Here is a 41,408-nt window from a genome sequence, read left to right on the forward strand (position 1 = left end):
GGAAAAGAGGCGGTGGTAGCTGGAAGAGCTCTACCGAGGCAATTACCTTATCCAAGCCGCTGCCTTGCTCTTCACACATTCCCATACGGCGCATCAGTGACGCCAGTGCTTCGTTTCGGGAACGGGGTGGTAGGTCTATCATTCGGTCAGCAGGAACCAGTGGTTTACCTGGATTTGTGATCTCCATGCGGTCCTGAAACACTTCAACCTGTGGGCCGGCCCCGGTGATGGTCATGTCCTGATGAATCAGTGCGTTGGCAATCACTTCACGAACGGCAATGGTCGGAAATAAGGGTTCTTCGGAGCGCAAAGCGACGTCAATATGTTCATTTTTCGGCAGGATGCCATTAATAAACTCAATAAGCCCTTCAAAACCTACCGCATAGCCTTTTTTACCTTCAATCCGATGGCTTACTTGAGCCGCTCGGCTTTTACCGGCATAAGCAATAAATCTGACAGCTTTTCGTGATAAAGAGCTATCGAACTGACTGAGATCAAAGGCAAAAAGGATGGCCCCAAGATTGGTGATATTCCAGTGCTCGCCAACGTCTTTCTGTATTAAACGTTCAGCTGCCAGCTTTTCAAAAATTCCTGTGCGATTATCCGGGAGAGGCTGCTTGGTGAGTTTGAAATAACTGCTGTAATCAAGCAGGTCCAGCACTTCATCCCCGCTGGCGTACTGCCTGGCAACGGCATGTTCCCAGGTGTAGGGGCGTAGTCTTTCGATCAGTTGCTGATAGCGCTCTGGATAATCTGTCAGTTTGGGCGTCGCACTACCAATGCGAATGTAGGGAATGTTCTTGAAAGTAACGGGTGCAGACGTTGCAGCCGGAATTTCCAGAATCACCACCTTGCCATCCGGGTGTTCGACACGTCGAAACTGAAAAGCAATGCTGGGCTGCAGTTGGCGAGCTAACCAGAAAGCCAGCTCTTGCCCATGTGCTTTATGTGTATCCGGATTGAAGCTTGAGCCGATGACATTGTGCGAGGCGTCATCAATGCCCCACAGCATATAGGCGATATCTTTCCCGACCAGGCGGGCGGCATTGGCCAAGGCTGAGCAGCGAACGCCGATCATCTCAGGTTCAAAGTTATCTTTCTTGAATTCCAGCCAGTCGATTTCAGCACCTTGAGCCAGCAGTTCGTTGATCAGGTCTATATCGCGCTGGGCATTCACGCCACAATCTCCCCCAATGCGATGTCGCAGTCTGCCGCTTTCCAAAGGACATCATCAATGTTTCTGAAGGTTTGCTCGAACATGGGGTTTCCGATGTATTAAAGTGTCTTTCGAGGCATTTGCTAGGTACCGCAGTGGGCTGCGTCTCGCTTTTGGTCGTGGCATTCTACCGATACTGACAGGCTAATTCTTGGGCTCTGTAGTGACGATTCATTTGTTCTTAGGGACGATCATGCCACAACTTCAAAATATCCAGTACCCACATTCTGATCGGGTCATCCCCGAGCGAGGCCAACATGGCTGAGCTGCACTCAATCGATGATGCTCTGGCCGCGCTGCTGGCGGATATCACGCCTATGACGGCGGAGCGAGTGGCGCTTCCCGACGCGGCCGGGCGGGTGCTGGCTGAAGACGTTACCGCTCAGCTTGATGTGCCGCCGTATACCAACAGCGCTATGGATGGCTACGCGTTGCGGGCGGTGGATGCCGGGCAGCGGCTGCCGGTCAGTCAGCGGATTGCGGCGGGCACGCCTGCCATGCCGCTGGCGCCAGGCAGCTGCGCGCGCATTTTCACCGGCGGTGAAATTCCCCCGGGGGCCGACTGCGTGGTCATGCAGGAGCGCGTCGAGGTGGATGGCGATGCTGCCATCATTCCAGCGGATATTCCCGTCGGCGATAATGTGCGTCTAAAGGGTCGCGATGTGCGCCAGGGGGATGTACTGCTGAGCGCCGGTGAGCGTCTGGAAGCCGCCGCCCTCGGTCACCTGGCCGGGCAGGGGGTCACGGAGGTGGCCGTCCGCCGTCGGCCGCGGGTAGCGCTGCTGTCTACCGGGGATGAAGTGATTGACCCCGGGACGCCGCTCAAGCCGGGGCAGCTGTATAACTCCAACCGCCCCATGCTCACGCGCTTGCTTGCCACCTTTGGCGCTGAGGTGGTGAGCCAGATCAGCGTGCCCGACGATGCTGAACGCACCCGGGAACTGCTCGCCCGGGCGGCGGAAGATGCCGACGTGGTCGTCAGCACCGGCGGGGTGAGTGTCGGCGAAGAGGATCACGTGAAAGCCTCGCTCGAGGCACTGGGTGAGCTCACGATGTGGAAGCTCGCCATTCGGCCGGGCAAACCACTGGCGCTGGGCCATCTACCGCGGCGCCAAGGCGGGCAGGCGCACTTTGTCGGGTTACCCGGTAATCCCGTTTCCGGATTTGTCGGCGCCTGGCTGTTTTTACGCCCCTTGATGGGCGCGCTATTAAACTGCCCCGGCCTGGCCGCGCTGCCCTGCGTTACCGCACGGACTGAGTTTTCGACGTCCACCGGCCCGCGGCAGCACTACATGCGCGTGACCCTGACCTTTGACGCCGAGGGTGCCTACGCCAGGGCGTTTGATGATCAGAACTCGTCGGTTCTGTCCTCGTGTATTCAGGCCAATGCGCTGGCGGTGATCCCGCCTCACCGCGATATCGCCCGGGGGGATTCCATCAGCTGTTTATGGCTGATGGGCTGAAGATGAGCAACCCTTAGACAATGGCGTGGGGCACAAAGCAGGAAGAATCCTTGGTGATGTGCCCGACGTCCTCGCGGATGCCCATGCCGCAGGCGCGGTCGCCGACGACCCAACTGCCGATTAGCGCGTGATGATCACCAAAGCGCGGCATAGGGTGATAAGCCTGCCGAATCCAGGGGCTGTCGGTATAGGGGCCATCGACCGCTTCGCGCTGGCCCGTTGGGGTAATCAGTTCGACGTTGCTGCCTTCCCGCGAGAAAAACGGCTTGCGCACCCAGCCGGCGGGTAGCGGCGGGCTATCGGCTTTCTCGAAAAATGCCGGTAACAGGTTGGGGTGCCCTTCGAAGTGTTCCCAGAGCAGCGGCAAGATGCCTTTGTTGGATAATACCGCCTTCCAGGGAGGTTCAAACCAGTGAGTGTTTAGCTGGGGAATCCATTCACCAAAGGCGTCGTCGGCCATTTCTTCCCAGGGATACAGCTTGAACAGCGCATGGATGGGCTGGTCGTCGAGGTCGACAAAATAATCAACGGCGGGATGTCGGCCAATATCCTCGGTGTGGATAAAAGGGGCGTTGAGGCCTGCCTGCACCGCGATATCCTGCAGGTAGTGCACCGTGGCGCGCTCTTCGGCGTTATCCTTGACGCACGAGAAATACAGCGTGCGGTCCTCGAGACGATCGCCCAGGTGTGCCATGGCATTGATCAGCCGCTCCTGTATCGAGTTGTACTGGTCGGCGTGACGCGGCAGGATGCCCTGCGCCATGGCTTGCTCAAGCCACACCCACTGGAAGAAGCCCGCTTCGTAAAGCGAGGTCGGGGTGTCGTAGTTGAGCTCCAGCAGCTTGGCAGGGCCATCGCCCGAGTAGGCAAAATCCATACGCCCGTAGAGGTGCGGCTGACCGGCTTTCCACGAGTTATGGATGCTGTCCCACATGTGCTCTGGCAGCGCTAAACGCTGCATCAAGGCATTGGAATGGCAGACCTTATCGACCAGCTCCATGCACATCTCATGGATCGCCTCGGTGGGCGCCTCTATGTCGCGCTCTACCTGCTCCATGGTGAACTGGTAGTAGGCGTTTTCCTTCCAGTAAGGCTCGCCCTCGATGGTATGAAAATGAAAGCCCAGCTCGTGGGCCAGGGCTTTCCAGTTTTGCCGCTCGGGAATGTCGATTCGAAGCATGCTGACCTTTGCTGGCGGTTAGGAGCCCCAGCCACCCCGTGCGGATGAGCGCGAGCCAAAGCCACTACGCTGAGAAGAGGCGCGCACTGAGTTGCGCATGGACTCGTTGCGCTGCGAGACGCGCTGCGTTGCCTGGCTTGATGCGGTGTTCCAGTTGCCCTGGTTCTGGCGATTGCGGTACACCGGCTCTTGATAAACCCGCTCGAACGAGCGCCCGCGGCTGGTGTTGGACATCATGCTGCCGACCATATAGCCCATCATGGCAGGCATAAACCAGTTGCCGCCGCCGCTACCGGTCGCCGCCTGTGACTGCTCTTCGGTAGGCGCGGTACACGCGCCTTCGCCGTGTTCGGCCTCACAGTCTTCCAGAGTGTTAAAGCGCGGCACGTCCTCCAGCGAGGCGTCGTAGGCAGCCTCGCAGGCATTACGCGTATAAACATCCGCGGCGACGCAGTCCTCAACGCTTTGGAAACTGCGGGGTTCATCAAACTCGATCTCGGTAATGTGTTCTTCCTCGGGGGGTTGCCCGCAGGCGGTCAGGCCAAAGGCGCTGGCACCCATCATCGCGAGTGACAGGCGTGCGCTGCGTTTGCGTCTCGGCAAATGCGGTGTTTGATCGTATCTGGACATGTCAGCGGCTTCCCTTTACCACGTCATCGAGGCGGCGTTGAGCAAGCCAACGGCCACGGCGATGCTTGCCATTAAAATGCCGTAAGCCTGGTGGCCTTCGGTAATATGTTGCGACAGGCTTTCGCCCTGCTTGCGTAAAAACAGCTTCACGCCGAAGAACGTCGCCAACTGGACGATAAACGCGACCACGCCCCATAAAATGAAGTCGACAAAACTGATGGAGTTGGCCATGGCGCTATACAGCGGGATGGTAAAGCCCAGGATAGAGCCGCCGTAGGCGGTCGCGGCAGCCGCGTTGCCCTCGCGAATCAGCTGCCATTCGTGGTGCGGCGTGATGCGGCTATAGCAGTACATGAACGCGACCAACAAAATGATCGCCGCGACCAGGTAGGCAATAAAATATGGTAAACCCTGCAGGTAATGCAGCATGGACGTTGTTTCCTTGATGAAGGTTGAGAAAGTTGACGAGCGAAGCGGGTGTTCAGAATAAGGACTGATCGTCACGCGGCCGAATCACCTTACTTTAACACTGTGAACGTTCAGCGGCGTAGCCAATCGTGACAACGGCTAGTCCCTCGCTAGAGCGGATTCAAATGTCTGATATTTAAAATTTTTTGTTAGAAAAACACCTCGTTACGCATTTTATTGCGACTAAAGGCGAATAGAAGAATCGAGTCACCGTTCTACAATCTCTCGCCACTCGGTAAATTTACCTAAATCCACTGCGCTGATGTTTTGTGTTCCACGCGAGCATGCGCGACCGCCCCGAAGGATGTTCTTATGCATGCCCTCACCCTGGCGTCATTTCTATTCTTCACTTGCCTAGTGGCCTTCATCACCTGGCGCATTACGCGACGGGATGATCACAGCAGCACCAGCGGTTATTTCCTGGCAGGGCGAACGCTGACGTTCCCTCTCATTGCCGGGTCGCTGTTGATGACCAACCTGTCCACCGAGCAGATGGTGGGCCTGAACGGTTCAGCCTTCAGTGATGGCCTGAGCGTGATGGCCTGGGAAGTGGTGGCCGTCATTGCCCTGGTGGCGCTGGCGCTGTTCTTCCTGCCGCGTTTCCTGAAAAGTGGTATTGCGACCCTGCCGCAACTGCTGTTGATCCGCTTCGATAAAGGCACGCAACTGATCGCCAACGTGATCTTCCTGATTGCCTACGCGGTGATTTTGCTGCCGATCATTCTCTACTCCGGTGCGGTAGGGCTGCAGGGTATGCTCGACCTGCCCGCGCTGACCGGTATCGAATCACCGACCACGCTACTCTGGCTGACGGTATGGGTCGTGGGGATTGTGGGCGCCATCTATGCGCTGTTCGGCGGGTTACGCACGGTCGCGGTGTCCGACACCCTTAACGGCGTCGGTCTGCTGATTGGTGGCTTTGTGATCGTCTACTTCGGCCTGCAAGCCGTCAGCGGTGGTGACGGCATCATGGAAGGCTGGAATACACTGAAGACCAGCAATCCCGACAAGCTCAACTCGATCGGCGGTAGTGATCAACAGGTGCCGTTCTTTACGCTGTTCACCGGTGTCTTCCTGATCAACCTGTTCTACTGGACGACCAACCAGCAGATCATCCAGCGGACCTTTGCCGCTAAAAACCTCGCGGAAGGCCAGAAGGGCGTACTGCTGACCGGCTTCTTCAAGCTGCTGGGCCCGCTTTATCTGGTGCTGCCAGGGATCATCGCCTATCACCTGTACGCCGATGATGGCATTCGCGCCGATGAAGCTTACGGCCACCTAGTGTTTAATGTGCTGCCGCCGTACCTCACCGGTTTCTTTGCCGCGGTCATGGTCGGGGCGATTCTGTCGTCGTTCAACTCCGCGCTGAACAGCACGACGACCATCTTCAGCTTGGGTATCTACAAGCAAGTACTCAAAAAAGACGCCACTGAAGAGCAGGTGGTGAAGTCGGGCAAGGTGTTTGGCTGGATCATGGCCATTACGACCATGACCATTGCGCCGTTGCTTGCCGGTCAGGAGAGCCTGTTCGGCTATCTGCAGAAGATGAACGCGATTTACTTCATCCCGATTCTGGCGGTGGTGCTGGTGGGGCTGTTGACCAAGCGCGTGCCGCCGATGGCGGCCAAAATCGGCCTGGTGGGTGGCTGTTTGCTGATTGCCGCGGGCTATTTTGTGCCGCCCTTCGACAAGTTACCGGCCGTCATGCACGAGTTCCATTTTGTCGCGGCGGTATTCGTGCTGTTGGTGGCGATGATGCTGTTGATTGGCAAGCTGCGTCCCCGCGAGACCGACTGGGTTCAGGAACATTCTGGCGATGTTGACCTTACGCCGTGGAAGGGTGCGGTGCCTACCGGTATCGTGCTGGTGATACTGGTGGTCATCATGTACGCGGCGTTCGCCGGATAATTCATGTGACGGGCAGCTAACCTGCGACCGCTTAACGCCCCATGACCATTGATCTGGCATGGGGCGTTTGCGTTGCAATTTACGCGGACTGATAGGTGTCGTGGAAGCGTTTGCGTAGCTCGTTTTTTTGCACCTTACCCATGGTGTTGCGCGGCAGGGTATCGATGAAGAACACGCGCTTGGGCTGCTTGTACTTGGCAAGCTTGCCCTGCAGGTGGTCGAGGATCATGGTTTCGTCGAGGTTGGCTCCCGGCTGGGTGACCACGGCGGCGGTGACGCCCTCGCCAAAGTCCGGGTGGGGCAGGCCGATAACAGCAGACTCGGACACTCCCTCCAGTTCGTCGATGACCTGTTCTATTTCCTTGGGATAGACGTTGTAGCCCCCCGAAATCACCAGGTCCTTATCCCGACCAACGATATGCACATAGCCCTGCTCGTCCACCTGGGCAAGATCGCCGGTGATGAAAAAGCCGTCTTCAAGCAACTCCTCGCGGGTTTTTTCTGGCATTCGCCAGTAGCCGATAAACACATTGGGCCCACGAATCTGCAGCATGCCGATCTCGCCGGGGGCGACCTCATCGCCGGTTTCCCTGTCGGTGATACGCATTTCCACGCCGGGCAGCGGCATGCCCACGGTGCCCGCACGACGCGCCCCGTGGTAGGGGTTGGAGATGTTCATGTTGGTTTCGGTCATGCCGTAGCGCTCAAGAATGGCATGCCCGGTCTTGGCCTCGAAGGCCTCGTGGGTCTCGGCGGTCAGCGGGGCAGAGCCCGACACAAACAGCCGCATGTTGGCGGTAACCTCAGGCGTCAGGCGCGGGTCCTGAACCAAGCGTGTGTAGAAGGTGGGCACGCCCATCATCACGCTGCCGTGGGGCAGTTCCTCGAAAATCACGTCGGCGTCGAATTTGGGCAGGAACAACATGCTGGCACCGGCCATCAGGGTGACGTTGCACGCGACAAAAAGCCCGTGGGTATGAAAAATCGGCAGCGCGTGGATCAGGCGATCCTCGGCGCTGAAGTGCCAGGCCTCGACCAGGGTTGCGGCGTTGGAGGCCAGGTTCTGGTGGGTCAGCATGGCGCCCTTGGAGCGCCCGGTAGTGCCCGAGGTGTATAGAATCGCCGCCAGGTCGCGGTCACCAAGCTCGGCGATGTCTTCATGGGGATTGGCATCCGCGGCCTCGTCCATCAGGCTGCCGTCGGCTGCGCTGCCCAGAGTGACAACCGCCGGGCAGCCGGTATCGCTGGCAATGCGGCGGGCCTCGTCGACATCGGCAGGTCGGCAGACAAACAGCGCGGGCTCGGCATCGCTCAAAAAATAGCGGATTTCATCGCCAGTGTAACCGGTGTTCAGGGGCAAATAGACCCCGCCCATGCGCAGGCAGGCAAGGTAAAGCAGAATGGCTTCCGGGCTTTTATCCACCTGGACCGCCACGCGGTCGCCCTGACGAACGCCGAGAGCGGTTAAGGCGCCGGCCAGGCGGGCGCTCTGGGTCAGTGCATCCGCGTAGGAGTAGCGGCGACCTTCACGGGTGGTAATAAAGTCGGCGTCCCCGCGCTTGTGCATTCGTGTGGCAAAGGTGGCAAACATATTGTGGTTCATTTGGCAGGTTCTCCCTTGGCCAGCTTGCGCGACCGTTTGGCGAGGTCGCGCACGTCGCTCGAGCAGGCAATGGTGCCCTTGGCGGTATAATTTTCGTGGTTACGCTCAATGTCATCCAGCACGTAAAGGTAGTTGACCATCAGCCCAGCGGCTTGCTTGATACCCTTGTCAGACGTGTCGCCGAGCCAGTTGATACGCTGAAGCTTGGCGCCATTGCCCAGGTGGAAGCGGGCAACGGGGTTAAGCGGTAAACCGTGGCGGTTTTTTTCGTCGATCAGGTAGTGGGCAGCGAGCGGTTGCAGCGTTGCCTTGAGTCGCTCCTGACGCTGTTTATCCTGGTGCCATCCCGGCGTGTCCAGTTCTGCCAGGGTGTCGCGGACGCTGGTCGGCCAATGGTCGTTCTGGCGCTGTTCGTTGAGCCATTGGGCAAAGCCAGGCACCGGTGAAAGCGTCACGAAGTACTTCAACTGGGGAAGCTCCTGGGAAAGCTCCTGTACCACCTGCTTGATCAGAAAGTTGCCAAACGAAATACCGCGCAGGCCGGTTTGGCAGTTGCTGATACCGAAGAAGGCAGCGCTGTCGGCGTCTTCGGGGTCTTCAATGCCACCTTCTGAACCCGACAGGATCGGTTGGATGCGGCTGGGCAGGCCTTTATGCAGCGCCACTTCCACAAAGATCAGCGGTTCATCGCCGATGGCGGGGTGGAAGAACGCAAAGCAGCGGCGATCGCGGGCGTCCAGACGGCGGCGCAGGTCGTCCCAATCCTGAATTTCATGCACCGCTTCGTAGCGGATGATTTTCTCGAGAATCGACGCGGGTGTATTCCAGTCGATGCGCTTGAGCATCAAGAATCCGCGGTTGAACCAGGAGCCGAACAGGTGGGCAAAGTCGTCATCGATAGGCGCAAGCTCGGGCTGATCGCGCAGGAGGGCGAGCAGGTCCTTGCGCATGTTGACCAGCTCATAGGTGCCGTCGCTGGCAAAGTTCAGACGCCGGAACAGTTCCTGGCGAAGCGGCTCGCAAGCCTCAAAAAGCTGTTGCAGGGTGCGGTTATCCCGCGCGTCGCGATAGGCGGCGTAAGCGCTGTCAATGTGCTCGGGCTCGGCAGCGAAGTCTTCGGCGAGGCGTTTGAAAAAACGTAGTTTCTCATCCTGCGAGAGGCGTCGATAAACCGCCAGGGCACGGCTGGCCAGGGCAATGCTCGAGGCCTCGCCGTCGCTTTCCAGTAGCGCCTGGCAGGCCTTGACCAGGTGCGTATGGTCCACCGCTGAGGCGACAGATTGACGCCGCCGCAGCAGCGCATCGCGCTGGGTAATGTTGTTGAACAGTTCCTGAAGAAACATCATGTTCATGGTCTTACTCCTTTTAGCCCATGATCAGGTTGGGCAGCCACAGGGCCAGGCCCGGGAACAGGCACAGCAACAGAATGGCCAGCACCATGCACAGCGCATAGGGCAGGCTACCCAGCAAGATGTCGCGCAGCGAAATATCCGGCGCAATGCCCTTGATAATGAACAGGTTGAGACCGACCGGCGGGGTGATAAGACCGATTTCCAGGTTGATGGTGAGAACCACCGCGAACCAGTAAGGATCAAAGTTTGCCGCCAGGATGATCGGCAGCAAAATCGGCGCGGTCATGACAATCACAGCCACCGGCGGCAGGAAGAAACCCGCGACCAGCAGAAAGACGTTGATGACCCCCATCAGCACCCAGCGGTTGACGTCCATATCGGCAATAGCGGCCGCCACGGTCTGGGTAATGAACATCGACGACAGTGCATAGGCGAACACCTCGGCGCAGGCGATGACCAGCATGATCATCACGCTTTCGCGCAGCGAGTCGCGCATGATCAGCTTGATCGGCCCGATCTGCCACATGCGGTAGATCAGGATGGCCAGCATCAGGCATAAAAACGCCCCCACGCCTGCCGCTTCTGATGGTGTGGCGACGCCACCGTACAGCGCGAACAGGATGCCCGCCACCACCCCGAGGAAGGGCAGGACGCGCACTACGGCTTTCAGGTTACTGTCGACATTCTGCTGAACGGTGGTTTTGAGCTTCTCAGCAGATGCTGCCAGAGGATTGGCGTAACCGCCCGCCAGCTTGCAGGCGATGATCGTCCAAACCATGAACAGCCCGGCGAGCATGAAGCCGGGTATCACACCGGCAATGAACAGCCGACCGATGGAGGTTTCGGTGGAAATGCCGTAAATGATCATTGTCACGGAAGGCGGAATCAAGATGCCCAGTGTGCCACCTGCGGCAATACAGCCGGCCGCAACGCCGTCGGGGTAGCCCCGCGTGCGCATTTCCGGAATGCCCATTTTGCCGATGGCCGCACAGGTCGCGGGGGAGGAACCCGAAAGTGCGGCGAAAATTGAGCAGGCGCCGATGTTGGATACCGCAAGGCCCGCCGGTAACCTGCCCATCCATAAGTCCAGCGAGCGGTAAAGGTCACGCCCGGTAGGCGAGGACGCAACGGCCGCCCCCATCAGAATGAACATGGGAATGGCCACAAAGCCGAATTCGGCAATCCGGTCAAAAAACGTTTCACCAAAGTAGGTGAGTTCTGCTAGCCCGCGGTCGTAAAGTAGCGCGAGCAGCGAGACACCCCCCAGCGCGAAAGCAATAGGCGTGCCGATGGCCATCATGAAGATCAGGCCCACGGCGACGATAATGCCCAGTGTAATCGGATCCATGGTCAGCCCTCCCCACGCAGCATATCGGCGACGTACTGGAAAGCCAGCAAGGTTGTGCCAACCGCCATCGGCAGGAGCGCGGGCCACAGCGGTGGGTTCCAGACTGAGCCGGTGGTCCACTCACCATGGAGGGCCTCAAATACGTAGACCCAACTGGCATAGGCGAGCGCGGCGCAGAAGGCAAAGCCAAACAGCGAAGCGAGGGTCAGCATCACTTTGCGGCCGATTCCCCCAATGGCATCAGGCAAAATAGTGATGGCCACATGGCCGCCGGTCATCAGCACGTAGGGGCTGCCCATCAGCATGGCGCCGGTGACGGAGAAAATCGTGAACTCGGTTTGCCAACTGGTGCTCCAGCCGAGCACATAGCGAGTAAATACCATCTGACAGATGACCAGCACCCCGCCAATGAACATGGCGCAGGCGATATAGGCCGAAACGCGCGATAGTCGATCCATTGCCCGAATATAGCCACCCATCAGGCCGCTGCGTGTTGCCGAGGTGTGTGTTGTTATCGACATAAGTCCCTCATCAGCTAGGTTCATCAAGCGGGTAAGCAGCGAAGCGTGTCGGCTGCCCGGAGGATGGCCGGCACGCTTGATCGTGGCAGTGACTTACTCCACGGCGAGTGCCGCATCGATGATGGCTTGGCCGTTAGGGACATTCTCGGCAAAGTTCTTGTAGGAGGTTTCGCGGGCGATCTCGAGCCAGGCGTTGTAGTCGTCTTCGGTCATTTTGACGACCTCGACGTCGTTTTCTTCATAGACATCGACCATCTGCTGGTCAATGGCGGCCGCTTCTTCCGCAAAGAACGCCTCGGCTTTTTCGCCCGCCGCCATGAGGGCTGTCTGCTGCTCTTCATTGAGCCCCTGCCAGACCTGTTCTGAAATTAGGATCGGCTCATACATGAACCACAAGGCGTAGTCGCCGGGTTGGGTCAGGCAGTCAACCTGTTCGTAAAGGCGGTAGGACACGAACGACATCGACGACGTATTGGCAGCGTCGAGGACGCCGGTTTGCATGGCGGTGTAGATTTCCGATGACGGCATGGACGCGATAGACGCCCCGGCGGCTTCAAGCATTTCTTCGAACGCCGGGCCTGCGGCACGGAAGACCTGACCATCGACGGTGTCTGGCGAGGTAATGCACTGCTCGCTGGATGCAAAACCGCCTGACAGCCAGGCATCGGCCAGCACGCGCGCGCCGCCTTCCTGAATGACATCCTTGATCATGTCCATGTATTCAGAGTCGTTAAGACGCTGGGCGTGCTCGTGGTTGCGCACGAGGCCGGGCATCAAGGTGGCGGAAAACTCCGGGTGACGGCCGCTGGCATAGTCCAGCGGCAGGGCGGTGATATCCAGCCGCCCCCGTGCCAGCGCGCCCCATTGTTCCCGCGCCTTGAACAGCGATTGACCCGGATAGACTTCTATTTCAAGGCCCACGTCGGCGTTGGCCACTTCTTCGGCCATCATCTGGACCATTTCGTCGCGTACATCGCCCTGGCCGCCAGGAAACTGGTGGGAAGCGCGCAGTACGGTATTTGCTGAGGCGTGCGAAGCGGCGATTGCCAGTCCTAAAGCGGCGGCAGTGACTAGGTGGTTACGTTGCATGTGGCGTCTCCAACGGTTGTTGTTGTGATCTTGGATTGGCTTTATGTATTCATCAGTCGAGCTGATATATACATCAATAGGCGTTGTGTATGCTAATGTCAACTTTATGACATATTCTTTCTGTATGATTTAGCGCTGCCAAAAAGGGGGTGACGCATGCCAGGTTCGAAACGCTCCAACGCTCAGCGGCTCAAGGATTCATTGGAAGACGACATCATTAACGGACGCCGTTCGCCGGGCGAGCGGCTCGACCCCGAAACGCTAGGCCAGCAGTTCAGCGTGTCGCGTACGCCGGTGCGCGAGGCGATTCAGCAGCTGGTGGCCAGTGGTCTGGTGACGGTTTCTCCCAAAAAGGGCACCTTCGTTGCCAGGGTAGGCATCGACCAACTGATCGAGATGTTTGAGGTCATGGCCGAGCTCGAGGGCATGTGCGGTCGGCTGGCCGCACGGCGCATTACAGAGCAGGAATTGTCTGCCCTGCGCGAGGCGCATCAACGCTGCGAAGCGGCGGCCCTGGCGGGGGACACCGATGAGTATTACTACGAGAACGAAGGCTTCCACGACTGTATCTACACGGCGAGCCACAACACCTTTCTGGCCAGCGAGGCGCGCCAGCTCAAGCAGCGCCTGAAGCCCTACCGGCGGCTTCAGCTACAGGTTCGCCAGCGCATGCACAATTCGCTAAGCGAGCACCAGACGATCTTTGACGCCATTGAACGCGGCGATGCGCAGGGCGCTCAGCAAGCGCTCAGCGACCACGTGCTCATCCAGGGCGAGCGTTTCAGCGACTTTGTGTCCAGCGTAAGAAGGATGGAAGCGCCTACCTCGCAAACGGGCTGAAGTATCAATGTCTTTATCGGTGGGGTAATGGTCCTTGCCGACATGAGGCGCAGCGCCGACACTCTCTCTATCGCTTGAATATCGCGGAGAGAGACTGTGACGCGCCATGTTGCCCTACTTGCCTACCCCGACTGCCAACTGCTGGATGTCAGCGGCCCCTGGCAGGTGTTTGCCAGCGCCAATGCGTTGAGCCCCCACCCGCTGTATCAGTTAACGCTTGTCGCCGATGCTATCGGCCCGATCGCCACCAACGGCGGCTTGGCGGTGCACGCCACGTATACCTACCGTCAGCTCAAGCATTTGCTGCCTCTGGATACGCTTCTGGTCGCGGGCGGCAGTGGCGTGATGCAGCAGCGTGACATCGCCGCTGTGAAAGAAGTGCTGTGTGGGGTTGCGCCTGAGGTCAGGCGGCTTGGGTCTATCTGCTCCGGGGCGTTCTTGTTAGCCGCCGCTGGGCTGCTGGATGGCTGCCGTGTGACGACCCACTGGCGCCACGCCCAGCAGCTGGCTGATGAATACCCCGCGCTGAGCGTCGAACCGGATGCGTTGTATATCGAAAGCCGTGGCCGCTACACCAGTGCTGGCATCACCGCAGGTATTGATTTGGCACTTTCGTTAGTGGAAGCGGATCACGGGGCGGCATTGGCAGGCCGCGTGGCCCGCGAGCTGGTGGTATTTCTGCACCGCCCCGGCGGGCAATCGCAGTTCAGCGAAGCGCTGCGCCACCAGCAGGGGGCCGGCCCGCTGCGGCGCCTGATCGATCAGTTGCATGCGGATCCCGCTGCCGACTACTCCCTTGAGCGTATGGCCGACGTGATGGCGGTGACGCCCCGTCATCTCACTCGGCTGTTTAAGCGGCACTTGCAGGTCACGCCAGTGGCGTACCTGACGCAATTACGCCTGGAGCAAGCGCGCCTGGCGCTGCTCGACGAGCGCGGGCCGTTATCCCTTGAGCGTCTGGCGCAGCGCTGGCGGCTGGGCGGTGCCGAGCAGCTGCGCCGCCAGTTCCAGCGCTACTACGGCGTTTCACCCTCGGTCTATCGCCAACGCTTTGCGTCTTCCCATGCGGATTCCACCCTGGAGCATCACTCATGCCTTTAACCGTCACTCTCTTATCGCTCTGCCAGGCGTTGCTGGTCACCGGTAATGTCCTGCTGATTGCCGTTTCGCCGCTGATCGGGGCGTCTCTGGCGCCCAGCGCGTCATTGTCCACTGCCCCGGTCGCCACCCAGTGGCTGGGATTGATGTGCGCGACGATTCCCGCCTCGCTGATCATGGCCAGGCTGGGCCGCAAGCGTGGGTTCATTCTGGGCAACATAGTGGGATTGGTGGGCGCGCTGGTGGCCGTTCAAGCGTTGATGAGCGAACACTTTGGGCTGTTCTTGCTGGCGACCTGGTTGATCGGCATCGGCATTGGCTTTGGTCAGCTGTATCGCTTTGCCGCCGTGGAGGCGGCGCCCGCGCACCTGCGTGATCGGGCGATTGGCTTGGTGATGGGCGGCGGTGTACTAGCCGCGTTTGCCGGGCCGTGGCTGGCAAGAGTCAGCCGGGAACTGGGTGAGGTGCCGTTTCTGGGCAGCTTTGCCGGTCTGGCCGCTATCTACGCCCTGGCGTTGGTGGTGCTGATCCTGACGCAATTACCGCCCGCTTCGCGCACCCACGGTGAAGGCACCGCCTTGCCGATGGGCAGGATACTCCGCCAGCCCGGATTTATTGTGGCGGTGAGCGCGGCGATAGTCGGTTACGGCGTGATGAATCTGGCCATGACCGCAACGCCGCTCGCCATGGCGGGAGCGGGGCACGACTTCAACCACGTCTCGATGACCATTCAGTGGCACGTGGTGGCCATGTTCTTGCCTTCGTTCTTTACGGGCCACTTGGCCACTCGCTTCGGTGCCAAACGGATCATCGTGGTAGGCTGCCTGCTATTGTTGGCAAGCGCACTGGTCGCCCAGTTGGGTATCGGTCTTGCCGGTTTCAACGTGGCGCTGATGCTGCTGGGACTGGGGTGGAACTTTACGTTCCTGCCCGCCACCGGGCTGCTCACCGAAAGCTACCGGCCGGTGGATAAAGCCCGTACCCAGGCCGCCAACGAGTTTCTGGTGTTTGGCACCGCCGCTACCACGGCACTGATGGCGGGGCCCTTGGTCAGCAACCTGGGCTGGGCAATGCTCAACCTGCTGTTGATGCCTGTCGCGCTGGTGCCCGTGATGGTGCTGGTGTGGCAGTACCGAGCCCGGTTGGCAAATGCTACGCGGTGATCCTCAAGGCGTTTGGCGAGCTGCTGGGAATTGGCGCTTGGGCTGCTTGGGGCGCCATGCAGCTGTTCGTCACCTAAATCACTGAAAATCCCGATATTGATACTCATTGGTCGGGCTCCAGGCACCAACCCTGCTGAAGGCTGACGCCGACCTGACTGCCTAGCGTAGGCGCGACATAATGGTAGGTCAGCAACGTCTCACCGTTGGGCAGGCGTAAATTCAGTTCGTAGCGTTCGCCGCGGAAAATGACGTTTTCTACCTTGGCTGTGAGCTGGTGATGGCCAGACGGTTGCATCGACGTCTGAATATGCTCAGGGCGCACCAGCACGCTTTGAGTGCGCTCAGCCTCAACAGCATTGAGCCCGCACATAAGGCGGGTGCCATCCAGTTGCTCGCCTGGACGACCGGCAGCGACTTTCAATTGACTGCCCTGACCGATGAAACCCGCTACCCAGGTGGTGCGTGGCTGCCGGTACAATGCTTCCGGGGTGCCCCACTGCAGCAGTTTTCCCGCTTTCATGACGGCGATTTTGTCTGCTAGCGCCATGGCCTCGGATTGGTCGTGGGTGACGTAGACCAGTGTGGCGCCAGTGCGCTGGTGAAAATCGCGGAAGCTGTTCTCCATGGTGGCGCGCAGGTGGCGGTCAAGATTGGCCAGCGGCTCATCCAGTAGCACCACCGAGGGATCGCTGACCAGGCAACGAGCAAGAGCGACACGCTGCCGCTGGCCGCCGCTGAGGACTTGCGGAGTGCGCTCAGCGTAGGCGCCGAGCTCCACCAGGGCCAGGGCTTTTTGCACCGCTTGATGATACGCAGGCCCGCGCAGACCGCGTAGTTTAAGCGGGTAGCCGACGTTGTCCGCGACATTCATATGCGGCCACAGGGCGTAGGACTGAAAGACCATGGCCATATTGCGTTGCTCAGGGGGTACATGGGTATCGGCGCTGGCCAGGGTGCGGTTGGCTAACTGAATTGTACCCTCGTCGATGGTTTCAAAACCCGCCAGCATGCGCAGCATGGTGGTTTTTCCACAGCCGCTGGGGCCGAGCAGGGCAACAAACTCGCCTGGGTTAATCTCCAGCGAAAGCCGATCCACGGCGGTGTGTTCGCCAAAACGTTTGGTCACCTGATCAATGTCTAGCCCTGCCATGGGATGACTCCTTTAGGTAGTCGCGGTGCCAGCAAACTGAGCGTCAGCATCAGCGAGGCCACCATGATGACCACCAGCACTGACACCGCGGAGGCCAGCACGCTTTCTCCGCCTTCGTCGAGGTTGAAAATCAGCACGCCTAGGGTTTCATTGCCGGCGCTCCATAGCAGCGCGGACACGGTCAGTTCGTTGACTGCCAGCAGAAACACCAGCAGGCCGCCTGCAAACAGCGCGGGTGCGACCAGGGGTAAAATAATGCTGCCCAGGCGCCGCCAAGGGCCTGCCCCCGCGAGCTGTGCCGCCTCTTCAAGCGAAGGGTCCAACTGCGCCAGGCTGGCCGCAACAGGCTTGACACAGACCACCAGAAAGCGCGCCAGGTAAGCGATAAAAATCAGCCCCAGAGTGCCGTAGAGCGCCACATTGATAATTGGCAGTGGGCGAACAAATAGCAGGATGCAGGCAATGGCCAAGACCACGCCAGGCAGCGCATAGGGAATCTCGATGGCACTGAGTACGGCGCCTTGCCAGCGTTCCGGCAGGCGCTGCAGCCGGTAAGCCAAGGGCAGACTGAGCAGCATGAGCACCACCGCCGCGCTACCCGCCAGCCACAGGCTGTTAGTCACCGCCCGCCATGTGGCGCCTTGGCGACCTACCACTTCAGCGTAAGCGCTCAAGGTGATGGTCTCTGCGTTCAACGGCACGCCCATGGCAGGCACCAGCGAACTGATGATCAGGGCAAGCAGCGGCGCGACCAGAATAATCAGTAAGATCCCGACGAGCGTGGCGGTCACCAGCGAGCGCCAACTTCCCAGGGTGAAATCATGGGAGCGCCCACTATGGCCGCCCAGCCCGAAGCGGCTGCGATTCATCAATTGCTGCTGCAACGCCACCCCAGCCAATGCCAGTAAACCAATCAGCAAGGAGAGCGCAGCCATCTCTGCCAACACCCCGGTGCCAAAGTTGGCCATACGCTGGTAGATCAGTGTGGGCAGCACGTAATAGCCTGCGGGAATACCCAGCATGGCGGGGATGCCGAAGTTGCCGAGACTTGAGATAAACGCCATCGCGCCCCCGGCGATCAAGCCACCACGGGTCACGGGTAGAATAATGTGGCCCCATACTTGGGTTTGTTTGGCGCCGCTAATGCGAGCGGCTTCAATAAGCTCCCGGGGCAGCGAAAGCAGGCTGGTGCGCAAGGCCAGAAATACCAGCGGAGCGCTCTGGATGCCCAGCAGTAAAGCGATTCCTTCAGCGGAGTAGAGCGGCTGCGGGCTGCCCAGTGGTGGCGCCAAGCCAATGCTTTTCAGTAGCGGGCTGGCCGGTCCAAAGAGCTGCAGCCAGCTCAAGGCGGTAACCTGGGGCGGAATCATCATTGGCAGCATAAAGCAGAACACCAGCCACGATTTTCCACGCACATCGGTTAGCGTGATAGTAAAAGCAAACAAGCTGCCCAGCACCAGGGCAACGAGCATGCCGAGCCCCGAGGTAGCCAGGCTATGCCACAAAGCCCGCCAGGTGCTGGCGCTATTGAGCACCTGCCACAGGGGTGAATGGCGCCCCTGGGCAAGGTCGCTCAGCGCTTCAATCAACAGGCGAATGCTCGGTGCCATGCTAAGCAACACAATAGCGATCAACAGGCAGGTAAGCACCCAGCGGTGCTGGCTGTTATCGGTCAAGCAGGGCATCATCGTCAGCTGCCAAATAGCTCGCTAAAGCGCGCTTTAAGCTCTGCAGCCTGTTCCAGAGCGCGGGCTGTATCCAAGGGCATCAAATTAATGCTTTCGCGTTCGGGGAAGCCGTCGGGTGGGGCAACGTCGTTGTGGGCAGGCAGGTAGCCCTGTCGGCTGACCAACTCCTGGCCCTGCCGGGAGAGCACAAAATCAACAAACGTTTGCGCAGCATCGACATTCTCTGTCCCTTCCATAATGGCGACCGGCTCGGTCACTGCGCTCACGCCCTCTTCAGGGAACACGAACTCGACCGGCGAGCCTTTGGCGGCTTCACGAATTGGCAGGAAGTCCACCACGATACCGTAGGGCTTGGTGCCTGTGGCCACGGCGTTAAATACGCCCCCGTTGCCGCCCTGGGCTTCGGTACGGTTTTCGTGAAGCGCTTCGTAATATTCCATGCCGAGGTCGGGGTTGGCCGTCATCGCTGCCATATGGATTAGCGCCGCGCCGGAGTAAAGCGGGCTGGGCATAGTGACTAACCCTTCGTAGCCGGGCCCCAGCAGATCTTGCCAGCTTTGCGGCTGATGCTCGGCGCCGGTGTTATAGACAATCCCGGTGGTGATCAGCTTGGTACCGTAGTAATAGCCTTCCGGGTCATACAGGTCGGCGTCATACCCGTTACGCTCATCACTTAAATACGGCTGTAAGTGCCCCTCTTGTTTAAGCGACTCCATAGTCATGCTGTCAGCAATCAGTAGCACGTCAGGGTTGCTCACCCCGGCCGAAAGCTCCGAGCGTAGCCGGGTCATCAAGCGCGTGGTACCGTCGCGCACCCACTCCACTTCAATGTCGGGATAGGCCGCCTCGAAGGCGTCAACGGTCTGTTGGGCGTCGCTATTGGGCTGGCTGGTGTAGAGGGTCAGCGTTTCGCTTGCCGCTACTTGAGATGAAAGGGAAAAACTGGCTACTGCAATGGCTGCAGTAAGGGGAGATACTGGTATAGATGCCAGTGAGTGCTTCAACATGGGTAAACCTCCAGTCTTTTAACCCATTCAAGCTAATGTTATCTGCTTACAATAAAGTGACACTCCTTAACTGGAGCGCCCCGCTGTTCGCTTTACAGGGCACTGACTGTGCGGAAGAGAGGGCAATGTGTGCGAGTATGGATCCGAGTTAAATCTTTAAAGAGAGTAAAATGTTAGACAACCTTAGCCATAGTGCCCTGGCAGGCCAGTTTTTTGGCCTGTTGGCGCTGGTGCTCTGTCTTGTGGCGTTTTCCAGCAAGCACGATGACCGGCTGCTCGTGATACTGATTTCGGCGAATGTCGCCTTCGCCCTGCAGTTTGTGTTTTTTCAAAGCTGGACCGCCGCGGCGCTAACGGTGCTGGTGATTGTGCGTATCGTACTGGCCCGCCGTTACCTGGGTAGCCAACGGGTCATGGCCGGTGTTCTGGCAGCGAGCGGTATCGCGGCGGCGCTCACCTGGCAGAGCTGGGTCGATGTACTGCCCTTGACGGCCATGGTGCTGGGAACCGTTGGCATGTTCCTGCTGCGCGGCATCAGCATGCGGGTCTTTCTGGGGCTGGCTGCCCTGGCGTGGATGCTCAATAACCTGCTGATTGGCACCATAGGCGGCACGCTGGCAGAAGCGCTCATCGTAGTGACCAATATCATCACCATCATTCGATTGGCGCGGGCCAAGCGCAAATACCCCGAGGCGTATCAAGAACCGGAAGTGCTTGAAAACCCAACAAGGCACGACCCTTCCGACTAGCCGGAGGTAGTTGCCCGCGCTACCTCAAGCGTTGTGGCTGCTATGCTTGTAAAAGAGCATCAACCAAAGCGAGGGAAAAAATCATGGCAGGCGGATGGGCCAAAGACGGCGCTGAACAAGAACAGATGGAGAGCACGCTGAACGATGCGGTCCAGCGCGCCCGCAGCCAGCTTCCCCGTGGCGAGAGCCTTGACGTATGCGAAGAGTGTGGCGATCCGATCCCTGACGCGCGGCGCAAGGCGATTCCGGGTGTGCGGCTCTGTGTGGCATGTCAAAGCGAACTGGACAAACAGCAGTCGGCCTTCAGTGGCTATAACCGTCGCGGCAGCAAAGACAGCCAACTGCGCTGAGCGGTCTTCCTTGTCGGCTAGGCATCGTGATTAGTATCCGGCAGTTGCTTGAAGTAGATATAGCGATGCAGGCGAATCGCCGGGCGTAACAGCAGCTGCACGCTGCCGATCACGAACAGCCAGACGCCCAGGGTTCTGAGGCTGCCTTCGTAAAAAAAGCAGACGCTGCCGATGGTGAACCAGATCCCCAACATGAAATCATTCAGAATGCTCAGCGCTTCATAGCGTTGGTGCACTACCAGTTCCCTGTGTCCGATTGTGAACGTCCAGTCGCGTGTCTTGGGATCCTGTTCGCGCTGCATGCCTTTTCTCCTTATCAATAGCGGATGCTTTCGCCGAGAGGCTGATGAACGTCTCATACAAAAGTGTCATCCGCGTTTAATCAGCGTCGGCGTATTCATTATAACTTAATACTATCGCGGCATATTATAGTCACTCTGAAAGTAAAGCAGTCTGCCCACTAACCCGGCATTGATCCAAAAGGTGAGCGGGTTGAGCCATAGGAGAGGGCATGGTCAATGACGCGTTGCTCAAGGACGTCGAAGACGAGCTTGGACGAGGTTCCTGGCGGTTACGCTTTGCCGACCATATAGAAGCGCATTTCGAGGCAGATACACAGCGGCAGCGCAGCCGAAACATGGTGGTGGCAGGGCTGATAGCGGCGTTTATCTATAATCTCTTTCTGATCAACGATTTCAGTTTTCGTCCCGATGCGTTTACCACCGCGGTAGCGTTGCGGGCGGGGGTAATGTTGCCCGTCGGGCTGACTATCCTCTGGTGGGTGTATCGCGGGGTTTCGCCTCGGACTCGCGAACTTCTGATGGCCAGCACGGTGATCTGTGCCACGCTAATCTCCTGCGTAATTCTTGTCTCGTCCACCGCACGCTACTCCTACCTGGATGTGTTCTCCTTCGGGCTCATCCTGGTGGTGGGTAATATCGTCTATTCGCTGCGTTTCGGCTATGCGCTGGCGTCTTCAGTGCTCAGCGTTTTGATTATCGTGACGTTTGTGGTGAACTACGCCCCAATGCCGGTGGAAGTCAAGCGACTGGCCATCTTTACCCTTCTGGCCAATGGGGCCTTCACGCTGGTGGCCAACTATCGTCTCGAGCGCAGCGAACGGCTTGCCTATCTGCATGTACTGCAGGAAAAGCTGCGCGCGGGTCATTACCTGAAAAACAATGAAATGCTCTCCCAGCTGTCGCTGACCGACCCGCTGACGAACCTGGCCAACCGTCGCCAATTCGATGTGGAATTTGCGACGCGCTGGCGTGAGGCCGCTGATAAAAACGCCTGGCTAGGGCTCATGGTGATCGATATCGACCACTTCAAGGCCTACAACGACCGTTATGGGCACCTCCAGGGTGATGAATGTTTGCGTCAGGTGGCCAGGGCTATGCAGCTGAATAGCCGCAGCGCCGATCTGGTAGTGCGGTTTGGCGGTGAGGAATTTGTTGTGCTCATGGCTGAAGCGTCGCCGGAGGCTGCCGAGCCCGCTGCCGAGCGCATCCGCTGCAGCGTCGAATCCCTGCAGATACCCAATGCCGGCGTCTCGCCCCAGGCGGTCGTAACGGTCAGCGTGGGCGTGGCAGTGCTGCCCCCAGAGACCAACATGAGCGCTGACGATATACTGTGCCACGCCGATCAGGCGCTTTACCAAGCCAAACGCTCGGGCCGCAATCGTATCTGGGTAGCTAACCCGGATGATGTAACAACCGCCGATGACGCTGCTGGTGGCTCAGGTAGATCAGCCCGATAGCGCCAATCAGTAATACCATGGCGAGATAGCGTGAAACATCCAGAGGTCGTACAGCATTGCTCAGCCAGCCAAAGTGATCGATCAACAAGCTCATTAGCAGCTGGCCTGAAATCACCGTGACCGTCGCTGCGGCGGTGCCCACCCGTGGCACTGCAAACACAATCGCCAGCATATACACCACGCCGAACAGCGCCCCCGTAAGCTGCCACTTGGGCACGCTGAAGAGCGTCGCTTCATGCGCTGCCTCAAAAAAGAACATCAGCAGAAAGGTCAGTACGGCGCCCATGATAAAGGTCAGCCACGCGCTCTCGATGACGCCTGTGATAGCCCCCAGACGACCATTGATGGAAGATTGGGCGGCCAGTACCGCGCCGCCGCCGAGCAGTAATATAAAGATAACCGGGAGTAGCATGGTTTAGCTCCTTGTAGACATTAACCGTTACATCAACCAAAGGGCGGCGGAGATCATCACCAGAGCGCCGATGCGGTAGCCGTCGACCTTGCGCTGTTCGCTGCCCAGCCAGCCAAAGTGGTCGATGACAAGACTGGCGCCGACCTGGCCGCATAAAATGCCCACCATGGTCATACCGATACCCACGAGTGGCGCCGCCAGGGTCAGAACAATGACGTAAATCGGACCTAAAATACCGCCAGTCAGCAGCCATCGAGGCTGGCGGAAGAGAGTGCCCAGCTTGGGGTTGGGCGAAAACACCAACGCCAGCGAGAGCAGCAGCGCCCCTACCAAGAAAATCGACAGGGTGGCGGATAAATGCCCCACCTGCTCGCCGAGCGGCCCCAGCAAACCCGCTTCGACCGATAATCCCATGCCAGCGATAAGCACGCCGAGCAGGATAAGTGCGTGTTTCATACGTGACTCCGCAGAGAAAAGAAAAAAGACAAATAGGCGCCAGCACTTTAGTGAGTTCGTGTTGTTGCTACAATGCGTTAAAAAGACAAAGGACTATTGCATTTTGGACAACTCGATTCGTTTGATGGCGCTTCGCCTGTTCGTGCGTGTCGCCTCAAGTGGCAGCTTCGCTGAAGCCGCGCGTCATTTTGATTTACCGGCATCGTCGGTCTCGCGGCACATTGCGGGGCTGGAACGCACGCTCGGCCAGCGGTTGCTCTACCGCCATACACGGGCGGTAAGGCTGACCGATGCCGGTGAGCGTTACTATCAGGATATTCGCCAGGTATTGGAGAGCCTGGATGTAGCTACCGAGCAGGTGATTGGCGGGGCGACGTATCCACAGGGGGTATTGCGCATTAACGCCCCGGTGGCGTTTGGGCGGCGGCACATCGCGCCTTTACTAGCCCGCTTTCAGGACGAAAACTCGGCTGTCGAGGTGGAGCTAACGCTGAGCGATGCGTTTATCGATCCGGTGCAAGAGGGGGCGGATGTGGTGATTCGGGTCGGCGCCCTTGATGATTCGAGCCTGGTGGCCCGTCAATTAGCCATGCAGCGCTTTGTGGCCTGCGCCGCGCCTGCCTATCTCGCTCGTCACGGCGAACCCCGTCACCCTGAAGCATTAAGCGCTCATAATTGCCTGATCTATAAAGGCACTCGTGGCGAACAGCCATGGTATTTCTTCACCCAGGAAAGCACGCAAGCGCAGCGTTACCCGGTAACCGGCAACCTGTATAGCAACAACGCAGAAAGCTTGGTAGAAGCTGCCTTGCAGGGGCAGGGTATTGTACTCTTTCCTACCTGGCTGCTGTTCGACGCGCTGCGTGACGGGGCCTTGGTGCCGATACTTGAACATTACCACCCCATGGGGGAAGCGACACGTGAAGGTATCCACGCCATTTATCCTGAAAACCGATTGCGTTCACAAAAAGTGGCTACATTTTTAACGTATTTGACCGCACAGATTGGCGACCCGCCGTACTGGGATCGTTAGCGCAATACCGTCAGCTCATAAACATGGCGGATACGCTGACCATCCCAGTCATAGCCGAGATGACGTCCTTGCCGTGTTGCAGAAAGGACTGGCGGGCGTAATACAGCGGCGCACTCGCCGCCAGGATCTCTCACGCTGGGATAGATGATGCCATCCGAGTGCTTTTCCCAGGCTTCCCGGCCAAAGGTCTGTCCGGCGGTCCAACTGTCCGGTACGAGTAGCGCTTGGGCATTTTTTTGATCGCGTAAGTCAATCAGTTGGCCCGCCAAATCCGCCAGGTAAACACGCTGCTGAAGCATCATGGGCGGTTCACTGGATTCACTCATAAAGCGTTCTGCGTGGTAAACCGTTTCAGTAATGGCCGTGGCTTCTGTTAGCGCGCAGTAGTAGGCACCAAAGGAGCCGTCGGTGAAGCGTGACCCTGCGGCAGGGAAGTGGCAGAAGGCCGCCATGACCGGCGTCCAACCGGGTCCGTAGCGACGGTCACCATCGCGAACCAGGTGAATGGCGCCCGCTTCCTCACGCAGCCTTGCGGAGGTTTCACCCTCCAGCTCATTGAGTAAGTCCCAGTCACCAGCGTTGCTGTTGACGCTTTCAAACAAATCAATGGGTGGGAAGCGGGAGGGAATAATGCGATAGCTGGGGTGCCACGTGACCTTGCTTATTGGGAATGTCATGCATGGCCCCCACCACGCGCGGCATCTAAATGTTGGCGAACAACGTAGAGATCGGAAACCTGACCATTTAACAGACGCTCCATGGGAGAGTGGCCAGCAAAAAGCGGGTTGCTGTTGGCTCGTTTAAGCCAGCTGTTGGCGGCTTCTTTACTGGGCAACAGTATATGCAGCGCTTTATAAATGCCGAGAATCAACGACATTCGTTCCAGGTGATTAGCATCAAGCCTCGCCTGCTCAGGCGACTGCTTCCAGCGGCGGTAGGTGGAGTCCGGGACACCTAACAACAGCGCGGCCTCGCTCTCTTTCAACCCCCAGGCGTGCGAAATACTGGGGTAGGTGCGCATTGCGGCGGCCCCCATTTCGCGGCGCTTATCGGCGTTTTTATGCTGAATGGTCATATAGTGCTCTCCTCACTCACTCATAGTTTACGCCAAGTGAGCGATTTTTGGAAAATATCGACCATTTGAGCTTTTTAAACCCCGGCCGCTTATTCAGCCGCTTTGCTCGGTTGCCTGATGTGCCAGGATGACGTCCAGAAAACCCTCGCCGTAATCCGCCAGCTTGCGTGCGCCGATGCCTGAGATCGCGCCCATGGCATCCAGGCTCTGGGGTTTCTGCTCGACCATGTCAGCCAGGGTGGCGTCGTGGAAAATCACATAGGCTGGTACGCCCTGGGCCTCGGCCAGTTCCCGGCGGTGCTGGCGCAGAGCCTCCCACAGCGGGCCTTGGCCCTGGGGGGCTGAGGCGCCTTTGCTTCCCCGCCGAGCGGTTTTGGCTTTGCTGGGTTTGTTGCTTGGCTTGCGCAGGGTGAGACGCTCCTCGCCGCGCAACACCGGCTTGGCATTGGCAGTGAGCTTGATGCCGCCGTGCCCCTCCATATCCACGCTCAAATAGCCGCTGGCAATCAGCTGGCGAAAGAGTGCTTTCCACTCGTTAGCCGCGAGTTCTTTGCCAATGCCGAAGGTGCTCAGGCGGTCGTGGCCAAAACGGGTGATCCGCTCGTTATGTTTACCGAGTAATACATCCACCAGATAGGTCACGCCGAAGCGCTGCTCGGTGCGGTAGACGCAGGAGAGCGCCTTTTGCGCTGCCACGGTGGCCTCCCAGGTCTCGGGTGGCGTCAGGCAGTTGTCGCAGTTGCCGCAGGGGGCGTCCAGGTGATCGCCGAAGTAGTGGAGCAGCGCCTGGCGGCGGCAGCTGATGATCTCGCACAGTCCCAGCATGGCGTCGAGTTTCTGCTGCTCGATGCGCTTCTGCTGGTCGGCGGCGCTGGAGTCCTGCTGCATCTGGCGCAGGGTAATCACGTCCTGGAGCCCGTAGGCCATCCAGGCATCGGCGGGCAGGCCGTCGCGCCCGGCGCGGCCGGTCTCCTGGTAGTAGGCTTCGATGCTCTTGGGCAGGTTGAGGTGGGCGACAAAACGCACGTCGGGCTTGTCGATACCCATGCCGAAGGCGATGGTGGCCACGACGACCACGCCATCTTCACGCAGGAAGCGGGTCTGGTGGTGCTGACGCTGCTCGGGGGGCAGCCCCGCGTGGTAGGGCAGCGCGGTCAGCCCCTGGCGTTCCAGCCAGGCGGCGGTCTCCTCCACCTTGCGCCGGGAAAGGCAATAGACGATACCCGCCTCGCCGTCGTGGCGCTCGCGGATAAAACGCAACAGCTGTTCCTTGGCGTTACCCTGATTTTCGGCGATATGGTAGCGAATATTGGGCCGGTCAAAGCCGCTGTTGTAAAGCGCCGCCTCCTGGAGCTGCAGATGCTCCATGATATCGCCCCGGGTGGGCACATCGGCAGTGGCGGTGAGGGCAATGCGCGGCACCTGGGGAAAGCGCTGATGAAGCTGGGAAAGCTGGCGATACTCGGGGCGAAAGTCGTGGCCCCACTGGGAAACGCAGTGGGCTTCATCAATGGCAAACAGCGCGATCCGGGTCTGTTCCAGCAGCATCTGCATGCGCGGCGTGGCCAGCCGTTCCGGCGCGACATATAGAAGATCCAACTCGCCCGCCCGCAGGCGGTTCTCCACCTCGACCGCCTCGTGGTAATCGAGGCTGGAGTTGAGATAGGCCGCCCTGACCCCGTTCTGCTGAAGTGCTGCCACCTGATCCTGCATCAGCGCAATCAGCGGCGAGATTACAATGGCAGTGCCCTCGCGCAGTAGCGCAGGGATCTGATAGCACAGCGACTTGCCACCGCCGGTGGGCATCAGCACCAGCGCATCGCCACCGGCGACGACATGCTCGATGATCGCCTGCTGCGGGCCGCGAAAGCTGTCGTAGCCAAATACCGCCTGCAGGACCCTGAGGGCGGCCGGATGGGTGTCGCCGTGCATCGATGCGCTCCTTGTCTCGTGCCTGAGGGAGAATTGTCGCACGAAAATTCAAGGAAGTTTGCCTAGCGAATCCCCGCCCGTAAAAACGACTGCACGAACTGGCGCTGGAATAGCAGGAAAGCCACCAGCAGTGGAGCGATACTGAGCAGCGTGGCGGCGCTGACGGTGGCCCAATCGACCCCGGTTTCCGGTGCCGAGAAGACCCCCAGGCCGACGGTCAACGGACGGCTCTCTACCGAGTTGGTCACCACCAGCGGCCACAGGAAGTTGTTCCAGTGGTGGCTGATCGACACCAGGCCATAAGCCAGGTAGGTGGGCTTGGCCAGCGGTACGTAGACTTTCCACAAAATTTCCAGCCAGTTGCAGCCTTCGATGCGCGCGGCGTCTTCAAGCTCCCGAGGGATGGTCTTGAATGTCTGGCGCAGCAGGAATATTCCAAAGGCGCTGGCCACGTAGGGCAGGCCAATCCCGGTGATGGTGTCGATCAAGCCCAGCCCGCTGGCGATGCGGTAGTTCTCGACGATCAGCACTTCGGGAAACACAAATAGCTGAATCAGCACCAGCATGAACAACACATTCTTACCGGGCACGGGAAAGCGGGCGAAGGCAAACGCCGCCAGGGTGCAGACCACAAACTGGGCGAACACCACGCCAGTCACCAGCGCGAAGGTATTCAGGTAGTAGCGGGCGAAGGGCGCTTGCGTCCAGGCATCGGCAAAGTTTTCCAGCGTGAGCGGAGCGAAGAGCTCAAAACTCACCATGAACTCGCTGGGATGAAACGCCGCCCAAAAGGCGTACAGCAGCGGAAAGACCCAGATAATGGCCAGCAACCAGGCCGCGATCGTGTCGAGCGACGGAATGGAGACATAACGTGAGCGGGGCACAGTGGTTGTTGTGGTGTTCATTGGTAGTGCGTCCTGCGATCAAGAATCGTGAACTTCAGCGTAGCCACCACGGCCAGCACCAGCAGAATGACCACCGTGATGGTCGCCGCTGTGGTGCGGTCGAAGAACGAGAAGGCATTCTCGTAAACGTAGTAAAGCAGCAGGTTGGTGGCGTTATTCGGCCCGCCCTTGGTCAGGATGAACAGGTGATCCACCACGCGGACCGCGTTGATCAGCGCATTGATCAAGACAAATAGCGTCGTCGGCATCAAAAGCTGAAAGGTGACCCGCCAGAAGAAGCTCCAGCGGCCGGTACCTTCCAGGTCGGCGGCTTCCTTGAGCTCCGGCGGAATGCTCTGCAGTGCGGCCAGGTAAAAAATCATGAAAAAGCCCGCTTCCTTCCACACCGACATGACGATCACCGAGCCGAGCGCGACGTTTGGGTCGCCCAGCCAGTTGACGCCGGAAAATCCCAATGTTTCCAGCAGGCTATTGAACAGGCCGATCTGTGGCGCGTAGAAAAACATCCAGATATTGGCGGCGGCGATCATGGGCAGGATGGTCGGTGTGAAATACGCCATGCGCACGAAGCCGCGACCCGGCAGCTTGCCGTTGACGAACAGCGCCATGCCCAGCGCCAGGGCGATGGAGGTGGGGATGGTGCCCAGCGCATAGAGCAGGTTGTTACGCGCTACCTGCCAGAAGGTCGGGTCGTCGAACAGCACCTGATAGTTCTCAAGCCCAACGAACGCCGCGGGCTCGCCGCGAAAGCCGGGAAGAAAAAGACTGTTGATGACGGTCATGATGGTTGGCAGATACGCAAAGGCTGCCAGGAGCACGGCGGCGGGCAGTAACAGCAGCGCGCCGTACAGCTGTAATTTACCGTGGGCGGTTAGGGGCATGGCGGATCACCGCGAGTCGGAAAAGCCGGGGCGAACCCCGGCGAACATGGAAGCGTCCTGTTTTCTTCTAATGCGCCTTAGCGGGCGTAGCGGCGTAGCACGCCCTCAGCCTCTTGCTGTGCCTGAGAGAGGGCTTCTTCAGGCGTCATCTGGCCAGTCAATGCAGCTTGAACGGCATTGTCCAGGGCGCGGCGTACGCGGCCACCCTGATAGGTGGAGAGCTCCGCCGTACTGTGCTCCAACTGGTCGCGGGCCACCGCGGCGGGCGCGAAGTCTTCAACATAATCGCGCAGCGCCTCGGTCTCGTAGGCAGCGGGGCTGACGCCCATATAGCCGGTCTCGATCGACCAGGCAGCGGCGCGTTCCGGGGCGGTCATCCAGCGGATGAAGGTCATGGCCGCGCGCTGCTCTTCTTCCGTCGTATCCTTAAAGACGTAGAAGTTGCCACCGCCGGTGGGGCTGCCGCGCTGGGTTTTCATGGGCAGCATGGCGACGCCAAAATCAAAATCGGCGTCGCTACGCACGGCGCTCAGGTTGCCGGTGGTGTGCCACATCATCGCGGTGGATTCTTCGATAAAGTTCTGGCGCAGCGTGCCCCATTCAATGGTGTCGTCAGGCATGGCATCGTGCTCATCGGCCAGCGATACCCAGTATTCCAGCGCTTCAATGGCGGCAGGGTCATCGAAATAGACCTCGGTACCGTCTTCGCTCATCAGCCGGTGGCCGTTCTGGAAGGCAAAGGCCTGGAACATCCAGTAGGGATAACCGGTGGAGGGCACCATGACGCCCCACTGTTCGCCATCGGAAGCCTCGCGCACGGTGGCGGCCATTTCGGCCATCTGTTCCCAGTTCTCTGGGGGCGTCTCAGGGTCGAGTCCGGCGGCTTCAAAGGCGTCCTTGTTCCAGAACAGCACGATGGTGGAGCGCTGGAAGGGAATGCCGTAGGTCTTGCCGTCCAGTCGGCCGTTTTCCATCAGGCCGGGGTAGAAGCTGTCGAGCCATTCGCGTTCTGCATCGCTTTCGACCAGGTCGTCGAAGGCCACAATGGCATCTTGTTCCAGCAGTTCGTAGAGGTCGATGGAGAACATCACCGACAGCTGCGGCGTATCACCCGCTTCCATCGCCGACATCGCCCTCACGCGGGTGTCGTCGTAGTTGCCGGCGTAGATGGCTTCGACGTCGATATCAGGATGCTCATTTTCGAAATCTTCTACCAAGCCATCGACCACATCGGTTAACGCGCCGCCGACGGCGACCGGGTAGTACATGGTCAATTCGACCGGGTCGTTGGCAGCGGCCTGACCGGCGCTTAGCAGACCAGCGGTTAGGGCAGAAAGAGCAAAGGGGATACGGGCACGCATGGGGAACACCTCAACGTTGGGGTTGGAGCTGGGAGTGGCGGGTTTCGTCTTGCGATGAACCGATGGGTAACTCGCTTTCCGGCGGAGCAGTGGGCATCAGTGAGTAAGCGGTCAGGTCGTCACGCCGCAGGCCGTCCTCGGCGAAGAGGTGCGCGGCGGACGCAGGCCAGCCGATCCGGCAGTGCTGGCCGGTAATCGCATGGCGACCGCGCAGCCGGATCCGCAGGGTATGTTGGCCGACCGCCAGATGGGCGATGGTGTCGGCCCCCAGGTATTCGTCGCTGAGCACCTTTGCCGGTACGCCGGAGGCTGATGCAGGGCGTAGCTCGATATCTTCCGGGCGGATGCCCAACTGACCGTTGGCCGCTTCCAGTGGGGCAACCGGCATGTCGGATTCGCTATCAATCACAGCGCCGTGTTCGCCAGCCACCAGTGGAAGCAGGTTCATGGCAGGGCTGCCGATAAAGCTGGCGGCGAAGGCACTGGCCGGGCGGTTGTAAAGCTCGTCAGGGGTGCCGTCCTGCACGATCTTGCCGTGCTGCATCAGAATCACACGGTCCCCCATGCTCATGGCCTCGACCTGGTCATGGGTGACGTAGATCACCGTCATGTTCAGACGGCTTTGCAGTGCCTTGATTTCCCGGCGCATATCGCTGCGCAGCCGGGCATCCAGGTTGGATAGCGGCTCGTCCATCAGGCAGATGGGATGTTCGGAGATCACCGAGCGGGCCAGTGCCACCCGCTGGCGCTGGCCGCCGGAAAGCTGGGCGGGTTTGCGATTCAGATAGTCGGTGAGGTCAACGAGTTCGGCGACCTTGGCCAGCCGCTCGCGCTGCTCGGCTTTGGGTACCTTGCGGCTGCGCAGGCCAAACACGATGTTGTCGGCCACGCTCAAGTGCGGAAACAGCGCGTAGGACTGGAACACCATGCTCAGCCCGCGATCCCCAGGCGGCAGACGGGTGACGTCGCGATCGCCGATATAAATACGTCCGTCGCTGGCCTCTTCCAGGCCTGCGATCATGCGCAAGGTGGTCGATTTACCGCAGCCCGAGGGGCCGAGCAGAATGACAAATTGCCCGGGCGTGACATCGAAGGAGATACCGTCGACGGCGGGTGTCGCGTCCCAACGTTTGGTAACGCGTTCCAGGCGGATACGCGATTGCTCCATAACACTCATCACCGGCTGTTGGTTGTTATTGATCCAGCTTGTGTTGAAGGTGTTGCAGTTGCATGACACTTACATGGATGGTTTATGACAGCCGTTGTGTCAAGCAGAAGATCACTTGGCGACTTTAATGCCATAACGCTGGAGCCTGCGTACGACGCTGGATTGGCTGATGCCCAGCCGTTCGGCGATGGCGTAGGTGCTGGGCAGCGTGGTGCTTAATTCTTCAAAGGTTTCGCGCTCCAGCCGTGCGAGATACTGTTTGAGGGTTTCATGGGGCTCGATGGGTGACGTCTTGGAGGAAGTTGGTGCGTTTGCCAGATTCGTGGCGGGGTGTTCCGCTTGGGGATGAACGGTCGGCGTTTCGATTTGATCGGTGGGGCTTGAAAGCCAGGCTCTTTCCAGCCAGTTCTCCAGCTCGCGCACGTTGCCTGGCCACTCGCTGCCCATCAACGTCGACCATACCTGATTACCCAGGATTTTCTGCCGCCCGTAGCGCTGGTTCAGCCGGTTCAGGCAGGCCTCTACCAAGTCGGGGATATCCTCGCGGCGGTCGCGCAGCGGGGGCAGGGTGACGGGGATGACGTTAAGACGGTAGTAAAGGTCCAGTCGAAAGTGCCCGGCTTCGACCTGCTTGGCCAGGTCTTGATTGGTGGCGACGACCAAACGGAAATTCACCCGCCTTGGGCGGGTATCGCCCAAGCGAGTCAGGCTGCCATCCTGGATCACCTTGAGCAGTTTGGTCTGCATCAAAAGCGGCAGCTCGCCGATCTCATCCAGAAACAGCGTACCGCCTTCGGCCTGCTCCAATAGGCCCGCTTTGCCCTGCCGCGCGGCGCCGCTGAAAGCGCCTGGCTGGTAGCCGAACATCTCCGACTCGAAGAGGTTCTCGGGGATGGCTGAGCAGTTGACGTCGATAAAGGGGCCATCACAGCGCTGGCTCCAGCGGTGCAATTGTTTGGCGAAGGCGGTTTTCCCCACGCCGGACTCGCCCAGCATCAGCACATTGGCATCCGAGGGCGCCACGCGCTTGAGCAGCAGGGCAATTTCCCGCATGACGTTGCTTCTGACCTGGAGGTCATCCAGGGCGTCATCCAGCGCCTGTTCTTCGGCATCGGGGGCGGCATGGCTGCGCTTCAAGTGTTCGCTGAAGCGTTTTTGCAGCAGGGCGTATTCATCTTGCAGCAGTTGCAGGTCGGTAAGATCCCGGGAGCGGCTGATGACGCGCTCGAGCCTGCCCTCCACAAAGACGGGGTAGGCTTCAGCAATGACGCGTCGGCCTGTCCCGGTGACTTGCATAAGCTGCGCAGGTTGGCGCGTGCGCATCACTTCCAGCGTAATCGATGGCTTCAGTACCCCAGCGGCCTGTAGCTGTTGAACGCTGCTGGCAAGCAGTTCCTCCCGTGATAACCCATAAACCGCTTCGGCGCCCGGGCTGATATCCAGCACGCGGCCGTCGCCACCAACGATGAAGAAATGGTCGTTGGCTGTTTCCACGATGGTTTGCAGGACGCAGCTATCGATGTCGCTCACCGGGGGCTCCTTTGATGCGTTTCTGAATCGATAATGCATTCTTGAATCAAGTGGCCCTATTTTCAATGCATTTTTGCATCGAAAGAGCTTTTTAACGGCGCTCAATGGCGGCCTGTGCGCGAGATGGAAGTTGGCACGGTACCTGCAGTATTCAGCAGTAGTGAGCAGTAGTCAGGCCGGATATGGCGCAACCAACAACAAGCTGGAGATGAGTATGTCGGACTTTAATCAGCCGCTGGGCGGCAACAGCATGCCGCGCTTTGCCGGCCCCGCGACCATGATGCGCCTGCCCACGCAGGAAACGGCTCAGGGGTTGGACGCGGCCTTTATCGGCATTCCCATGGATATTGGCACCTCGAACCGCCCCGGCACACGCCTCGGGCCGCGCCAGATTCGCGATGAGTCGCGCATGCTGCGCCCCTATAACATGGCGACCCGCGCGGCGCCCTTCGAAAGCCTGCAGGTGGCGGACATTGGTGACGTCCCCATCAATACGTTTCACCTGCCGAAAAGCGTCGACATCATTACCGCGTTTTACGACGAGGTGCTCAAGCATGACTGTATTCCGCTGACCCTTGGCGGCGAACATACGCTGACGCTGCCGATACTGCGGTCCATTGCCAAGAAACATGGCCCGGTAGGGCTGATCCACGTCGATGCCCACGCCGATGTGAACGAGCACATGTTTGGCGAGCCGATTGCCCATGGCACGCCGTTTCGTCGTGCCCAGGAAGAGGGGCTGCTGGCCGCCAACAAGGTCGTGCAGATTGGCCTGCGGGGGACGGGATACGCGGCGGAAGATTTCGACTGGTGTCGAGATCAGGGCTTTCGTGTCGTTCAGGCGGAGGATTGCTGGTACCGCTCGCTGGCGCCGTTGATGAAGGAAGTGCGCGAGCAGATGGGCGATATCCCGGTGTACATCAGCTTTGATATTGACGCCCTGGACCCCTCGGTTGCCCCCGGTACGGGCACGGTGGAAATGGGCGGCCTGACGTCTTCCCAGGGCCTGGAAATCGTTCGTGGTGCGGCAGGCCTGAACATTATCGGCGGCGATCTGGTGGAAGTGTCGCCGCCCTATGACCCCAGCGGCAACACCGCGCTAATGGGGGCCACGTTGTTGTATGAAATGCTCTGCGTACTGCCGGGCGTGAAACGCGGCAGTTAATCAGATGATGGCATTACAAAGCGCCGGTGTAACAAGGCGCGATCCATAAATAGACAAGGTAAGAAGCGGTGCTGGCCACCGCTTCAGAAATCGCCAGCTCACCTCCAATAAACCTTCAATACAGGTGAACCCATGTCCTCGCATGTGCAGCTAGACGAGCCAAGCGCCGATGAGCCGATCCAACGGCGTCATCTCATCAAATTCTTAATTCCCTCCTTAATCGGGGTACTGTTGTTCTTGGTGCCCTTTCAAGTGGGCGACACCATTAACATCGGCATGGGCCTGATGGCCGATGGGCTGCAAACCCTGCTGGGAGCGGCCTTGCCTGCGATCGCCACGGTGGTCTTGTGCTTCTCGGTCGTGGCCACGCTTTACGCTAAACTGGTGAATCCTGCCTGGGCGAAATCGGGCGTGCTGAACGAAATGTTTCACGTCGGGCCGGTATGGTTGGGTATGCGCATCCTGGGCGCGCTCTTTGCCTTGATGACGTTTTTTCAGGTAGGCCCCGAATTCGTCACCGCATCGTTTACCGGTGGGGTGATGCTCAACGATCTGGCGCCGGTGCTGCTGACTTTCTTCTTCTTTGCCGCGCTGCTGCTGCCGTTTCTGGTGGAATTCGGCTTTATGGAGTTTATCGGCAGCCTGGTGCGCAAGCCGTTCCGGGTGATCTTCAATCTTCCGGGACGCAGCGCCATCGATGCCACCGCGTCGTGGATGGGGTCGGGTACCGTCGGTGTACTGATTACCACGCAACAGTATGAGCAGGGCTACTATAACGGCCGCGAAGCCTCGGTGATTGCCTCCAACTTTTCGGTGGTCTCGATTGCCTTTGCGCTGCTCGTGACCAGCTTCGTGGATATCAACCACCTGTTTGTGCAGTTTTATTTCACGGTGGTGGTTTCGGGGTTAATTGCTGCGGTGATCGTGCCGCGCTTGCCGCCGCTGTCCCGCAAAGCCAATGATTACTATGAGCCGGTAGGGTGCCAGATCAGCGAAAAACCCACCGCTAAAATAGGTCTGTTGCGCTACAGCCTGCTGCAAGCCACGCGCCGTGCCGCCGGTGCGCCGGGGCCCAGGGAACTGGCGAAGCTGGCGTTGCTTAACGTCATGGATATCTTCCTCGCACTGCTGCCCCTGGTGTTTGCCATCGGCACGGTCGCACTGATTCTGGCGGAATTTACCCCGCTGTTTACCTGGCTCTCCTACCCCATGGTCCCGGTGCTGGAGCTGCTGCGGATTCCCGAGGCAGAAGCGGCGGCACCTGCGACGCTGGTCGGCTTTGCCGATATGTTCCTGCCAGCGGTACTGGCGACCAATATCGAAAGCGAACTGACCCGCTTCGTGATTGCCTGCCTGTCGCTCACTCAGTTGATCTATATGTCGGAAATCGGCGCGCTGCTGCTCAAGTCGAAGATCCCTATCAAGCTCTGGGAACTGGCGGCGATCTTCCTGCTGCGTACCGCCATTACGCTGCCGATCATTGCCTTTATGGCCCACGCGTTTTTCTTCTAAGGGGCCTGCAATGAACGCTGACGCAACCAGCAATCAATCAACCAGTCCAGCATCCCTGACCTGCGCCGAGCTACTGATCCGTTTGCTGCGCGATACCTACGGTGTCAGCACACTGTTCGGTATTCCCGGCGTGCACACCGTGGAGCTGTATCGCGGGCTGGAAGGCAGCGATGTGCAGCATATTACCCCGCGCCATGAACAGGGTGCGGGGTTTATGGCCGACGGCTATGCCCGGGCCAGCGGCAAGCCGGGCGTTTGCCTGATTATCACCGGGCCGGGGATGACCAATATGGCCACCGCCATGGGCCAGGCCCTGGCGGACTCCATTCCCATGCTGGTGATCTCAAGCGTGAACCGTCGCGATACGCTGGGTATGCGCCAAGGGCGGCTGCACGAGCTGCCCAGCCAGCAGCAGATGATCAGCGGTGTGGCACGCTTCAGCCATACGCTGCTGGACGCCAACACGCTGCCCGAGGTGCTGGCCCGTGCTTTTGCCATTTTCAACGGCGCGCGGCCTGGCCCGGTGCACATTGAAATCCCCATCGACCTCTTCAACGCGCCGGTAGACGCACCGTCTTCCTGGCAGGCGCCCACGCTTTACCGGGCCGCGCCCGACCCAGACGGGCTTGCCGAGGCCGCTCGGCTGTTAAAGGCGGCGAAGCAGCCCTTGGTGCTACTGGGCGGTGGTTGCGTATCGGCGCCCGAAGCGGCGCGGGCATTGGTAGAACAGCTGGATGCGCCCACGGTCACGACCATCAACGCCAAAGGCCTGTTGGGCCGTGACCACCCGCTGGATTTAGGCGCGAACGCCGCGTTGCCTGCGGTACGCGAGCTGGCGGCCAACGCCGATGTGATTTTGGCGGTGGGTACCGAACTGGGTGAGACCGACTACGACGTGGTGTTTGACGGTGGTTTCCACCTTAATGGCACGCTGATCCGTATCGATCTGGAACCTGAACAACTGGTGCGTAACCAGCGCGTCACGCTGGGTCTGGTGGGGGACGCTGGGCGTAGCCTTGAGTTGTTGCTCGGTCACTTTCCCGATTCATTGCAACGCCAGGGAACTGAACGAACCGCCTCGGCGTTAAGCGCGTTGAACCTGGTCAAGGATCCCGCCTTTAGCGATTTTGTGCCGCTTTATACAACGCTTGCCGAGCACCTGCCTGACGCCATTCTGGTGGGCGATTCCACCGCGCCGGTGTATGCCGGTAATCACCTGGTGAGCCAGCCCGCACCACGGCGTTACTTCAACGCCTCAACGGGCTACGGCACCCTGGGCTATGGGCTACCGGCGGCGCTGGGTGCCCAGTTGGGTCGCCCCGATCTACCGGTGGTGGCCTTGGTAGGCGATGGCGGGGTGATGTTTACCCTCTCCGAGATCGCAACAGCGGTAGAAGAGCGCCTGCCAATCGTCATCGTGCTCTGGCACAACGCCGGTTATGAAGAGATTCGTCGCTATATGGATGCCAACGGTGTTGCCCGGCTGGGCGTGGATATTCAGGCGCCGAACTTTCTCACTCTGGCCGAAGGCTTTGGTTGCCCGGGTGTGCTGGTAGAAAGCCCCGCCGAGTTTGCTAAAGCGCTCGCCAACCACGAAGCGAACGGGCCGTTACTGATCGAAATAAACGCCGCAGCATGGCAAAGAAACCTGATTGAAACAGGAGATAACAATGAAAAGTAATCATGTATTGGGCCAGGATACGCTGTCGGCTGACGACGTAGAGCATAGCCTCGGGCTGCCTGGCACCTTCGCGCTGTGGCTGGGCGCCAACGTCGTTGTCACCACGATTTTAACCGGTATGTTTCTGGTGCCGGACTTAACCTTTCAGCATGCCATGTTGCTGATCGCGGTAGGCTCGGCGATCGGCATTATTCCGCTGGTGTTGATCGGGGTCATGGGTCAGCGCACCGGGATGACGACCATGGTGCTGGCGCGGGGTACCTTCGGTAGAAAAGGCGCCAACTTTCCTGCCTGGGTAAACCTGCTGGCGCTGATTGCGTGGAGCTGGATCCAGGCGCTCTTGGCGGGCATGAGCCTCGACTACGCGGTGGAGAGCCTGACGGGATACTCCAATGTGGCGCTGTTTACGGTGCTGTGCGAATCCCTGGTGGTGCTTATCGCCCTTCGCGGACACTTGGGTATCGAGAAGGTCGAGAAGATCGCGGCGTTGCTAATGGTCGGGCTATCGGCAGTGGTGCTGTTTGCGCTCAATCGCCATTACGACCTGCCGAGCATTACCCAACTGGAGCCTGAAGGCGTGCTGGGCGGTGGTGTGATTTTCGATATCGTCGTGGCCACTGCTTTTTCCTGGATACCGCTTGCGGCGGACTATAATCGCCACTGCCGTACATTGAAGGCAGCGGTTGTCGGTACCTGGGGCGGCTATGTGACGGCCACCCTGATTGCCATGGGGCTGGGCGCCACGGTCTCGGCGCTATCCATCGCCGAAGGCATGGAGCAGACCTACGATCCCACGGCCCTGCTGAGCGGTTTCGGGTTTGGGCTACCGGCGGCGCTGGTGATTTTCTTTTCGGTGCTGACGACGAACGTCATGTGTGTCTACAGCGCGACGCTTTCATTCATGAGCGTGCGGCCCAAGGTGCCGTTCTGGAAGCCAGCGTTGATCATTGGCGTCGTGTCCGTGATCGGTGCTCTGATCCCCGGTATTCTCGATCAGTTCCAGACGTTTCTACTGATCATTGGCAGCGTCTTTATTCCCGCCTTTTCACTGATGATCGTCGACTACTTCCTGCTGGGTCGCCAGCGCTACACCTCGGCTCAACTGATTCAACAGGCCGATAGCCTGCCTGCATTTAACTGGCTGGCGTTGGGCAGCTATGCGGTGGGGGCGCTTTTGGCCTACTACTGGAACTGGGTGGCACCGCTGGACTTTGGGGCCTCGCTACCCGTGTTTGTGATTACCGGCGCGCTTTATTACGTTGTCAGTAAAGTGGCCATCACTAGGCGAGCAGCGGCATGAGCTTAACGCGCATTAACGAGCAGCATTGGTACCGTACCGCCGCCAAGGCGGACGGTATTACCCTGATCGACGAGCCGTGGATCAAGCCGTTTTATCGCTGCAATATCTGGCATGTCCAGGGCAGCGGGCGCGGCATGGTGGTGGATTTTGGTCTGGGTGCCATACCTTTGCGCCAGCAGGTCGCGCTGCTTAGCCAGCGTGACCTGCTGGCGGTGGCCAGCCATACCCATTTTGACCATATCGGCGCGGCCCACGAATTCGACTGCTGTCATGTGCATCGGGCTGAGGCAGACATTCTGAATTCGCCGGATAATACACGCACCCTGGCAGCGCAGTTTCTCAGCGACGACATGTTCGAAGCGCTACCGCCCGAGCCCTATTCCCACGAACGCTACCGCATTACCGCGCCGCAGATGGTGTGCCCATTAGAGGATGGCGAGATATTGGATTTGGGCAATCGACAGTGGGAAGTGATTCATACCCCGGGGCATTCCCCTGGCGGTATCGCTTTGTGGGAAGCGGCCACCCAAACGCTGATCTCGGGCGACCTGATTTACGATGGTCCGTTGATTGAAGACCTGTGGCACAGCGACCTCACCGACTATGCCGCCAGTATGCGACGGCTTAGAGAGCTGCCGGTGCGCACGGTGCACGGCGGACACTTCCCCAGTTTTAGCGGCCAGCATCTCAAGCAACTTATCGATGATTGGCTTCGCCAACACGACCTTTAAAGGAGTCACCACGGTGTCTACGTCTTCAAGCGCGGAACACGCTTCGCTGTCAGATAGCCTGATTCTCGATCACCAGTTCATCAACAACCAATGGGTCGCCTCCCAGGGTACCCGCCTGCTCGACGTGATGAATCCTTACCGCGAAGAACGCATTGCCCAGGTGACCGCGGGGGATGCGGCGGATGTCGATGCTGCCGTCGACGCCGCCCAGCAGGCGCAGCCCGGCTGGCAGGCGCTCGGCGGTGCCGCACGGGCGGCGTTCCTGGAAAAGTTCGCCGACGCGCTGGAAGCCCGCCGGGATTCGATCCTCACGCTTTCGGCGACCAACAACGGTAAACCGCTGGCGGAAGCAGGGATCGATCTTGACGATGCGATTGCCTGCTATCGCTACTACGCCGGGCAGGCCAGGGCGCTGGATGCCCGCCAGGGCGAGTTGGTCAGCGTGGAAATGGAGGGTGTTGAAGCCCGCTGTTACCACGACCCTGTCGGCGTGGTAGGGCTGATTGCCCCGTGGAATTTCCCGCTGGTGACCAGCGCCTGGAAGCTGGCCCCCGCTTTGGCTGCGGGCTGTACCGCCGTGCTCAAACCCTCGGAAGTCACGCCGCTCCCCGAGCGGGTGCAGGCAGAAATTGCTCTGGAAATCGGTCTGCCCGCGGGCGTGCTGAATATTCTCAACGGCGACGGCGAGGGCATCGGCGCGCCGCTGACTCACCATCCCGATGTGGACAAAATTTCCTTTACCGGTAGTAATCGGGTGGGCGAGGCGGTGATGAAGGCCGCAGCCAACCGCTCCGCTAACGTATCGCTGGAGCTGGGCGGAAAATCCCCCGTTCTGGTGATGGAAGACGCTGACCCCGCTCAGGCCGCTGATTGGGTGATGGCAGGCATCTACTTCAACGCCGGGCAAATCTGTTCCGCGACCTCGCGTTTATTGGTGCATAAAGATATAGCGGAAGCGCTCTACGCTGCCCTTGCCGAACGGATGGATGCGCTGACATTGGGCGACCCGCTGGCGGAAGGCACCGACTTAGGCCCGATGACCAGCGCCAAGCAGCGCGACGCGGTTCAGGGCTATCTGAACCTGGCCGAACAGGAAGGCCTGAAGGCAGTGCGCGACGGGCGGCACCGCACACTGCCAACGAAGGGCTACTTCCTGGCACCAACCCTCTACCGGGATGTGCCGGTGGATAGCCGCCTGTGGAAAGAAGAAATTTTTGGCCCTGTGCTCTGTGCACGTAGCGTGGCAAGCGAAGCTGAAGCCATCCAACTTGCCAACGACAGCGACTACGGCCTGGCGGCCACCGTCATCAGCGGCGACCCCGAGCGCGCCAAACGCATCGGCCGCAAGCTCAAAGCCGGTAGCATCTGGTACAACAGCGAGCAGTTGGTGCTCCCCGAAACCGGCTGGGGCGGCTTCAAACGCAGCGGCATCGGCCGCGAACTCGGCCCTTGGGGGCTCAGTGCCTATCTCGAAGTGAAGCATGTGGTGGGGCCAAAAGAAGAGTAATGGCTAAGGAGAATCAAGGAGGAAGATTAAAAACAGCCCTTGAAACGGGTTATTTGTAAGCCATTTCTTACACATGTAAGAGATCGCTGTGACTTGCTCTCAAAGGGTTGTGCTTCATTTCTGGCTCGCTATTCTGATCGTCTTTATTAGTAGTTGACGATCCGGGGAGCGGCATGA

The 41,408-nt window shown here is 59.3% G+C and carries 38 protein-coding genes (1 of these 38 cut by a window edge); 15 read left to right on the forward strand and 23 right to left on the reverse strand.

The features are described from left to right. Positions 1–1,177 carry the 5' portion of an ATP-binding protein gene (locus tag ADS46_RS00980; protein ID WP_066315030.1) on the reverse strand. Its footprint begins 278 nt before the window's first position, so 1,177 of the gene's 1,455 nt are visible here — the first part of the coding sequence; the start codon lies at positions 1,175–1,177; the stop codon falls past the left edge of the window. Positions 1,178–1,473: 296 nt separating this feature from the next. On the opposite strand from ADS46_RS00980, the gene glp reads away from it, so the two are divergent. Next, complete coding sequence (gene glp, locus ADS46_RS00985) at positions 1,474–2,679, forward strand: gephyrin-like molybdotransferase Glp (RefSeq protein WP_066315031.1); 1,206 nt, start codon at positions 1,474–1,476, stop codon at positions 2,677–2,679. Between the two features lie 13 nt (positions 2,680–2,692). On the opposite strand, the gene ADS46_RS00990 is transcribed toward glp, so the two are convergent. Genes ADS46_RS00990 through ADS46_RS01000 form a run of 3 tightly spaced genes read right to left on the reverse strand, consistent with a single transcriptional unit; the run spans position 2,693 to position 4,918 of the window. Beyond that, entirely contained in the window at positions 2,693–3,859 is a 1,167-nt protein-coding gene (locus ADS46_RS00990; protein WP_066315032.1) for a glutathionylspermidine synthase family protein, read from the reverse strand. An 18-nt stretch (positions 3,860–3,877) separates the two neighbouring features. Further along, positions 3,878–4,489, reverse strand: coding sequence for a DUF1190 domain-containing protein (locus ADS46_RS00995; RefSeq protein WP_066315033.1), 612 nt, complete (start codon positions 4,487–4,489; stop codon positions 3,878–3,880). A gap of 15 nt (positions 4,490–4,504) precedes the next feature. After that, positions 4,505–4,918, reverse strand: coding sequence for a DUF350 domain-containing protein (locus tag ADS46_RS01000; protein WP_066315035.1), 414 nt, complete (start codon positions 4,916–4,918; stop codon positions 4,505–4,507). A gap of 351 nt (positions 4,919–5,269) precedes the next feature. On the opposite strand from ADS46_RS01000, the gene ADS46_RS01005 reads away from it, so the two are divergent. Continuing rightward, on the forward strand, positions 5,270–6,865 hold the full coding sequence (locus tag ADS46_RS01005) for a solute:sodium symporter family transporter (RefSeq protein WP_066315041.1): 1,596 nt from the start codon (positions 5,270–5,272) through the stop codon (positions 6,863–6,865). A gap of 79 nt (positions 6,866–6,944) precedes the next feature. Here the strand turns inward: ADS46_RS01005 and ADS46_RS01010 are convergent, their stop codons facing one another. From ADS46_RS01010 to dctP, 5 genes are all read right to left on the reverse strand, one after another. Continuing rightward, a complete protein-coding gene (locus ADS46_RS01010) occupies positions 6,945–8,468 on the reverse strand; it encodes a malonate--CoA ligase (protein WP_066315042.1) in 1,524 nt (507 codons plus the stop codon). Further along, positions 8,465–9,820, reverse strand: coding sequence for a malonyl-CoA decarboxylase (locus ADS46_RS01015; RefSeq protein WP_066315044.1), 1,356 nt, complete (start codon positions 9,818–9,820; stop codon positions 8,465–8,467). Before ADS46_RS01015 ends, ADS46_RS01010 begins: the two co-directional genes overlap by 4 nt. Before the next feature lie 13 nt (positions 9,821–9,833). After that, the gene (locus tag ADS46_RS01020; protein WP_066315045.1) at positions 9,834–11,168 is read right to left on the reverse strand and encodes a TRAP transporter large permease; all 1,335 of its coding nucleotides are present in this window, start codon (positions 11,166–11,168) and stop codon (positions 9,834–9,836) included. A 2-nt stretch (positions 11,169–11,170) separates the two neighbouring features. Then, positions 11,171–11,689 carry a TRAP transporter small permease subunit gene (locus ADS46_RS01025; RefSeq protein WP_082925924.1) on the reverse strand — a complete coding sequence of 173 codons (519 nt, stop codon included), beginning with the start codon at positions 11,687–11,689 and terminating at the stop codon, positions 11,171–11,173. A 93-nt stretch (positions 11,690–11,782) separates the two neighbouring features. Then, positions 11,783–12,778 (reverse strand): TRAP transporter substrate-binding protein DctP, encoded by a 996-nt coding sequence (dctP, locus tag ADS46_RS01030; protein WP_066315048.1) that lies wholly within the window; start codon positions 12,776–12,778, stop codon positions 11,783–11,785. 156 nt (positions 12,779–12,934) lie between these two features. On the opposite strand from dctP, the gene ADS46_RS01035 reads away from it, so the two are divergent. From ADS46_RS01035 to ADS46_RS01045, 3 genes are all read left to right on the forward strand, one after another. After that, a complete protein-coding gene (locus tag ADS46_RS01035) occupies positions 12,935–13,618 on the forward strand; it encodes a GntR family transcriptional regulator (protein ID WP_066315050.1) in 684 nt (227 codons plus the stop codon). A gap of 96 nt (positions 13,619–13,714) precedes the next feature. Continuing rightward, a complete protein-coding gene (locus ADS46_RS01040; RefSeq protein ID WP_066315052.1) occupies positions 13,715–14,719 on the forward strand; it encodes a GlxA family transcriptional regulator in 1,005 nt (334 codons plus the stop codon). After that, positions 14,710–15,879, forward strand: coding sequence for an MFS transporter (locus tag ADS46_RS01045; protein ID WP_066315053.1), 1,170 nt, complete (start codon positions 14,710–14,712; stop codon positions 15,877–15,879). The genes ADS46_RS01040 and ADS46_RS01045 overlap by 10 nt, the downstream gene beginning before the upstream one ends. 103 nt (positions 15,880–15,982) lie before the next feature. Here ADS46_RS01045 and ADS46_RS01050 read toward each other — a convergent pair whose 3' ends face one another. From ADS46_RS01050 to ADS46_RS01060, 3 genes are read right to left on the reverse strand one after another with little or no spacing between them, the layout of a single operon-like run. Beyond that, entirely contained in the window at positions 15,983–17,029 is a 1,047-nt protein-coding gene (locus tag ADS46_RS01050) for an ABC transporter ATP-binding protein (protein ID WP_066315055.1), read from the reverse strand. Continuing rightward, positions 17,017–18,717 carry an ABC transporter permease gene (locus ADS46_RS01055; RefSeq protein WP_066315058.1) on the reverse strand — a complete coding sequence of 567 codons (1,701 nt, stop codon included), beginning with the start codon at positions 18,715–18,717 and terminating at the stop codon, positions 17,017–17,019. The genes ADS46_RS01050 and ADS46_RS01055 overlap by 13 nt, the downstream gene beginning before the upstream one ends. Before the next feature lie 2 nt (positions 18,718–18,719). Further along, positions 18,720–19,724: an ABC transporter substrate-binding protein gene (locus tag ADS46_RS01060; RefSeq protein WP_066315060.1), complete on the reverse strand. Its 1,005-nt coding sequence runs from the start codon at positions 19,722–19,724 to the stop codon at positions 18,720–18,722. 170 nt (positions 19,725–19,894) lie between these two features. Here ADS46_RS01060 and ADS46_RS01065 point away from each other — a divergent pair, with 170 nt between their 5' ends. Beyond that, positions 19,895–20,473: a YgjV family protein gene (locus ADS46_RS01065; RefSeq protein WP_066315062.1), complete on the forward strand. Its 579-nt coding sequence runs from the start codon at positions 19,895–19,897 to the stop codon at positions 20,471–20,473. Positions 20,474–20,556: 83 nt separating this feature from the next. Then, entirely contained in the window at positions 20,557–20,823 is a 267-nt protein-coding gene (locus ADS46_RS01070; protein WP_066315064.1) for a DksA/TraR family C4-type zinc finger protein, read from the forward strand. A gap of 17 nt (positions 20,824–20,840) precedes the next feature. On the opposite strand, the gene ADS46_RS01075 is transcribed toward ADS46_RS01070, so the two are convergent. Continuing rightward, complete coding sequence (locus ADS46_RS01075) at positions 20,841–21,125, reverse strand: YrhK family protein (RefSeq protein ID WP_066315066.1); 285 nt, start codon at positions 21,123–21,125, stop codon at positions 20,841–20,843. A 209-nt stretch (positions 21,126–21,334) separates the two neighbouring features. On the opposite strand from ADS46_RS01075, the gene ADS46_RS01080 reads away from it, so the two are divergent. Continuing rightward, positions 21,335–22,582, forward strand: a complete 1,248-nt coding sequence (locus ADS46_RS01080; RefSeq protein ID WP_066315069.1) for a GGDEF domain-containing protein — start codon at positions 21,335–21,337, stop codon at positions 22,580–22,582. Here ADS46_RS01080 and ADS46_RS01085 read toward each other — a convergent pair. Both ADS46_RS01085 and ADS46_RS01090 read right to left on the reverse strand, forming a co-directional pair. Next, on the reverse strand, positions 22,518–22,994 hold the full coding sequence (locus ADS46_RS01085; RefSeq protein WP_066315071.1) for a DMT family transporter: 477 nt from the start codon (positions 22,992–22,994) through the stop codon (positions 22,518–22,520). The two genes, ADS46_RS01080 and ADS46_RS01085, sit on opposite strands and share 65 nt — an antisense overlap. 27 nt (positions 22,995–23,021) lie before the next feature. Next, positions 23,022–23,450 carry a DMT family transporter gene (locus ADS46_RS01090; protein ID WP_066315074.1) on the reverse strand — a complete coding sequence of 143 codons (429 nt, stop codon included), beginning with the start codon at positions 23,448–23,450 and terminating at the stop codon, positions 23,022–23,024. A 103-nt stretch (positions 23,451–23,553) separates the two neighbouring features. On the opposite strand from ADS46_RS01090, the gene ADS46_RS01095 reads away from it, so the two are divergent. Beyond that, the gene (locus tag ADS46_RS01095; protein ID WP_066315077.1) at positions 23,554–24,483 is read left to right on the forward strand and encodes a LysR family transcriptional regulator; all 930 of its coding nucleotides are present in this window, start codon (positions 23,554–23,556) and stop codon (positions 24,481–24,483) included. Here the strand turns inward: ADS46_RS01095 and ADS46_RS01100 are convergent. The 8 genes from ADS46_RS01100 to ADS46_RS01135 all read right to left on the reverse strand — a co-directional run bounded on the left by ADS46_RS01100 (position 24,480) and on the right by ADS46_RS01135 (position 33,335). After that, positions 24,480–25,160: an RES family NAD+ phosphorylase gene (locus ADS46_RS01100; RefSeq protein ID WP_066315079.1), complete on the reverse strand. Its 681-nt coding sequence runs from the start codon at positions 25,158–25,160 to the stop codon at positions 24,480–24,482. The genes ADS46_RS01095 and ADS46_RS01100 overlap by 4 nt on opposite strands. Then, positions 25,157–25,558 (reverse strand): MbcA/ParS/Xre antitoxin family protein, encoded by a 402-nt coding sequence (locus ADS46_RS01105; protein WP_066315080.1) that lies wholly within the window; start codon positions 25,556–25,558, stop codon positions 25,157–25,159. Before ADS46_RS01105 ends, ADS46_RS01100 begins: the two co-directional genes overlap by 4 nt. 93 nt (positions 25,559–25,651) lie before the next feature. Beyond that, positions 25,652–27,490 (reverse strand): DNA helicase RecQ, encoded by a 1,839-nt coding sequence (gene recQ, locus ADS46_RS01110; RefSeq protein ID WP_066315081.1) that lies wholly within the window; start codon positions 27,488–27,490, stop codon positions 25,652–25,654. Positions 27,491–27,552: 62 nt separating this feature from the next. Further along, positions 27,553–28,395 (reverse strand): carbohydrate ABC transporter permease, encoded by an 843-nt coding sequence (locus ADS46_RS01115; RefSeq protein WP_066315088.1) that lies wholly within the window; start codon positions 28,393–28,395, stop codon positions 27,553–27,555. After that, positions 28,392–29,276 carry a carbohydrate ABC transporter permease gene (locus tag ADS46_RS01120; RefSeq protein WP_066315091.1) on the reverse strand — a complete coding sequence of 295 codons (885 nt, stop codon included), beginning with the start codon at positions 29,274–29,276 and terminating at the stop codon, positions 28,392–28,394. The genes ADS46_RS01115 and ADS46_RS01120 overlap by 4 nt, the downstream gene beginning before the upstream one ends. Positions 29,277–29,353: 77 nt before the next feature. After that, positions 29,354–30,637, reverse strand: a complete 1,284-nt coding sequence (locus tag ADS46_RS01125) for an ABC transporter substrate-binding protein (protein WP_066315092.1) — start codon at positions 30,635–30,637, stop codon at positions 29,354–29,356. Between the two features lie 10 nt (positions 30,638–30,647). Continuing rightward, complete coding sequence (locus ADS46_RS01130; RefSeq protein ID WP_082925925.1) at positions 30,648–31,805, reverse strand: ABC transporter ATP-binding protein; 1,158 nt, start codon at positions 31,803–31,805, stop codon at positions 30,648–30,650. A gap of 111 nt (positions 31,806–31,916) precedes the next feature. Then, the gene (locus ADS46_RS01135) at positions 31,917–33,335 is read right to left on the reverse strand and encodes a sigma-54 interaction domain-containing protein (protein ID WP_066315093.1); all 1,419 of its coding nucleotides are present in this window, start codon (positions 33,333–33,335) and stop codon (positions 31,917–31,919) included. Between the two features lie 214 nt (positions 33,336–33,549). Here ADS46_RS01135 and speB point away from each other — a divergent pair, with 214 nt between their 5' ends. The 6 genes from speB (at position 33,550) to ADS46_RS01165 (ending at position 41,231) form a co-directional block, all read left to right on the forward strand. Beyond that, entirely contained in the window at positions 33,550–34,500 is a 951-nt protein-coding gene (gene speB / locus ADS46_RS01140; RefSeq protein WP_066315095.1) for an agmatinase, read from the forward strand. 132 nt (positions 34,501–34,632) lie between these two features. Further along, positions 34,633–36,012: a YjiH family protein gene (locus tag ADS46_RS01145; RefSeq protein WP_066315098.1), complete on the forward strand. Its 1,380-nt coding sequence runs from the start codon at positions 34,633–34,635 to the stop codon at positions 36,010–36,012. 10 nt (positions 36,013–36,022) lie between these two features. Continuing rightward, positions 36,023–37,693: a 5-guanidino-2-oxopentanoate decarboxylase gene (locus tag ADS46_RS01150; RefSeq protein ID WP_066315100.1), complete on the forward strand. Its 1,671-nt coding sequence runs from the start codon at positions 36,023–36,025 to the stop codon at positions 37,691–37,693. Then, positions 37,683–38,993, forward strand: coding sequence for a purine-cytosine permease family protein (locus ADS46_RS01155; protein ID WP_066315102.1), 1,311 nt, complete (start codon positions 37,683–37,685; stop codon positions 38,991–38,993). The genes ADS46_RS01150 and ADS46_RS01155 overlap by 11 nt, the downstream gene beginning before the upstream one ends. Beyond that, positions 38,990–39,724, forward strand: a complete 735-nt coding sequence (locus ADS46_RS01160; protein ID WP_066315104.1) for an MBL fold metallo-hydrolase — start codon at positions 38,990–38,992, stop codon at positions 39,722–39,724. The genes ADS46_RS01155 and ADS46_RS01160 overlap by 4 nt, the downstream gene beginning before the upstream one ends. A gap of 13 nt (positions 39,725–39,737) precedes the next feature. Continuing rightward, a complete protein-coding gene (locus tag ADS46_RS01165; RefSeq protein WP_234346738.1) occupies positions 39,738–41,231 on the forward strand; it encodes an aldehyde dehydrogenase family protein in 1,494 nt (497 codons plus the stop codon). Positions 41,232–41,408: the final 177 nt, after the last annotated feature.

The sequence above is a fragment of the Halomonas sp. G11 genome (assembly GCF_001663515.1).
GTDB lineage: Bacteria > Pseudomonadota > Gammaproteobacteria > Pseudomonadales > Halomonadaceae > Vreelandella.

Excerpts from the sequence above, each read along its gene's own strand:
- glp (WP_066315031.1), top strand. The coding sequence starts at position 1,474 with ATGGCTGAGCTGCACTCAATCGATGATGCTCTGGCCGCGCTGCTGGCG.
- ADS46_RS00990 (WP_066315032.1), bottom strand. The coding sequence starts at position 3,859 with ATGCTTCGAATCGACATTCCCGAGCGGCAAAACTGGAAAGCCCTGGCC.
- ADS46_RS00995 (WP_066315033.1), bottom strand. The coding sequence starts at position 4,489 with ATGTCCAGATACGATCAAACACCGCATTTGCCGAGACGCAAACGCAGC.
- ADS46_RS01000 (WP_066315035.1), bottom strand. The coding sequence starts at position 4,918 with ATGCTGCATTACCTGCAGGGTTTACCATATTTTATTGCCTACCTGGTC.
- ADS46_RS01005 (WP_066315041.1), top strand. The coding sequence starts at position 5,270 with ATGCATGCCCTCACCCTGGCGTCATTTCTATTCTTCACTTGCCTAGTG.
- ADS46_RS01010 (WP_066315042.1), bottom strand. The coding sequence starts at position 8,468 with ATGAACCACAATATGTTTGCCACCTTTGCCACACGAATGCACAAGCGC.
- ADS46_RS01015 (WP_066315044.1), bottom strand. The coding sequence starts at position 9,820 with ATGAACATGATGTTTCTTCAGGAACTGTTCAACAACATTACCCAGCGC.
- ADS46_RS01020 (WP_066315045.1), bottom strand. The coding sequence starts at position 11,168 with ATGGATCCGATTACACTGGGCATTATCGTCGCCGTGGGCCTGATCTTC.
- ADS46_RS01025 (WP_082925924.1), bottom strand. The coding sequence starts at position 11,689 with ATGTCGATAACAACACACACCTCGGCAACACGCAGCGGCCTGATGGGT.
- dctP (WP_066315048.1), bottom strand. The coding sequence starts at position 12,778 with ATGCAACGTAACCACCTAGTCACTGCCGCCGCTTTAGGACTGGCAATC.
- ADS46_RS01035 (WP_066315050.1), top strand. The coding sequence starts at position 12,935 with ATGCCAGGTTCGAAACGCTCCAACGCTCAGCGGCTCAAGGATTCATTG.
- ADS46_RS01045 (WP_066315053.1), top strand. The coding sequence starts at position 14,710 with ATGCCTTTAACCGTCACTCTCTTATCGCTCTGCCAGGCGTTGCTGGTC.
- ADS46_RS01050 (WP_066315055.1), bottom strand. The coding sequence starts at position 17,029 with ATGGCAGGGCTAGACATTGATCAGGTGACCAAACGTTTTGGCGAACAC.
- ADS46_RS01055 (WP_066315058.1), bottom strand. The coding sequence starts at position 18,717 with ATGATGCCCTGCTTGACCGATAACAGCCAGCACCGCTGGGTGCTTACC.
- ADS46_RS01060 (WP_066315060.1), bottom strand. The coding sequence starts at position 19,724 with ATGTTGAAGCACTCACTGGCATCTATACCAGTATCTCCCCTTACTGCA.
- ADS46_RS01065 (WP_066315062.1), top strand. The coding sequence starts at position 19,895 with ATGTTAGACAACCTTAGCCATAGTGCCCTGGCAGGCCAGTTTTTTGGC.
- ADS46_RS01070 (WP_066315064.1), top strand. The coding sequence starts at position 20,557 with ATGGCAGGCGGATGGGCCAAAGACGGCGCTGAACAAGAACAGATGGAG.
- ADS46_RS01075 (WP_066315066.1), bottom strand. The coding sequence starts at position 21,125 with ATGCAGCGCGAACAGGATCCCAAGACACGCGACTGGACGTTCACAATC.
- ADS46_RS01080 (WP_066315069.1), top strand. The coding sequence starts at position 21,335 with ATGGTCAATGACGCGTTGCTCAAGGACGTCGAAGACGAGCTTGGACGA.
- ADS46_RS01085 (WP_066315071.1), bottom strand. The coding sequence starts at position 22,994 with ATGCTACTCCCGGTTATCTTTATATTACTGCTCGGCGGCGGCGCGGTA.
- ADS46_RS01090 (WP_066315074.1), bottom strand. The coding sequence starts at position 23,450 with ATGAAACACGCACTTATCCTGCTCGGCGTGCTTATCGCTGGCATGGGA.
- ADS46_RS01100 (WP_066315079.1), bottom strand. The coding sequence starts at position 25,160 with ATGACATTCCCAATAAGCAAGGTCACGTGGCACCCCAGCTATCGCATT.
- ADS46_RS01105 (WP_066315080.1), bottom strand. The coding sequence starts at position 25,558 with ATGACCATTCAGCATAAAAACGCCGATAAGCGCCGCGAAATGGGGGCC.
- recQ (WP_066315081.1), bottom strand. The coding sequence starts at position 27,490 with ATGCACGGCGACACCCATCCGGCCGCCCTCAGGGTCCTGCAGGCGGTA.
- ADS46_RS01115 (WP_066315088.1), bottom strand. The coding sequence starts at position 28,395 with ATGAACACCACAACAACCACTGTGCCCCGCTCACGTTATGTCTCCATT.
- ADS46_RS01120 (WP_066315091.1), bottom strand. The coding sequence starts at position 29,276 with ATGCCCCTAACCGCCCACGGTAAATTACAGCTGTACGGCGCGCTGCTG.
- ADS46_RS01125 (WP_066315092.1), bottom strand. The coding sequence starts at position 30,637 with ATGCGTGCCCGTATCCCCTTTGCTCTTTCTGCCCTAACCGCTGGTCTG.
- ADS46_RS01130 (WP_082925925.1), bottom strand. The coding sequence starts at position 31,805 with ATGGAGCAATCGCGTATCCGCCTGGAACGCGTTACCAAACGTTGGGAC.
- speB (WP_066315095.1), top strand. The coding sequence starts at position 33,550 with ATGTCGGACTTTAATCAGCCGCTGGGCGGCAACAGCATGCCGCGCTTT.
- ADS46_RS01145 (WP_066315098.1), top strand. The coding sequence starts at position 34,633 with ATGTCCTCGCATGTGCAGCTAGACGAGCCAAGCGCCGATGAGCCGATC.
- ADS46_RS01150 (WP_066315100.1), top strand. The coding sequence starts at position 36,023 with ATGAACGCTGACGCAACCAGCAATCAATCAACCAGTCCAGCATCCCTG.
- ADS46_RS01155 (WP_066315102.1), top strand. The coding sequence starts at position 37,683 with ATGAAAAGTAATCATGTATTGGGCCAGGATACGCTGTCGGCTGACGAC.
- ADS46_RS01160 (WP_066315104.1), top strand. The coding sequence starts at position 38,990 with ATGAGCTTAACGCGCATTAACGAGCAGCATTGGTACCGTACCGCCGCC.